Genomic DNA, 57,671 nt, shown 5'->3' with positions numbered 1-57,671 from the left:
ATCTTTCTATCTGCACCAACACACATAACATAGTCTGCTATCTTAGCCGCAAGTTCTATTTCGTGTAAAGATACAATAACAGCGACATTATCCTTAACAGCCATCTCCTGTAGTATATCCAGAAGCTCAATTTTATGTCTTATGTCAAGAAATGAAGTCGGCTCATCAAGCACTATGACCTCAGGCTTCTGGCATATTGCCCTTGCAAGCATAATTCTCTGGCGCTGTCCATCACTAATCTGTGAAAAATCATTATCTGCTATATCAATTGCTGATACCTTCTTTAATGACTCATTTACTATCTGTTCATCTTCTTTGGTAAGTCTTCCAAAATAATTAGTGTACGGATATCTTCCCATTGCGACAACATCACGGCACGTCATCATCTCGGTCTTAATCTTTTCTGTAAGCACAACAGACATAGTCTTAGCGTATTCTTTACTTGTGTAATCGCTTATTTTCCTGCCTTTTATATATATATTGCCACCTATAGGACTCATTTCCTTTATAAGATTCTTTATTATTGTAGATTTTCCTGCACCATTAGGTCCGATTAATACAAGAATTTCACCTTTATTAACCTTAAGTGCTATATCTGACAGAAGTACTTTTCCGTGATAACCTACACTTAAATCCTCTGTCTGTACATATATCTGTTCCATATATTTCTCAACTTTCCATTTCCTTACAACAATTATCTCTTCTGCTTTACCATAAGCCATATAACAACCGGTGCACCAAATACTGCTGTGACTGTTCCTATCGCAAGCTCTGATGGTGAGAATATTGTTCTTGCAATAAGGTCACAGAACATACAAAACACCGAACCGCATAAGAATATTGCAGGAATTGTAACAATCGGCTTTGTTGTCTTAAGTGATAATCTTGTAATATGTGGAACTGCAATTCCAACGAACGATATAGGACCCGCCAGTGCTGTAACACAAGCTGAAAGGAGGCTCGAAAGCAGTACAATACATACCCTGAAGAACTTTATATTAATTCCCATACTCTGCGCATATCCCTCACCTAAAAGATAAGCGCTGATTGGCTTAGAAAAAAGAAATGTAATAACTGCTGTTGGAAATACAACTACAGCCGCAAGCTTTACTGTTGGCCACGAACTTCCTGAAAAGCTTCCCATAGCCCAGTGTGTGAGATTGGCAATGTCTGAATCATTCGCAAATGTAATACAAAGGTCTGTTATTGCAGAACATATATAGCTAATCATAATTCCCACAACCAGGAGCATAGACATGCTCTTAACTTTATTAGCAAATATAAGTACATAAAGCATTGCAAGCAGTGAACCGACAAATGCCGCCGCAACCTGTGCCCAGAGCGGCATACCTGATACATACTTTAAAAGAAATATCATTGTGATTGCAACAAACATTTTCGCACCAGATGAAATCCCAAGCACGAATGGTCCTGCTATTGGATTTCTGAAAAATGTCTGTAACAGAAATCCTGACAATGACAAAGCACCGCCCAAAATAGCCGCCATACATAATCGTGGAAGTCGTATTTTCCAGATAATATTGTATTCAGGTGTTCCCATATCACCCTTTAAGAATATAATTCTGAAAATTCTCGCAGGAGATATATGGATATTACCTGTATTAATATTTAATATAACCGCCACAACAAGTAATACTGCAAGCAGTATATATACAAGCTGGTAGCGGAGTATCTGTTTTATCTGCATATTTTCTCCATTCTGATAATTACTGCAATTTGCGTTATTATTGTAATTTTTAATATTATTGCATTTCTAATATTATTGTAATTCTAATATCATTGCATTTTTAATATTATTGCAAAATGACTGCCCCATTAAGTATAATACCATATGCTCTGCACGGTTTTCAGTGCATTGTGGCTACGAAGTAGTCATATTATATCATATGCCCTGCGTTGATTTTCCACGCATCCGAAGTTTCGAAGAAACTTCTAAGTGACTACGAAGTAGTCATATTATAACTTAATGTGACAGTCACTTTTACAAACAGATTTTATGAGGTGAATGTCCCTCACTTATCATTTTATTGTAACTTCTTTAAATATGTAAGCTCTGTTGTATTGGAATCAGCATTTAACATAAGGTTGATATCGTTAATCATACTTCCGATTGTATCTGCAATCTGGAAGAAATCTGGTGTTGTACACCATACATTTCCATCCTTAACAGCCTTTAAATCAGAAAGAACACTGTTATAACCTGTGAAATCACTAAGTGTTGATGGCTTACCGCCAAGATTCCATACATAGATTACATAATCTGCATCTTTGGCTTTCTCATAAAAGCTTTCGATACCCATCTCCTGTGTTCCTGTCTTATCTGTATTAAGGTCAGAGAACACATAATTACCACCTGCTATATTTACCATCTGTGCAAGATAATCTCCTGCATTTCTTACATAAAGCTTGCCCTTAGATGTAATGTAGAATACTGCAACTGACTTACCTGTATTTTCAGCCTTTGAAAGGGTATCTACATATGCTGCCTGTGCATTATACATCTGTGTTGCAGACTCTTCTTTATCACAAAGTGCCGCATAAAGCTTAGCCCATTCTACTCTTCCTAATGGATGATCTTCATATGTAGACTGGTCCAATATATAGTTAATTCCTAATTCCTTTAACTTCTCTGCTACATCTGGAACACTTGTAAGCATTGTTGAGAATATTGCAAGTGTTGGTGCACCTGCTATTATTGTTTCATAATCAGGTGCTTTGTAATCGCCAACATAAGTAAGCTTTCCATCATCAAATGCCTGCTTAACTGCATCTATATACCACGATTTCTTTTCGTAAGTAACCTGGCTTATGCTGTCAAGACAATCACTTGCGCTCATAAGTGATGTTACTGGTGTAGATGATACAAGCATATTAGTTACAGGTGCATTTAATACTACAGTGTCAGAATCAATTCCTGATGGTGTAGACATTCCCTCTGGAACAAGTAAAAGCTTTGACTGCTTAGATACAATTGCTGTATCTTCATCTCTGTTAGTTATTGTAATAAGCTTATAACCGCCCTTGTAATAATCTACAGAGAAAAGCTTTGCATACTGTAATTCCATTGAATGGTCATACACAAGCTCTCCATCATAGTTACCATTAGCTGACTGGTTCTGTGTTCCACATCCACTCATTGCAAGTGTAGACACAAGCATTACGATTGTGAGCAGAAGTGACAGAAATCTTTTTTTCTTCATTTTCGTTCTCCTTTTCTTTTCTTATGAAGTGCTTTGATGATTACGTTATTATCAGCAGAAAAGGAACAGACACATATGTGTCTTAACAATCCGGAATAAAACTTCCTAATTGCCTAAGAAAGAATCCTGCTTCGCAGGATTCTCCGCCTGCGGCGGGACGCTTTAGCGGCATCTACATTACCGCCGCAGTACGAACCTGCCCGGAGGGCTTTTTATGCAATAGGAAATTCCAGAGGATTTCCTATTGCATAAAAAACAATAGTCTGTTGTTCTCGCAACGACTATTATAACTCTGCCTGTAAGCCGGTCTTCTGACTCACAGATCATAAGCAATATCCGCCTTCCCAGAACAGCTTATATAAAGCTTATTCCAGTGGCATATATGGATATCGCCTCCCTGTATACAGCAGCGGAACTGTTCAGGATTCACACCTGATTCCCTGAAATACTTATCGTACTTCGCTTACAGTGATTATTTCGTTATCATCTGGATTTATATCCAGCGTTCATTATTTCATATTATTACTAGAAATGCAATTATTAATTTCAATTGTTTTTCTTTTTTCTTTTTACTATAACGGTTGTGAGATATACATCAGCATTTTCAAGTTCTTCAAGGCTGTGATATATCTTTTCACTATCCATTCCACAGTTAGATACTGCATTTATCTCATACATTTCTCCTGCTTCCTGTCGTGCGCGCAGTGCCTTAACTAACTGCTTAAGACCTCTTCCTGACTTCATATATATAAGTGTTCCGTTATATGAAAATGTATTCTCTATATTATCTGATGATGGAATAATATGTATCTCTTCGCCCTTCTCGCCTAAAGATATGCCAAGCCTTGCCGCAACAGCACAAAATGACGGAACTCCGCTTACTATCTCAGCCCTCCATCCATTAGCCCTCGCACGCTTATGCATATACATATATGTAGAATATATGCTTGGGTCTCCGATTGTAATCATTCCAATCTTCTTACCCTGATAAAGATATTCTTCAATTGCTTCATATATCTTATTATGTGAAATTTCAAGCTTTCCTTCATCCTTAATCATAGGAAACGGCATACACAAAACTGGCTTCGTGGAAATTTCACTACAAGCCTGCTCTGCTATGCGGTACGCATAACATTCTTCCTTGGATACTGCTGGAATAACTATTAAATCGCACGACTTAATCACTTCCAGTTCCTGTAATGTCATCTGCTTAGGATTGCCTGTACCCACTCCAATGCCATATAATATTCCACTCTTTTTATCAGGCAAATTATCTGTATCTGATACATTTTCTAATGCTTTCACTGCCTTTTGCAAATGTGATAAATACACCTGACGTACTGCTGGATATTCACCTATACCCTTTATAACACATTGTGGTGTGTATCCATTAGCTTTTAATATAGTGGCAAAGGACTCGTCATCTCCTGCCATATCATTATTAGCGTGGTCGCCTGCAACTAACATAAGCGGTGCAAGAAGAACACCCGTGTTGACAATTCCTTCTTCTCTCATATTGCTAATTACATCTTCAATTGTTCTCTTTCCCTCAACTGTTGCGATATATACAGGCTTTCCTGCGTATTCCCTTAACGCCTGTTCCATTACCCTGTAACTGCTGTCAGCCATATGCTCTGTTCCGTGTCCCATAAATATCAATACTGAATTACCAGTAAGCTCTTTTAACGACTCCCACAAAACCTTGGCAACATCTGTATAATCATCAGCATTTGCCAAAAGTGCATCAGCTACAACTACCTTATTAAATAAATGCCTGCACTCCTCTACTGCATTTTTCATCTGGTTATTCTCAATTCCGTCTATTACGTGTGTTGGAAATACAACAACCTGTGTTACGTCCTGCTCTTTTAAGCTTATAAGTGCCTCAAGCGGACTTTTCGCATTAATATGTTCCTTCTCCTGCATATGCTTTCTTACAATTGTGCTTGATACTGCCTCTTCTACAATTGTATCCGGATAAAGCATACTTACCTGTTGCTTAATAGCTGTAATATTCTTAGTTCTTGTATCTGTATAAGTTGTTCCAAAACTTACAATTAAAATAGCTTTCTTCATCGTATTTCTTATCCTTTATCTCATCTTCTTTGATAAAAATTGTATTATATGATCATAATTCTCAGGAATATGCGGAAATGTACAATTGGTACAATCCTTGATACGCTTTCCACTTGCTCTTGTTATATAATTCGGCGTTCCCAGACAATCAGTATAACAATTCATAGGACAATAACAAAAAAGGCAGTTAAAATCCTGCCCTTCTTCTATCTTATGGCAAGGGTAATACTTACACTGGTCATTCTTAAAATACCTGTAACTGTTCTCCATTACATCTGTCTCCTTATGTATTATGCTTAATACTATACTCTGCCACGCTATTTTAATGCAATACCATAATAATATTTTATTGCTGGTTACTCAAACTGTGCATTTCTCATATTTTAATAATACCAGTTCTGATATACCAGCAAAACATTCTAGAAATGGGATAAAACAGCCACTACTTCTGTTAAGTCAGATGCAAAATATATATCTTTCTGACGTTCATTAGTTGACAATCCCATTGCAACCATATGAGACAGAAATTCTTTAATACTATCATAATATCCATTAAGATTGTAGAATATGCACGGTGCTGAAAGCTGGTTAAGAGATAACTTTGACATAACTTCAGTTATCTCTTCAAGCGTACCTGTTCCACCCGGAAATGCTATAAAAGCATCACCAAGTTCTATCATCTTTGTCTTTCTCTCTGTCATATCTTTAGTTACAATCAGTTCTGTTATCTCGTCATACTGAACTTCTGCCTCTACAAAGAACTGTGGCTCAACGCCGGTTACTCTGCCACCTTCCATAAGCACACTCTCTGCAAGTTCGCCCATAAGTCCTGTCTTAGAACCACCATATATTAAAGTGTGTCCATTTGCTCCTATCCATTTTCCAAGTTCCCTTACAGCTATTGAAAATGTATCATCTATGCCTTTGTTAGCTCCTAAATACACTGTTATGTTCACTTTGTTATCCACCTATTCTTTATTAATTCAGGTTATTTGTTTGGCACTGATATGTAATTATCTTCATTAATATCGCTTCATTTTTTCAGAGAGTGCTTCAGCTTCTATTTTATCTTTCTCCAGCCCTTTTTCTAGCATCATACTTTTATCTCCATTCTGTAAAAATCACGCTTTTATAAAATGATACTTAATAAATTACTTAACGCAAATCTCTATATTCTGCTTTTTACAACAATTATTTTTTTTATTATATCAAGATACATTTATCTTGTCACGGCTTTTTGTAACAAATGGCACAAAATAATAAATAATTCCCAATACAGCTATACAAAGACAAAATGGATGCCACCTGTGCAATACAGGATAGCATCCATGCGTTCAGCCTAATTCATAAATATTATTCTGGTTTCATTTCATACATAAATTAATTCTACTTTCAGTTTTATTTGTTTTATGAACCTGTTCTATACTATCTGATCATAATAGGCAAAAGCATTTCTCATAAATTTCCTATATTTTCTCGTTTTTAATGTTAGATTCCACCAAAACATTCCCTAATTTTCTTGGAAATATCAGAATCAATAAAACCTTTCTGTGCCATGTCATCGAGCATCTCACACGTTTTTTCGTGCGATAAACCTTTCTTATATGGTCTGTCCTCGGTTAATGCCTGATAAATATCAATACATGCCATAATACGTTCCGGCTCATTTAATTCAGCTGCGGTTTTTCCAAAAGGATACCCTTTTCCATTTAATTTTTCATGATGGAAAGCTGCCCAGTCTCGTATTTCTTCAAAATCATTAACCTCTGATAATATAAGGTATGTATAGCCAGCATGATTCTTCATTTCTGAAAATTCATCATCTGTCAGTTTATCCGGTTTTTCTAAAATTTCATTGTCTACTGCCATTTTCCCAATATCATGCAGTGCACCAGCCAGATACATTTTTTGCACATTAATAGAATCAAATCCTATATATTGAGCAAAAAGAGCTGCTTTCTCAGCCACTCCTATAGAATGTCTGCTTGTAAAAGAAGATTTATAATCTACAATCTTTGCAAAAAAATCTGCGACATTTTTACACGTTTTCCAATCGAAAACCTGTTTTTGTCTTGGGATAATCTCCCATAGCTTCATTTCAAAAGAATTATCGCTTAAACACGTAAAAGATTCGAAATGTGTGAATGCATGAAAAAAGGCATTCACACATTCTGAATCGAATAATCCATCCTTATTTTTCAAAAGAAACTGACATATAAAATTCCAACTGTTATTTCCAGATCCTGTGTTATTTCCTATAATATCAATGGTATCTGCAAGATGAATAATCCTTGCAAACAACGGAATTTCATTCCACTTTTTTTGAAAAGGACCTGTTCCATCGGCATGTTCATGATGATACAAAATCACATTTGACACATCTGTTTTAAATGGAATTTTAGTAATATTTTTTTCTCCATAAATACAATGAAGATTTGTTTTTTTCTCGGATAAATCTTTTTTACAATTAATGACGGAATCCTTTTTCAGTTCTTCCGAAATATATTGTGTCAAAGCATTATCATGCAGTAAAGCACACATGGCTAAATCTTGTAACTCATCACCTTGAATTTTCCAATATTCTGCCATACGTATACTTATATAAGCCACTCTTTTTCCATGTTTGTTTTTGATATTTACAAACTCTGCTTCTATACAGTCCAAAGCATAAGAACAGGCTCCTGCAAGTCCGATGATATCTATACTTAATTCTTCTTTCATTGGTATAATCCTATCTTAATACATTTATGCTTCTTTAGCGGTCAATATAAACAGTCCATAACTCAACTTATACATTGCTTTCCTATCCATACTGTTCCTCCTTTACCTTCTCCCTGCATTTCGGGCAAATACCTTTAAATGAAATATCATAATCCACAAATTCAATTCCATGAGTGTTATGAATTCTTTCCAGCAAATCCGGTATTTGATCCATATCCACATCAAAAATTTCACCGCACTTTATACATCTTACATGGTAATGATTTTTCAATGTAAAATCAAATCGGTTTGGTCCATCCGGAACTTCAACCTTTCTTAATGCACCTTCCTCTACCAATATATCAAGATTTCTATATACAGTTCCTTTTCCAATTGTTGGATATTCTTCTTTTATAAATTCATACACTTCATTTGCCGTAACGTGTCTTTTCATCTCATACACAGCGTTTCGTACTAAATCTTTTTGAATAGTATTTCTCCTACTTGTCATCTGTCCTCCTTGTTAGGATTGATTCTTAATAAGGATTATATACCACTATTATCCTGTTGTCAATAAAATAGGAATGATTCTCATTATTATAAAAGTTGCCAAACTGAGCATCTTTTACCTGAATAACTATTTTATTTTGTGTTCAAATACATATTCTGAATCTGAAGATAAATCAGACCTAAACGAATATCCGAGTCTGTCAAATTTCTGAATCTCCACTGGATTTTCAATATTATTTTCCGCTATGAATCTGACCATTTCACCACGAGCCATCTTGGCATAGGTACCTTTTGTCACCAATTTATCTCCGGATAACTCACAAAATACAATCGTAATATATCTGTCCTGTGGTGTCAGATACTTTTCTATACATTTTGAGTATTCTTTTGATGCAAGATTAATGATAATCCTACTGTCATCGATTACTGAGCGGTATAACAAGTCTCTCCAGTACTCATACAGATTTTTTGCATCTCCAATTCCAACCTTTGCCTGCATTTCAAGACGATAAGGAGTCACACCATCCATTGGTTTTAAAATGCCATAAAACGCAGACAGGATTCTTAAATGATTTTGCAAATACTCAAACTGCTGGATTTCAAACACAGATGGTGCCATATATTGAAATGCAATCCCTTCATATGCTAAAACAGCCGGAGTAAGCCTGTTATAAAGATCCATATTTTCCAATCTGTTAAAGTTCTGCTCTGCAATCTTGTCATTACATTTCCAGATAGCTTTCAATTCTTCTTTTGATTTGCTTTTCATCCAGTTTAATACTTCTGCTGTCTTATCAATATAGACAGGCAGTTCAACCGGTGCTAAGTTATCGGTATCTACAATCATCTTTTTTGCAGGTGATAAAATAATCTTCATTATGCCAATTCCTTAAGCATATTTTCAGGATCATCTGCCGCCTTGACTTTATCATTTGCCTTTATAATGATTCCCTGCTCATCAATAAGATATGTAGTTCTTACTACACCCATAGATACTTTTCCATAATTTTTCTTTTCTTTCCAGACATCATATGCTTCAATAACTTTGTGCTCCGGATCTGCTAATAACGTAAATGCCAGTCCATATTTTTCTTCAAATCTCTTGTGAGACGCTACAGAGTCCTTGCTTACTCCGAGAATAACAGCTCCCTTCTCAGTAAACTGTGGATAACGCTCAGAAAAGCCACATGCCTGCCTCGTACATCCTGGTGTATTATCCTTTGGATAAAAATATAAGATCACTTTTTTTCCTGCATAATCGCTTAATTTATGCATTTCTCCATTCTGATCCGGCAATTCAAAGTCCGGTGCTTTTTTTCCTACTTCTAACATATTATTCCTCCACTTCTTTCAATTCCATCTGTTTTCTTGTCCTCTTATTGCCAGAAATCATTTTATGACCAGAATAGACTGCCATAACCAAGCATATCAGAGAGCCAAACGCAAAGTATTTGTGTGCTGCTTTTAACCCTTTATATCCTGTATAAAAAGTTCCAACCATTGTAACTATTGCTCCAATTGACCAATATTTATGTGCTTTCATAATACACCTCCATATTTTATTATCAACATCATAATACAACAATTTATTATTTTCAACACCAGCATTTTTCATAGTTTTCTTTTATTTAACAAATCACATAATCTGTTTTTTCAGCGTACATAAAAACTCCCTTTTGTCATTTTATTTGTTGTATAACTTAACAGCTACAGTATCCCTGTAGTCGCAATACACTAAAAAAGAGGCTTAACGCCTCTTAAATATAAAATATTCACTTAATTATAACCGCCAGCCTTGGTAATACATTTCTCACAGCAAACTTAATATTATGACAACTCAAATGCCCCTGTATACAAGCTGTAATATGTTCCCTTTCCGGCAATAAGTTCATCGTGTGAGCCTCGCTCAATTATATTGCCGTGGTCAAGTACCATTATGGCATCTGAATTGCGGACAGTTGAAAGTCTGTGTGCTATTACAAATACTGTTCTGCCCTTCATTAAGTTATCCATACCTCTCTGGACAAGTGCTTCTGTTCTTGTATCAATTGAAGATGTCGCCTCATCAAGTATCATTACTGGTGGGTTGGCAACTGCTGCCCTTGCAATTGATATAAGCTGTCTTTGTCCCTGTGAAAGACTTGCACCGTTCTGTGTAAGTACTGTCTGATAGCCGTCTGGAAGTCTTGTTATAAAGTCATCTGCATTGGCAAGCTTAGCGGCTTTAATACATTCCTCATCGGTCGCCAAAAGGTTACCATATCTTATATTATCCATAATAGTTCCTGTGAACAGGTTAACGTCCTGTAATACAATGCCAAGTGAATGCCTTAAATCGTCTTTCTTAATTCTATCAATGCTTATTCCGTCATAGAATATATTTCCTGAATTAATATCATAAAATCTGTTAATCAGGTTAGTTATAGTCGTCTTTCCTGCACCTGTTGCACCAACAAATGCTATCTTCTGTCCTGATTTAGCCCATAGATTAATATTATTAAGTATAATCTTATTCTCATTATATCCAAATATTACATCATCAAATACGACCTTTCCCCTAAGAAGTATATAACCTGTTGTATTATCAGCTTTCCTACACTTCCAGGCCCATCTGCCGTCTTTGTCAGTTGTTTCTGTAACTTCACCTGCTATAAATACCATTCTGGCATCTTTATTGTCGGCTTCTTTGTTATTAAGTTCTTTATCATCACACTTTACGCGTACTAAAGTAACATCGCCTTCATCTTCTTCCGGCTTTTCATCAATAAGTCCGAATATTCTTTCTGCTCCTGCCAACGCCATAGCTATCATACTAATCTGCTGTGCTATCTGCGATACTGGCATACAGAATGTCTTAGAAAGGTTAAGAAATGCTACTATCATTCCGACAGTAATCCCACCAATTCCTCTTAATGCAAGAAATCCTCCGATAAGAGCAATGAGAACATACTGTAAGTTACCTAACTGTGAGATTGCCGGCATAAGTATGTTACCGTATTTATTGGCATTAGTTGCATCACTGCAAAGCATTTCGTTATTCTTATCAAAATCGTACTTTGCCTCATCCTCGTGACAGAATACTTTAATAACCTTCTGTCCATTAATCATCTCTTCTATGAAACCTGTAACCTTACCTATTGTTATCTGCTGTCTTATAAAATACCTTGCACTTGCCCCACCTATCTTTTTGGATACAATCTGCATAATACAGGTTACTGCTAATACAAGTATTGTAAGCGGTATACTGTTGACAATCATAGACACAATAACAACTACTATTGTCACAACTGCTGAGATGAACTGTGGAAGAGCCTGCGATATGAACTGTCTTAATGTATCAGTATCATTAGTATAATGACTCATTACATCACCATGTGTATGAGTATCGAAATATCTTATTGGAAGTGTCTGCATATGTGTAAACATATCATCACGGATTGCTTTTAAAGTTCCCTGTGATATTTTAATCATCATTTTGTTGTATGCAAATGTTGATAATACACCAACAAGATACAGACATCCAAGCATAATTATTGTCTTTAATAATGGTGCAAATGATGGATTAACTTCTGATAACATAGGTGTTATATAGTTATCTATAAGTATCTGTAAGAATAATGAACTTACTACTACTGTACAGGAACTAATAAGTATACATACAACAACCATAAAAAATGTCAGTTTATGTCTGCCTACAATATATGACATAAGTCTTTTTAATGTCTTTCCATCTATTGATGGCTTCCCTGATTTATTACCAGTCATACTGATATCAGCCTTTTTCTCATTACCTGCCATTACTGCTCATCTCCTTTCGTCTGTGATTCATATATTTCTTTATATATAGCATTTTCTTTTAATAACTGCTCGTGTGTTCCACAGCCATCAATCTTTCCGCCCTCCATTACAATAATGCAGTCTGCATCCTGAACTGATGATATTCTCTGTGCTATTATTATCTTAGTTGTATCTGGTATTTCATCTTTAAATGCTTTTCTTATTAAAGCATCTGTCTTAGTATCAACGGCACTTGTAGAATCGTCAAGAATAAGGATTTTAGGCTTTTTAAGAAGTGCTCTTGCTATACATAATCTCTGCTTCTGTCCGCCTGATACGTTAGTACCACCCTGTTCGATATATGTATTATATTTCTTAGGGAATGTCTGGACAAATGGATCTGCCTGTGCAAGTTCACAGGCGTGTATTATCTCTTCATCTGTTGCCTCTTTATTACCCCAACGTAAATTTTCTTTAATAGTTCCGGAGAATAATACATTTTTCTGAAGCACCATTGCAACTTCATTTCTTAATGTATAGATATCTATATCCCTTACATCAACACCGCCAATCTTAACGCTTCCCTCTGTTACATCGTAAAGTCTTGGTATAAGCTGCACTAATGAGCTCTTACCGCTTCCTGTTCCACCTATAATTCCTAGTGTTGAACCGCTTGGAATATTGAGGTTAATATTTTTAAGACATTCTTTTTCTTTATCATCTATATAACTAAAGCTTACATTATCAAACTGGATTGAGCCGTCATTTACCTTATCCTCTGGATTGTCACAGTTGTGAAGTGTACTTTCCTCGTCAAGAATTTCAACAATACGCTCAGCCGAAGCTCTCGCCATATTAATCATAACCATAACCATTGATAACATCATAAGGCAGTTAAGAATTGACATAGCATAAGCTATAAGACTTGTAAGCTCACCAGTTGTAAGTGCTGTAGCTCCTGATGTAATTATCATTCTTGCACCGAACCAGCATAAGAAAAGCATACACGAATATATGCAGAACTGCATAAGCGGCATATTGTATGCAACAATACCTTCAGCCTTTAAGAACATTTTATATATCGCTTCTGATACCTTAGTGAACTTCTTTTCTTCAAAATCTTCACGGACAAAGGACTTAACTACTCTCATACCTGTAAGATTTTCTTCTACTACTTCATTAAGATTATCGTATATCTTAAATACTCTCTCGAAATATATATGCGATCTGCTTACTATTATATAAAGTCCAATACCAAGCACTGGAATTGCAATAAGAAATATTAATGAAAGCTTAGTACTTGTCATAAATGCCGCAATAAGTGCGAATATAAGCATAAATGGTGCTCTTACCGCAATTCTGATAATCATCATATAAGCATTCTGCACATTAGTTACATCTGTTGTAAGACGTGTCACAATACTTGATGATGAGAACTTGTCAATATTTGCAAATGAATACTCCTGAATTTTGTAATACATATCCTTTCTTAAATTCTTTGCAAAGCCTGCCGAAGCTGTGGCACATAGACCTCCTGAAAGGATACCAAATACAAGACCTGCCATTACGCAGAGTATAAGCAAAGTCCCATATTTAACAAGTGCACTTTCATTACCTGAACTTATTCCTGAATCAATCATCTTTGCCATCATAAATGGGATAAGTATTTCAAATATTACCTCAAATACGATACACACTGGTGTCATAATTGATACCATTTTATATTCCCTTATTGAACGGGAAAGCTTTTTAATAATGTCCATATCATTCCTCTTTTCTGTACACAATTGCTACTATACATATGTTACTGGCTGAATATCTTCCCCAATTAACATTGCTATTCTTAATTATTATCATCTGGTGTACACAGACAAATTAATCCTATCAGCGTGAACGATTTTAACACTATTATTAAAAAAATGGAATTTGTAAAAATACAACACCATTAGATTTTTTCTAATGCACTCTTGAAATATTAATATATTATGAACTATAATCAATTATGCAGATTATTTAATATAATTAAGGAGATTTTTATGACTACACAGCAGTTAGAATGTTTTATAAGAGTTGCCGACAAGCTTAATTTTACAAAAGCTGCACAGGAAATGTTTCTTACAACCCCAACTGTCACACACCATATTAAAAGCCTTGAGGAAGAACTGGGTGCGGCACTTTTTATAAGAACACCGAAAATGGTACAGCTTACCGATGCCGGTGCTGAATTCTATGGAGATGCAAAGGATATCCTTAATAAAATTAATCTTTCAAGCAAGAAGATTGCCAATGTGGTATCCCAGTCATTGTCCTATATAAGAATTGGCTGTACAAGCAATGCAGAATTAAAGGCACTTAAACCAGCATTAAAAGAACTAAGAAAATGTATGCCCGATATATATCCTATGCTGTTTCTGCGTGACTACTCACGCCTTAAGACTATGTTTGAAAGCGGACATATAGATATAATGCTCGTTACTAAAGATATGATTGAAAATACCGATTGCACTTTCAAGCCTATAAAGAATATGAAAAGCTATGCCTTGATATCTGACGACTATAATAAGACTACTGAGGATAATAAAGACTTACATTCAATGTCAGCTATTTCCTTTGATGACTTAAAAGGACACTGCCTTTTACTGCTTAACCAGCGTTTAATTCCTTTCACACAGGAAAATCTTTTACAGGAAAAGCTCGTGCTTCATTCACAGGATAATTATCACTTTATATGTGAGAACAGCCAGACAAGTGAGCTTCTTGCACAATGTGGCTATGGCATTGCAATACTGCCTGAATTCTGCATTGATACCCCGCTTGATAACTGCCGCATCCTGCCCATTACAGACCAGCGTGAAATACAATACGGAATAGCCTATAACAAGACCCGCTCTACCAAAGACACCAAGAAAATCTGCAACATATTAATAAGTAATCTCAAACCGCAATAAAAAGAATTTACTATTACACAAAATATAATACCGCATATATTCTACAACTTTTATGTCCCATAACCGGATACGCATTAATCTGTAGAATATATGCGGTATTTATTAATTATATTCTTTAATATTATTATACACTATGCTTATGCAAAACTAAATATTGCTGTAAATACTCCTGCTGAAGCAATACCCATTATTATACCTGCAAGCAATACTCCTCCAAGAACAGCAATTACACTCTTCTTAAAGCCCATATCAAGGAAGCTTGCTGCAAGTGTTCCTGTCCACGCACCTGTACCAGGTATTGGAATACCAACGAATAATAAAAGTGCTATAAAAAGACCATTCCCAGCCTTCTGCTTTAACTTTTCTCCACCTTTGTGACCCTTTTCAATACAAAATGTAAAGAACTTTCCGATATATTTCTTGTCTGCACCCCATTCAAGAACACGTCTTGCAAAAAGATATATAACCGGAACCGGAAGCATATTACCTATTACACATATTATATATGACTGTAATAATGGAAGCTGCATTCCCTGTGATATAGGAATTGCTCCTCTAAGTTCAACAATAGGTACCATTGATACAAGAAAACATATAAGATATTTTTTTAACATTTTTCACCTCATCTAATTAATTAAACATATATACTGCATCTTTATAATCGTATTCTAACCGCATATATTATATGATGATAACACACTTATATATGTATATGCAATACTATATAACATCAAATAATGATAACTGGTTGCTCTCTGCCATTCCATCAAGAAGTCCAAGCTCGCCAAGCTTCTCTATAACCGTCTGTCCAATCCTGGCTCTCTGGCGCAGGTCGTCCTTTGATAAGAACTCACCATCCCTTGCGGCTATCTCTATTGATTCTCCAGCAGACTCACCAACCTTGGATATTACCTTAAATGATGGCATAATCTTTCCATCTATTATCTGAAATGACCTTGCCTTTGCCTTGTATATGTCAATAGGTACGAACTCAAAGCCTCTTGCATACATTTCCTGAACAATACGCATATCCTTAAGCTCATCATCTTCAACATTGGATATCGTGCCGTCTGCTTTCTTAGCTTTGTAGTCATTAATATAATACTCTAATCGTTCCCTTCCCATTGCCATTTTTTCATAATCAAAGGCATTGGCTCTTATACTGTAATATGCACAGTAGTAAGCCAGCGGATAAAACACCTTGCAGTAAGCTACTCGCCATGCCATCATAACGTAAGCTGCGGCATGTGCCTTTGGGAACATATACTGGATTTTATTACAAGACCATATATACCAGTCTGGAACACCGTGTTCCCTCATAATCTGCTCCCATTCAGGTGTAAGTCCCTTACCTTTTCTTACCTTCTCCATTATTGTAAATGCAAGCTCACTTTCAAGTCCTTTCTGGATAAGGTATATCATAATGTCATCTCGTGTACATATCGCCGTAGATATGGTTGCCTTGCCCTCTTTAAGAAGTGTCTGTGCGTTACCAAGCCATACATCAGTTCCGTGTGAAAGCCCTGCAATTCTTACAAGGTCAGAAAAATACTGTGGCTTAGTATCAATAAGCATCTGCATAGCAAAATCTGTACCAAACTCTGGTATTCCAAGTGCACCAAGCTTACAACCGCCAATATCCTCAGGCGTAATTCCAAGTGCCGAAGTATCCTTGAATAAAGACATTACTTCTCTTGAATCCAGTGGTATTTCCAAAGGGTCAATACCTGTTAAATCCTGCAGCATTCTAATCATAGTAGGGTCAAGATGCCCAAGAATATCAAGCTTTAACAAGTTATGGTCAATACTATGGTAATCGAAATGCGTTGTTACAATTCCACTCTTTACATCGTTGGCAGGGTGCTGTACCGGTGTAAATGAATGTATCTCATCACCAATAGGAAGAACTACAATTCCTCCCGGATGCTGTCCTGTTGTTCTTCTTATATCTATACAGCCCTCAGCAATACGTTCTATTTCACAGCGGCGTTTAACCCTGCCTCTCTCCTCTAGATATTTAAGAACATATCCATACGCTGTCTTTTCTGCGACAGTACCGATTGTACCAGCCTTGAATGTCTGTCCCTTTCCAAATATAACCTCTGTATAAGCATGTGCCTTACTCTGGTATTCATTAGAAAAGTTAAGATCGATATCAGGCTCTTTGTTACCCTTAAATCCTAAGAATGTTTCAAATGGTATATCAAAACCTAATTTATTTAACTTATGACCACAATTAGGACACACCTTATCTGGCATATCACAGCCTGCACCACCAGCGAACTTCTTAACTTCCTCTGAATCAAAGTCAACATAAAAGCACTCTGGACAAAGATAATGCGGACTAAGCGGATTAACCTCTGTAATACCAGCCATAGTTGCCGCTAAAGATGAACCAACAGAACCTCTTGAACCTACAAGGTATCCATCATCATTTGACTTCCATACAAGCTTCTGTGCAATAATATACATAACGGAGTAACCATTAGATATAATTGAATTAAGCTCACGCTCAAGTCTTTCTGTAACAATCTGTGGAAGTTCTGGTCCATATATTTCGTGTGCCCTGTTATGGCATATATTCCTTAACATCTGATCTGAATTCTCAATTACAGGAGGACGTTTATCAGGACGTACCGGACTAATCTTCTCACACATATCCATTATCTTATTCGTGTTAGTTACAACTATCTCATATGCCTTATCATTTCCAAGATAATCGAACTCAGAAAGCATTTCCTCTGTAGTATGCAGATACAGTGGTGGCTGGTTATCCGCATCGTCAAAGCCTTTTCCTGCCATAATTATTCTACGGTATATTTCATCTTCTGGATTAAGAAAATGCACATCACACGTTGCAACTACAGGCTTGTCGAACTTTTCACCTAAAGATATGACTCTTCTGTTAAGATCTCTTAAGTCCTCCTCGTCTTTAACGTAATAATCTTCCTTCTCAATCATAAAATGGTTATTACCGATTGGCTGCACCTCAAGATAATCATAGAAATTAACTATTCTTGCAATCTCCGCATCTGAACGTCCATTTACCATAGCACGGAACAGCTCTCCTGCCTCACACGCACTTCCTATTATAAGACCTTCCCTGTACTTATTGACAAGGCTCTTTGGTATCTTTGGAAATCTGTTAAAATACTGCAGATGTGAAGCCGACACAAGCCTGTACAGATTAATTCTTCCCATCTCATTAGAGGCAAGTATTATACAGTGGTACTGGTGAAGCTTCTTAATTGACTCATCATCAAGCGTTCCTTCTTCATTAAGCTTATCAAGTGTATATATATCCCTCTCATAAAGCATCTGCACAAGCTTTAAGAATATATGTGCTGTTGCCTCTGCATCATCAACCGCCCTGTGGTGGTTATCAAGCACAACATTAAGATGCTTGGTTAATGTATCAAGCTTATAATTATGTAATGCCGGTATAAGGAACTGTGACAAAAGCACTGTATCTATATAAGTAGGTGCAAATTCTATCCCCATTTTCTCAGCATTATTAATTATAAAACTCATATCAAATTCCGCATTGTGGGCTACCATAACACAACCCTTACAGAATTCTATAAAATCAGGCAGTATCTGCTCGATAGTTCCTGAATTCATAACCATCTGGTCATTAATACCTGTTAAATTCTCAATTCTAAAAGATATAGGTATCTGTGGATTAACAAATGTTGAAAATCTGTCTACAATCTCATTATTCTTAATCTTTACCGCACCTATCTCTATTACCCTGTCTACCAAAGCCGAAAATCCCGTTGTTTCCAGATCAAATACAACGAATTCCCCTTTAAAGTCCTGTCCAGCCGGATTAATTACTATCTTCCTGGTATCATCGACAAGATATGCCTCAACACCATATATAACCTTAAAATCTAACTTCTCACCCTTTTTATTATACTTAAACTCCAGATCCTGCATAGTGTGATAAGCTTCCGTGAATGCCTGCACAACTCCGTGGTCAGTAATCGCAATTGCCTTGTGTCCCCAGCTTATCGCCTGCTTTATTATATCCTTGGCATAAGATACACCATCCATATCACTCATCTTGGTATGGCAGTGAAGCTCTACCCTCTTATGAAGTGATAAGTCATTTCTTACTGACCTGTTATCACTTCCCTTTCGTATTCCTGACACATTGGCTATAGTAATCTCCTGATCATACTTATCCATTGAAGCTATGCCTTTTATCTTAAGAAAATTACCCTTTTTAATGAATTCATAAAGATCTGGAAGCTGTTCATTTCTTGCAAACATTTTCACTACAATGCTGTCTGTAAAATCTGTAACAACGATAGATAATATAGTTCTTTCGTTTCTTATCTCTCTTGTTTCTATGCTTCTTATCATACCATTTATGACAACTTCACCTATTGGCGATTCTATCTGTTCTATGGCAGTAACTTCATCGTCAAAGTCCCTTCCATATAATATATCTGTATTAGCTGGCTTTCTATAACGTGTAAGATCTTTTCCAGAAGCTCCTCTTTCATTAAAAAATGCAGCGGCTTTAGCTTTCTGTTCGGCATACTTTTTGTTCTTCTCTGCCCCATTATCGCTCTTGGCTTCTTCGCCTGCTGCCATAAAGTTATCTTCAATCTGCTTAATTCTAAGATTAAGCTTATGTTCATTTTCTTTCTCATAACGCTTCTCAAGCTTGGCAACATACTTATATTCAACATCTATTTCAAAGCCAAAACGGTTAAGAAATATAAGCTGAAAATATTCCTTAAGGTCATCTGCATAGGTTCTTGCAAGAAATCCGTCCTCTAATGTAAGCACAAGCAGGTCATCCTTTTCAAACTCCCACGTTGAATTCTTTAAAAGATTATACTCAAGTGTCCAGTATTTCTCCAATTCAAATAATATGCTGTCATAATACACATCCATTATTGTCTGTGGCGTATACTGCTTTGACAGATTATATCTGTCTATAATTCTTACATCCATATTCTGTATACGGAATATCTGCTTTTTAAGGGCATCTTCTACCCTGTATATTATCTTCTTGCTTATAACCCTGTCATTCTTTATGTATACTCTCGCCAATGAGTTCGTTGATGTCTTGGATACTCTCGTAACCTCAACATTTTCCATATACATACCAATATCCTCTGGCAGTTTTAATGTCTTAAATACTTCAAAAAATCTACGCATCTTTAACCAACACCTTCTGCCAAAGGATAATAATAATCAGTCTTTCCAATTATCTAATTCGTCCTTCAGCACTGCTAACAGTTTATCTTCTTCAAACTTCTTAATTATTTCGCCATGCTTTATAAGAACACCACAGCCGTCACCACCTGCTATTCCTATATCAGCCTCCTTAGCTTCTCCAGGGCCATTTACAACACAGCCCATAACAGCTATCTTAATATCAAGGTCATAGTTTCTAACAAGCTCCTCAACCTTTGAGGCAAGACCGATAAGGTCAATCTTAGTTCTTCCACAGGTAGGACAAGATACAACCTCAATACCACCTTTTCTTAAACCAAGTGTCCTAAGAATAAGCTTAGCTGCCTCTATCTCCTTTACAGGGTCATCTGTAAGTGAAACTCTTATTGTATCACCTATGCCCTGTCCTAATATAAGCCCAAGACCTATTGATGACTTAATGCTTCCGCTGAATAACGTACCCGACTCGGTAATTCCAACGTGAAGCGGATAATTAGTCTTCCTTGCTATAAGTTCGTGTGCCTTAACACACATCATTACATCTGACGATTTAATGCTTATAACAAGATTATCATAACCAAGATCTTCTATAATCTTTACTTTATCAAGTGCACTCTCAACAAGTCCTTCGGCTGTAACACCGCCATATTTCTCTATAAGGTCTTTCTCAAGTGAACCACTGTTGACCCCTACTCTTATAGGGATATTCTTAGCCCTGGCAGCATCTACAACAGCCTTAATCTTATCTGTTCCACCGATATTGCCTGGATTAATTCTTATCTTGTCAGCACCATTATTAATTGCCTCTATTGCCATTCTGTAATCAAAATGTATATCTGCAACCAATGGAATATGAATATGCTTCTTAATCTCCTTGATTGCTTTAGCGGCATTAATATCTGGAACTGTACATCTTATAATATCACAGCCTGCTTTCTCTAAAGCCAGTATCTGGCTGACAGTTGCCTCAACATCATCAGTTCTTGTGTTAGTCATAGACTGAATCATTATAGGATTGCCGCCACCGATTAACTTATTGCCTATTTTTACAACCTTTGTATTATCTCTATACATATTAAGCCTCATTTCTTAATTAAAAAAGTCCTCTTATATCTTTAAACATAACATATATCATAAGAACAAATAAGAATATCATACCAACAAAATGCACCATACCCTCGTGTTCTTTCTTGACTGGCTTGCCTCTTAATACTTCAAGTATAAGAAATACAAGTCTTCCGCCATCAAGTGCCGGTATTGGAAGAAGGTTCATAACGCCAAGGTTGGCACTTATAAGTCCTGCAAGATTTAAAAGATTAAGGATTACATAAAATGTTCCATCTGCCTTGCTTTCTTCTACAATATTACTCATAGCACTTACTGTTCCGACAGGTCCAGAAAGGTCATTAATCCCCACCTGTCCTGTAAACATCATTCCAAGGCTCTTAACTACAGTATTAACACTATATCCAACTTCCTTAAATGCATAGCCGATTACTGATATAGGCGAAACCTTCTGTCTTGCCCCATAGCTTGCAAAGCCTGTATAGTAATATTCATTCTCTACAGAATCCGGTGTCACATTTAACTGCATTGTATTACCATCTCTGTTTATTGTAATATCAACACTCTCGCCATTACACTGTCCTACAAGCTCAATAATCTTGGTACTTCCGTCAACTGCAACGCCATTAACCGCTGTTATTATATCACCCTTCTTAATCCCAGCCTTCTGTGCTGGTGTTCCGTCAGATACGCCTGCTATTGTCCCATTCTGCTCTAAAGTAACACCCATCTGGTACTTCTGCTGTTTAACATATTCCGGAGTAAGAGTTGTTGTATATTTCTGTCCATCTCTTTCATATGTTATATTCATAGTATCATCAGCGTGGTACACCCTATAGAAAGAATAATCCCTGTAAAATGTTATCTTCTGGTTATTAACCTTTATAATCTTGTCACCTTCCTGAAGCCCTGCACTTACCGCTGGTGAATTATCATATACAACATCAACCATACAAGGGTCATAGCCTATACTTCCAATAATTACAACCGAGCAGACAAATGCCAGTATAAAGTTAAATATTGGTCCAGCTGCTATAACTGCAATCCTTGCCCACACTGATTTATTAGCAAATGATTTGGACATATCATAGCCAGCTTCCAGTGCTTCCTGCTTTTTCTTCTCAGACATATAGCTTCCAGCCGATGTATTATCAGATGAATACCTTGAAGCATTTCCAAAGCCATTATCTTCTGCTGTTTTACCATTGCAAAAGTCATTATCCAACTCGCTTCCAGATTTGCCAGTATTATTGCCTTCTGTTGCATCTTCCTGCTCATCATCATCTGCCTCTAAGAAATCCTCACCAAGCATTATACAGGCTCCACCAAAAGGAAGCAGCTTAAGACTATATTCTGTTTCACCTTTCTTAAAATGTATAAGCTTAGGTCCAAATCCAAGTGAGAATTCCACAACTGTAATTCCATTTGCCTTAGCTACAATAAAATGTCCAAACTCGTGTATAATTATGATTATGCTTAATACAAGTATCGCTAATATTATATTTATAACCACTCTGCTCCTCCATTCTTCAAACGGTTTTCTATCATTTCATAGACTGTCTGTTCTGTTTCTAATATTTCGTCTACAGACGGATTATCAATATAACGTACTTCATTCATTGCATACTCTATAATATCAGGTATATCAAGATACTTTATCTTTCTGTCAAGGAACTTTGCAACTGCAAGCTCATTTGCCGCATTAAATGCTGTTGGAATGTTACCGCCCTTATCAGAAGCTGTATAAGCAAGCTTAAGTCCTTTAAATGTATCCATATCAGGCTTTTCAAATGTAATATTGCCAAGTTCAAAGAAATCCACTCTCTTAGTATTAAGCTCTCTTCTATGAGGATAATAGAGGGCATACTGTATAGGAAGGCGCATATCAGGACTTCCAAGCTGTGCCATTATTCCTCCGTCAATGAATTCAACCATAGAATGTATTATGCTCTGTGGCTGTACAACCACAGTGACCTTAGATGATGGAACATTGAATAACCACTGTGCTTCCATTACCTCAAGGCCTTTATTAACCATAGTTGATGAGTCTATTGTTATCTTTCTTCCCATAGCCCAGTTAGGGTGGTTAAGTGCATCCTCAACTGTCACATTTACAAGGTCAGCTCTTTTCTTTCCTCTGAATGGACCGCCTGATGCTGTAAGAAGTATTCTTTCAACCTCCTTAGGATATTCGCCGTTAAGTGACTGAAATATCGCTGAATGTTCGCTGTCTACAGGATATATATTAACATTATTGTCCTTAGCAAGCTTCATTATAATATGTCCTGCTGTTACAAGTGTCTCCTTATTGGCAAGTGCAATATCCTTATGTGCTTCAATTGCTTTAATCGTTGGAACAATGCCCATCATTCCAACAACGGCCGTAAGAACAATATCAGCTTCTTTATGTGTTGCCGCTTCTATAAGTCCCTCATCACCATACACTATCTTTACATCAATATCTGAAAGCAGAAGCTTTAACTCGCCCGCAAGCTTTTCAGTTCCAATACATACCAAAGATGGTCTGAATTCCCTTACCTGTTCTGCTAATTCTTTTACTCTTGTTCCTGCTGCAAGTGCAACAACCTTTATATCTTTATTTCTTCTAATAACATCTAAAGTCTGAGTTCCTATTGAACCAGTCGAACCTAGAACTGATATTCCTCTCATTATCTACACCCTTTCCTAATCTATACTATAGTAACTTTAAAGTCCTATACTGTTAAGCAGTATTATCGCCCAGTATACAACCGGTGCTGTGAATATTACGCTGTCAAATCTATCCATAATTCCACCATGTCCCGGAATTAATGTACCATAATCTTTAACATTATAATTTCTCTTAATTGCAGATGCCGCCAAGTCACCAACTATTGACAATAACGCCCCTGCAAGGCTTGCTACTGCAAATGCCACAGACGAATTATCAATAACACCTGCCATTTTAGAACTTACTAAAGCTCCGTATACCGCACCGAGTATTGTTGCACCAATCACTCCGCCTATTGCACCTTCAACCGACTTCTTAGGTGATAACACAGGTGCCATTTTGTGCTTTCCTATGCACACTCCTGTGAAATAAGCAAATGTATCATTTCCCCACGAAGCAATAAATATAAGCCACACAATAAATATTCCATTATCTGACATTCTTGTTTCATATATATAAGCTATCATCACGGTTACATATATGATTCCAAAGAATGCCCACATAACATTTTCCGCCTTATACTTTGGAAACGTGAATACATACACGCTCATCATAACAAGAAATGTTAATACAAGAATTAGCGTAGTATATCTATGCTCTGCTATGTTAAGGCTTATAAAATATGCTATTGTTGCCGCATATGCACATATTCCCAATGGTGTCTTTTGAAGATTGGTGACCCTTAACAATTCAAAATTACCTATAAGTGCTACCATAAGACATACCGCATATAACAGCCAGCCACCAAAATACAATGATGGAACGGCAATTGCCACAAGGCATATTCCGCTTATTATCCTCTTTAACAAATTCTATTCCTCCTTAACTCCGCCATATCTTCTGTCTCTTTTATTATATTTCTCACAAGCCTTAATAAGTTCTTCCCTATTAAAATCCGGCCAGAATACATCTGTAAAGTAGAATTCTGTATATGCAAGCTGCCATGGAAGATAATTAGAAAGTCTTTGCTCGCCACTAGTTCTTATCAAAAGATCCGGGTCAGGAATATCCTTTGTGTCAAGATTAGCATTTATCATAGCCTCATCTATAGCCTCTGGTGCAATCTTTCCCTCTTTAACATCCTGTGCAATCTTCTGGACGGCTCTTACAATCTCATCTCTGCCACCATAATTGATTGCTATTGTGAAATTGAGTCCTGTATTATTCTTAGTCTTTTCTTCAAGATTATTAATACTCTCAACTATATCATCACTTAATTCTTCCCTGCGTCCTATAACACGGCACCTTACATTGTTCTTCATAGACTTCTTGACACAATCTTTAAGATACTTTCTTAAAATGCTCATAAGAGTGCCTACTTCTTCTTCTGAACGCTTCCAGTTCTCTGTTGAAAAAGCATATACTGTAAAATATTGTATGCCAAGGTCATCTGCAACATACAACATATCTTCTACAACTTTACTTCCCTGCATATGTCCATATGTTCTTGGCATATGCTTCTTTTTAGCCCAGCGTCCATTACCATCAAGTATGACAGCAACATGAGCAGGTATCTTAAGCCCTAATTCCTCATTATATTTATCCATACATTACCCCACAGTCAATATTTTATAGTTTCATATATCGGTATCCTTATAACTTCATATTTAGATACATTTATCATTTCATATATTATTATATTTTTATATGCCAGATAGCATCATTATATTAATGTATATATAATATTATCCATATAACTTATTAGGAGGCTGTTGCTATAAACCAACAGCCTCCCCATATATTATTCATTATACTGTAAGTATCTCAGAAGTCTTTTCTTCTATTGCCTTATCTATTAAAGCTATATATTTATCTGTAAGCTTCTGAACATCATCTTCAAGATTCTTAGCTTCATCATCTGAAAGCTCTCCTGCCTTGTTCTCTTTCTTAACAGTATCATTAGCATCTCTTCTTACATTTCTTATGGCAACCTTAGCATTGTCACCCTTCTTCTTTACGTCCTTAGCAAGTTCTTTACGTCTTTCCTCTGTAAGTTCAGGGAATATAAGTCTTATTACCTTACCATCATTATTAGGTGTAAGTCCAAGGTCTGATACAAGAATAGCCTTTTCAATATCTTTAATAAGGCTTGCTTCCCAAGGCTGAATCTGAATCATTCTTGCTTCTGGAACAGAGATATTAGCCACCTGCTGAAGTGAAGTAGGTGTTCCATAATAATCAACCTTAATTTTATCTAATATATGTGGGTTAGCTCTTCCTGCTCTTATTGTTGTGTAGTCCTCTTTTAATGAGTCTACTGATTTCTTCATTTTATCTTCGTATTCTTTAATGTCACTCATTATATTTCTCTCTTTCTTAATATCTTTTATTATATAACTGAATATTACAATAAATCGGCAAATTAATCAACAGTTACAATTGTTCCATTAAATTTACCTGAAAGTGCATTAACAATGCTGTCTTTCTCATTAAGTCCAAATACCATAAGCGGCATCTTATTCTCCATACACATAACAGAAGCCGTCATATCAATTACGCCAAGATGCTTATCAACAACATCTGTAATGGATATTTTATCATACTTCTTAGCTTTTGGATTGATCTTAGGGTCGCTGTCATATACGCCATCAATTGCCTTAGCTAAAAGTATAGCATCTGCATCTAATTCAATGGCTCTAAGCACTATACCTGTATCTGTTGAGAAATATGGATGTCCTGTTCCACCTGCAAAGAATACAACCATCCCCTTTTCAAAATACTTATTAGCTCTATCCTTAGAGAAAAGCTTTGTCATACTTCCACACTCAAATGGTGTAAGTATATTAGTCTTAAGTCCCTGTGATCTGAATATTTCTGATACATATATGCAGTTCATAATGGTTGCAAGCATACCAATCTGGTCAGCCTTTGTTCTGTCGATATTATCATTAGAACGTCCTCTCCAGTAGTTACCACCACCAATTACAACACCTACATTAATGCCTTTGTCTATAATCTGCTTTACCTGTCCTGCTATATCCATAATTAATTCATCATCATAGCCTGACTTCTTATCACCTGATAAAGCTTCTCCACTTAACTTAAGAATTACTCTTTTAATGTCGTTCATATTATTTCTCCATTCTTTATATATATTGTATTTTATCAGAGTACTAACTATTATCTTTACCGATTATTAACTGTTATTTCTTTATTATCTATAATATCTGTTAATTCGCTGGCCTGCTGCCGGCTGTACTGTTATCAGCTGACATATTATCTGCTGCTTTGCCATCGACCGCTCTGTCGTTAGCTGACTTACTATCTGCTTCTTTGCCATCGACTGCTCTGTCGTTAACTGACTTGCTATCTGCTGACTTGCTGTCTAACCCTGCTGTCTCTTTATTGACACTACTCTTAATCTCGTCTTTGTTATGCTTTCCAACTGCCTTTATATCAAATATTGAAGATGTATCAACATCGGCATAGCACTGCGAACATCTTCCATCTATTGTAGCTCCATTATTAATCTGAACTGACTTAGACTTAATATCACCAACTATTACAGCGGATGAGTCTATGACAACCGGGCCATTAATGTCCACATTACCTTTAACAGCACCAGCTATAACGGCAGATGTTGCTGTTATATTACCTATAACAACTGTACCCTGCCCTATCTTAGCTGAACCCTTAGACTGTATATCTCCTGAAATCTTTGCATTATTAGCAAACACTTCATTAGCCATAATCGCTCCTTCTATTGTACCGCTTACTGTAAGCTTTCCACAGCAGGCAACATTACCTTCAACAGTTCCAAATACATCTATAGAACCTACTGAGTCCAAATCACCGCTGACAACAAGACCTGCTGTTATAACCGCTGTCTCCTCTGCCATCTGCTCTAACTCCGATCTTGGTTCATCTTGTGCAACACTGTCACTGAACGTCTCTATAGCTTCGCTCTCATTATTAAGCTCTGCCTCAAGCTTATCTGTAATAGACTCTCTGCTCTCTGAGCCTGTAAGCTCACTTTTCATTCCAGCTGCTAACTTAGCCAGATCATTATCTTCTAATGTATTGACCATCATATCTTCTTTAACTTCTTTTCCAAGTCTGCTGAATACATCTTTAGAATTATCATCAGATTTACTGCCAAATAAGCCCATCTTAATCCTCCATTAGTCTGATATATATAAAATATTGTCCATTATAACCAGCACTGATTATAACCATAATTCAAGCCTGTCTTATAATGCAAACCAGCCAAAAAAATGTATTGCATTATAACAATCATTATCCGATTAATTATAACACAATACATTATATTCTTCAATATTAATTAATCTCTAAGTGTGAACTGTGAAATTAATTCATTCATAGCTTCTGCCTGTGCAGAAAGCTCTTCACTTGTAGCAGAACACTCTTCTGATGCTGCTGAGTTAGACTGTACAACTTCTGAAATCTGGTCGATTCCCTTTTCAGCCTCTCTCATAGCTGCAATCTGAACATTAGAGTTCTCGCTAAGCTGCTTAGATACATCAGCAATATCATTGATTCCCTGAACAACTGAATCCATTGATTCAGCAACCTTCATAGCTACTGTATTACCTTCTTCTATTTCATTTAAAGCGCCTTCAATAAGAGTTCTTGTATCAACGGCTGACTGGGCACTCTGGTCAGCAAGCATTCTAATCTGCTCAGCAACAACTGCAAAGCCCTTACCAGCCTCACCTGCTCTTGCTGCCTCAATAGCTGCATTAAGAGAAAGAAGATTAGTCTGGCTTGCAATACTTTCAATATCAGAAATGATATTCTCAATCTTCTTAGATGTATCACTAATACGCTGCATAGCTTCCATAAGTGAGTGCATCTCTACCTTGCTGGCATCAGCATTCTTCGCATGGTCTACAGCCTTGTCACTTGTCTTTTGTAAATTATCTGCTGTATCTGCAATCTGCTCAGTAAGAGTTGCTATTGTAGCTTGAATCTCTTCAACAGCTCCAGCCTGTTCTGTAGCGCCTTCTGCTAATTCCTGTGCAGACTGTGCAAGGTTCTCTGAACCTACTGTTACCTGCTGTGATGATTCATCAACACTCTTAAGTGTAGCATCCATCTTTCTATTCATATTACGAATTGCATCTTTAAGATTAACAAATTTACCAACATATTTATCTTCGATATCTGTCTTAATCTTAAAGTTACCGGCTGCCATCTCATCCATAAGTCTGCTTAAGTCGCTGATGATAAGATTAAGGTCAGCAGCCATCTCCTTAGCTACATTATTCATATAAGCTATCTCATCATCAATCTCACTTTCTGGGAATTCGCTGTCAAGATCACCTGCTGCGAACTTCTTAAGTCTTTCAGCCAATGCTTCTACTGGCTTCTCAATATTATCAGCAATTCTTCTTCCAAGGTGTGTTGACATATATACACTAAATGCAATAATTGCAACAACTAAAACAATTAATATATACATAAGAACATTCAATGTATTCTGTACTTCATCACCCTTAGTAACATTGATATCCATTATATTCTTTAATGCAGCATATACATTATCGTACATAGGTGAAAGCTCTTCAATCTCTTTCTTCTGAGCTGCACCAGAAGCTCCATTATCTGTTGTAGCACCCTGCTTTAAAATGCTGTCAGCCTTGGTCCAGTAACCATTAAGTGCTGATTCAACCTGTGCATAAGCATCTTTACCGGCCTTAGTTACTATTGTCTTCTCAACATCTGCCATATAACCTTCAAATGCTGACTTCTTAGTCTCATAATTCTTCTGTTCATCAGCAATCTCATTCATATCTGTATAACCAATTACAGCTCTTAACGAACTTCTTGCCTCAGAGAATGTTACCATAGCCTTACCAATATCTCCCTGGGCAAATCCATAATTAGTAAGTGCATTATGATACTGGCTGCTTATTACAAATAATGAAATACCACATATAACAAGACCAATACTGCATACAAGAGAAATCATAGCAAAGCTCTTGTTCAACCTTTTTCTAATCGAATCTTTTACATTCATATTTTTCTCCTTTTTATGTAACTTTTTGTTTCATACAAGGCGTGCATAAAATACACATAATATTATACCCCACATATATTAATTGTCATATGCTGTTATATTATATTCTAAATATATAACACACTAATATATACTTCGCAGCATTACATATTTACTTTTTAATATGACATAATATGACTACTTCGTAGTCACTTAGAAGTTTCTTCGAGACTTCGGATGCGTGGAAAAGCAACGCAGTGCATATGATATAATAAATCCAATTTTCCAACAATTATTATCCAAAATTAACACGTCTCATATATAACTTAGATTTATTATATCAATCACTCTTTTATATTTCAATAGAAATTATTAATTTTTATTAAATACTATTCATTAAAAAAACCATATCCTGTATTAACAAGATATGGTTTAGTAAGTATAATTATTAATTACTGAAGCTGAGCTGCAACTTCCGCTGCGAAATCTTCATTCTTCTTCTCAAGACCTTCACCAACTTCAAAACGAACAAAGTTCTTAATAGTAAATGGTGAACCAGCTACCTTGCCTACTTCTGCAATATACTTAGATACTGACTGCTTTCCATCCTCAGCCTTAACATATACCTGATCCATAAGGCAGATTTCCTTAAGCTGCTTAGACACACGGCCTTCTACTAATCCATTAAAAATCTTATCAGCAGCAATATTAGCTCTGTCAGCTAATGCAAGCTCAGCTAACTGAGAAGCAGCTTCCTTTGAAAGGAAGTTGAATAAATACTGCATATTGCTCTTATGTTCTTCATATGTTGCAATATCTTCATCGCTCCATACTTTATCATTAATAGCCTTATCAATTAACTTATTTAAGATTGGCTTTGGAAGAGTAGCTGGGTCATTTAACGCACTCTCTTCGATGATTTCTCTTAACTTAGTAAGTTCTTCCGCTGACATATCATTTCTACTGATATACTGTGGGTTCATAGCTGCTATCTGCATAGCAATGTTAGTAAGTGCTTCTTTAACTGCATCTCCTGTAGCACCTTCTGCTGCAACAAGAACGCCAATTCTTCCACCACCGTGAACATATGAAGCAACACAGTCACCTGTAAGCTTTTCAAATCTTCTTAAAGAAAGCTTTTCACCGATTACGATAGTCTTTTCTTCAAGCTCAGACTTCATATCAAGAATTGCACATACATCTTCGCCATCTCCAGCCTTATCAACTGAAGCCTTAAGAGCCTTATCAGCTACGTTCTGAACAAACTCCTGGAATACAGCGTTCTTTGCAACGAAGTCTGTCTCTGAGTTAACTTCTACTACTACTGCTGTGTTGCCTTCTGATGCAACTCTTGTGATACCTTCTGCTGCGATTCTGCCGGCTTTCTTTTCTACCTTAGCTGCTCCGCTCTTTCTAAGAACATCAACAGCTGCTTCCATATCTCCATCTGTCTCTGTAAGAGCCTTCTTACATTCCATCATACCTGCACCAGTAGACTCTCTAAGTTCTTTAACCATTGCTGCTGTAATTGCTGCCATTTTACTTTCCTCCAAATTATAATATTTTAAAATAATCTTAAAAAATGCTTCAACCTGAAACTACAGGCTGAAGCATACATAAACTTAAGTCAAACCTTAAATATTAAGCTTCCTCAGCTACTTCTTCTGCATCAGCGGCTACAGCTTCTTCACCCTGATTAGCTTCGATAACAGCGTCAGCCATCTTTGAAACGATTAAGTTAACAGCTCTGATAGCGTCATCGTTACCAGGAATAACATAATCTAATTCATCTGGATCACAGTTAGTATCAGCGATACCGATTAATGTGATACCAAGTGCGTGTGCTTCCTGAACGCAGATTCTTTCCTTCTTAGGATCTACGATAAAGATAGCATCTGGAATTCTCTTCATTTCCTTGATACCACCAAGGTTCTTCTGAAGCTTTTCTAATTCCTTCTTTAAGTTAATAACTTCCTTCTTAGGAAGAACATCAAATGTTCCATCTTCCTGCATTGTTTCGATTTCTTTAAGTCTTGCAATTCTTGACTGGATTGTCTTGAAGTTAGTGAGCATACCACCTAACCATCTTTCGTTAACGAAATACATACCACATCTTGTAGCTTCATTAGCGATTGCATCCTGTGCCTGCTTCTTTGTACCTACGAAAAGGATTGTACCACCATCAGCAACGATATCAGAAACTGCCTTATAAGCTTCATCAACCTTTCCTACTGACTTCTGTAAATCGATGATATGGATACCATTTCTTTCTGTGTAGATGTACTCAGCCATCTTAGGATTCCATCTTCTTGTCTGATGTCCGAAATGAACACCTGCTTCAAGTAACTGCTTCATTGAAATTACGCTCATTTTAATACCTCCATTGGTTAAATTATCTTTTGCAGGCTTCCCGGATTATGCAACACATCCCGTATAGCCACCGTCTGCGTACAACGGCACCCGCTATGCCATCCACCTGCATGCTTTTTCACACGAAATGTATTATATCAATACCATTAAATAATTGCAAGCATTTTTTATACAAAAACAAACAGCAAAGATAAATACAGGCTGACCAAATAATCTTAGTCAGCCTGTGTGTTAGTATTATTATCTACATCGCTTCTTGTTATTATTCTTGCGATATTCTCATATGAATCACCCTTAATCAATTCAAAGTTGCCCTGCTGGACTATTCTTGAATATCCATAAGTTGCCATATACTGTGTAAAAGCATCTGCATCTTCTATAACACCCTTATTCTTAAGTATCTTTGATATATCAGCCGCAACCTTTATATTCTTAGGATTGATATTAACTATAACCTTATCTTCCTCCGATACATACCTTGTTGTATCTGTAGTAGAACTATCCGTCGCTTTTACTACCGAATTCTTTGCTGTATCAGCTGATGTTGTATCTTCGTTACCCTTATTCTCTGAATGTTCTGTGCTTTCAGCCTGTATTGTTTCATTATCTTTATCCGATTGTGTTGTATAGGCTATAACAGAACCAGTCGTCTCCTGTGGGACATTTGAACCATTAACATTATTAACCGCTGTAACTTTGTCAGCAATAAGCATAATAAGAACTGCGATAATAATTCCGCTTCCAAGACCGCTTAAATAATATCTTAACTTCATTGTATAATGCACCTGTTCCTTAATTCTAACATAATTTCACCTGATAACAATCAGTATTAATCACTTTATACACTAACCTCATTAACCAGTAATTACTTTTATTCGCCTGCTGCATTAACATATAACTTGATAACAAGACGAACCTCTCCAACTCCAAACTTTAAACGTTTAGCTATATCAATATCGTTATAGCCATTATTATATAAGGTCATAATCTTCTGATTCTTATCTAACTTATCATCAAGTGGAAATTCATCAACACTTATTCTCTGTGGTGCTTTCTGTGTTTCATCAAGCTTTATAAGTCTTTCCCTTACTGTTCCCATTCCTCTTGCCTGTGTGTTAGTTGCATTGACACTCTTAACTGTAGTCTTAATCTCTTTATCCTTCTCGTTAAGCATATCATACATAAACATTACTTCATTATGATTACGATTGATTTCTTTTAGAACATTGTCTGCATACTCATTCATTTCAAGAATCTTAGTATTGGATATTTTATCAAGACTTGCCTCAGTCTTTTCTTCTATATCCTGCATTTTCTTCTCAATTATGTCATCTATAGCCTTTGATACCTGTGACACTTGCTTTGCCGAATCATAATCTGATACATATGAAGCAGTATCAGCCTGTTCTTTATTATCAGTTATTCCAAGTATAATGCTTATTATAACGCATATTATACCTATAACTATTAAAACTATCGCTACAGTTCCCATTATCTCTCCATTAATCATACTTTGACGTCAAAGTCTATATCTTCCAAGTCTTTAATAAACACTTTACCGTCTTCTGATGTCTTATTTTTCCTTTCTTTATGTCCAGACTGATACTCGTTATCACTTTTATCCTTAGCATCAAACTTTTTCTGTCTGTTATTAGGGTCTTCTTTATGATTCACCTGTTCAGCTCTTGTGTGGATATCTTTCTGTAACTGAACCGCCGTCGTCTGCTGTTCTACCATAGGTCTGACATCTTCATTATGTCTGACTTGTGATACCGTATTCTGCTGTTGAATCATACCAAATTCCATCGGTCTTACTATCATATCAACACCTCTTTATCACAATTAACCACTTAATAATTAAAGTGGCAGACTCTTTATTTCAGCTCCTTCTTTTCTGAACTGGCAATAATCATATTTTTCTTTCAGGAACATACATATATCACCAAACATAAGCTTAGTACCAACATAAGCCCTGTTGCTTACCTTTATACAAGCATTCTTTTCTTCACCTATGCAGGATCTTATGTCTTCGTATTCTTTCTTTTCTTTAGCCAGCTGCTGATCCATAACCAAAAGGTTACGCATAGTCTTTGAGAGCATCTCCTGCTTCTCAGGACTAAGTGTTCCTTCTGCATCCTGTTTCTTTCTAAGTGCTGTCATAAGCTGTGCAAGCTGGATTTTCTCATCCCCCATCTTACTCAGGCCCTTCTTAAGCTCATCCATCCGCTTCTTCATTGTAGGGTCAACACCAACTCCTACAACTGTAGCTGTACCCATTTCATTACCTATGGTCTTTGCCTGTATCATAACTGTTGATTTAACATCGCCACCTATTATAAGACCATTCTTTCCATTGGCATTGATAACACCTTTAGCTACTACCTTGCTATGAAGAATAGAGTCTGCTTCAATATTACCGCCTGCCTCAACAAGCTGTACGCTTTCTATGAACTTGGATACAATTTTACCGCCTGCCTTTATAACAGCCTTGTTCATTCCCTGAACTCCTCTGTTTAAAGTGATATCTCCACCAGCTATTACTGTTGCACCTTCAACCACACCTGTAACTACTACATTGCCCGATGCCTTAACAGTAAAGCCTGCAAGTACATTTCCTTTAATACTGACATCACCATTGTAATCTATATCACCAGTTGAGTTATCTACATCAACAAGCTCAAGCACATTAGATACAAACACTTTATCAGACTCAAGTACTACGTGTCCGCTTACCAGTGTAATTAATTCTTTGCCATCTTCCGATATTACAAGATTACGCCCAAATCTGAACACAACGTGCTTTACCTTATCTGGATTAACACTTCTGTTAAGTACATCTGTTCCAGCTTCACCAACATACTCTGGATGAAGAACTGCAACTGTATCTCCCTTGGTTACATGATTAACATTCTCTAATGTATGGAAATCTACTGTGCCATCCTCGTTCATCTTTGGTCTTGGCTTTAATTCTGTATTGAACTTATATTCAACATAACCTTCCCTGCCGCTTACCGGCTCAGTTCCTTTAGCCACTGTATAGGCTTTGCCGTAATGCCTGTCTTTTAAAAACGAGTCTATAACTTCTTCATCCACACCATAAGTAACACCGATATGCTGTAAATCCCTTATAATCTCATCTTTATCTAACATTCCACCATTCTCAAAAGGAGGATAGAAACAAGCTTCCACCCTCATACAATCACTGCTTATTCTGTAATCAGCAAATTCACTACATTCCAGCTGACTTTCTTCTGACACCTTAACAGTTGTCTCTGCCGCCGAACCTGCCTTAACAGCTTCCATAAGCTTTACACTATCACAGCTTATATTCTTATTATCAACATAAAACATTACATCATCAATGCTGGCTGCTCCATAACCAGACTTAGGTGGATATACTGTAATATATAATCCATCTTCCTTTGATGAAAATTGAAAATACCCTGACATACATTCTTTAATCATATATGACTCACTTTCTGCTTTTTGCCACTATATTTCTGCACTACAGCTTTTGTCTACGCTGGAAACATATAATCACCCATTATTTTCTTCATTTTACTGAGAGCCTTGGTATGAAGCTGCGATACCCTTGATTCTGAAACATCAAGCGTCATACTTATCTCTTTAAGAGTCATATCCTCATAATAGTATAACACAATAACACTTCTCTCCTTCTCTGTAAGAAGGTCTATTGCCTGTACAAGCTTCTTCTTAAGTTCTTCTTTCTCCACTACATCTTCTGGTTCTTCAAAATGTGAGTTACCCACGCTCTCCATCTTGACTTCACTTCCAGCTTCTGTATATTCATCCAATGATATAAGATTAGAAGACTTCATCTGACCTTGCCAATCGCTTAATTCATCCATTGAAATCCCTAATTCCAACGCAAGTTCATCATCTGTTGCTACTTTGCCGCTATCTGCCTCAATTTTAGCCATAGCAGCATCTATTTTCTTCTGTTTCTGCCTTAAGGACCTTGGAATCCAATCCATTTTACGAATCTGATCGAGAATCGCACCTCTTATCCTTAAACTGGCATATGTCTCAAACTTGACATTCTTACCACTATCGAACTTGTCTATCGCATCAATCAGACCAAATACACCATATCCTACAAGGTCGTCATATTCAACATTATAGCCAAGATACATATTCATTCTTCCTGCAACAAGCTTAACCAGCTGTGCATATTCAACTATGAGCTGTTCACGGATTTCGCTGTCGTGACTTGCAATATACTTTTCCCATAGCCTGTTTCTTCCCGCTTCATCCATACAAAGAATGCCCCCGTACTTAATAATAATGTATATTATCTGTTAGCTCTCTGATTACCATTCATAGCGTCAGATTCATCATTTTTGCCTTCCGTGGCCTCTTTTTCTTCGGCCTCAAGCCTCTCTTTTTCCTTCTCTAGTCTTTCAGCTTCTTCCTGTTCTTCTGCTTTGGTAATCTTTCTGTCTACTATAAAACATATAATTCTGCTCACAGCATAAAAACACACCATTACCCCTATAAGAATCCACAGGAATGAAACAAGACTATACCTGTTGATTATCATAACAACAGCAGTAATAAATCCAGCAAGCAATGTTACTATAGCAGAAACATTTCTAAATCTTTTCATAAGCTTATATAACCTTTCTTGGCTTACCAACTGATTTTATTACATATTCTCCCGTCTCTGAATAAAATTCAACTGTACGTCCATAATTCAATCCGCAATCTTCTGATAATAAACGTATATTTAATTCAGATAACTTCATCTTAACAGCCGCCACATTACGTTCACCCACTCTTAATGTGTCGTTGTTAGTATTCATCGCAAACATCTGAGCACCTCCAGCTATCTTGGCAACAAGCCTTACTTTGCTTGCTCCTAACTTTAGCATCTGGGCTACAAGCTCATCTATTCCACTGTCTGCATATTTTGCTTTATTAGAATTATTTCTAAACTGTGTACTGTCTGGCAGCATACAGTGCAGAAGTCCACTAATCTTAGTAACTGGATCATATATAGCAACTCCTACACAAGAGCCAAGTCCCAGAGTTGTTAAAACATCTGGTGACTTACCTACTTTTAAATCTGCCATACCCACTTTTATCATCTCATCTAAATTCATAATGTTACTCTCATCCCAAGAATATTATCAGCTAATAACTCCTAATGAACGAAGAATCTTATCGTATGATTCAAGCTCTGGAATAAGAAGAAAATATCCTTTAACAAAATCTAATTCGCCAAACTGTGTCTGAATTAATAATAACTTATCACCATACTTACCAAATTCTGATGCCGGAACACTTAAAAGTGCTCCAATCATATCTATAGTCATCTGCGGAACAGTCGCTATAATATTAAGCTTTGTAAGTGATGATATAGCAGTAAGATATGAACCTGATGCTATATTACCAATTTCATTCAATGCCGACATTTCCATATCAGTAAAATCTGCACTCTCATCAACAACATCATCATTCTGTAACATAAGGCTGTTAACAAGGTGATGTGCCGACTTAGTATCAAATATGAATAACATCATACCATCGATATCGCCCTCTAATCCCAAAAGAATTCCAACAACAGTCTGATCTTCACTTCCTATAATTGTTGATATATCCTTGAACTGTATTAAAGCAACATTAGGTACAGACATATCCATCTTTACGTTAAGCATTGTAGACAATGCTGTTGTAGCATTGCCTGCACCTATGTTACCGATTTCCTTTAATACATCTAACTGCATATCATTGAGCTGTTCTAAATCTACGTCTGACATATTAAACCTCAATTCCTAACATTTATATTTTATTTATTCTCTACAATAAGGCTGACTATGTCTAACAATGAAATAAGCTCTCCGCCATGCTTTCCGATTGCACTTATATAATTATTAGTAACTTCATCACCTGCTGAACGGTTAACACTTTCTGTGTCATCACTATTAAGTGTAACAACTTCTCTAACCTCGTCAACAATAATACCAATTGTAGCACCTTCAACCTTGACAATTATATATCTTGTCTTATCTGTGTATACATCATCCTCTAAGCCAAGCTTTAATCTTACACTCATTACCGGGATAATCTCACCTCTTAAATTGATTACTCCCTTATAATAATGCTGAGTCTTAGGTACTCTTGTAATATCCTGCTTTCTTACAATGTTATCAATATATTTGATATTGATACCATACTGCTCATTACCAATCTTAACTACTATATACTGTACAGTTGTTGAAACTTCTTCTTTCTTTTCTTCTATTGCATTAACATTCTCCATAACTAATGCCACCTCCTATACTAATGTGTTCGCATCGATAATTAAAGCTACTGAACCATCACCAAGAATAGTTGCTCCACTTATCATTCTATTAATATTAATATACTTGCCAAGTGACTTAATTACGATTTCCATCTGACCAATAAGACTATCAACAACAAGACCTGCGAGCTTGTCACCCTTTCTTACAATTACAACTGTAATTGTATCTGACTCTTCCTGTTCACCCGGAACATCAAGAATATCTCTTAATCTTATAAGAGGTATTACGCTTCCTCTTAAGTTGATTACCTCTTTAGCATGTATATACTTGATATCAGTTACTGGAACATCTTCAATTGTTTCAATAGCACCAAGTGATATAGCATATTTCTCATCTCCAAGCTTAACCATAAGAGCTTGAATAATAGCAAGTGTAAGTGGAAGTCTGATACTGAATGTACTTCCTTCGCCATACTTTGTCTTAACTTCTACATCTCCACCAAGTGCTTCAATCTTAGACTTAACAACATCAAGACCAACACCTCGACCTGATACATCTGTAATCTTCTCTGATGTTGAAAAGCTTGGTCTGAATAAGAGGTCAATTGCTTCTTTCTCTGTCATAGCATCAGCCTGTTCCTGAGTAACTGTACCCTTCTCGACAGCCTTTGCCTTAACTCTCTCTATATCTATACCATTACCATCATCAGATACTTCGATAACAACATTATTACCTTCCTGGAATGCATTAAGGTAAATAGAACCAACTTCCGGCTTACCTCTTTCTGCTCTTACCTCAGCACTTTCAAGTCCATGGTCAGCAGAATTTCTTAAAAGGTGCATAATAGGATCACCAATTTCATCAAGGACAGTTCTATCAAGCTCTGTCTCTTCACCAGTGATATAAAGCTCCATTTTCTTATTGAGCTTCTTATTAAGATCTCTGATCATACGAGGGAACTTACTGATTACACCTTCAATAGGCATCATTCGTACCTTCATAACTGATTCGTGAAGGTTAGTTGTTACTCTTTCAAGGTATTCAATCTGTTCTGTAAACTTCTGATTATTAGTTGTTGCTGCTTCGTCTGAAGAAATACTTGCTGATACAAGACCATTCTTAGCAATAATAAGCTCGCTGACAAGGTTCATAAGGACATCAAGCTTATCTATATCAACTCGTACTGTATGACTTACAGCCTTGTTATTAGCTGTTGCCGCCTTCTTAGCTGGCGATGCAGCCGCTGTCTTCTTAGCTTCTTCCTTCTTGGCTGGCTCTGTAACAGCTGGCTGTTTCTTAACTTCTTCCTTCTTCTCTTCTTCTGCTGGTGCATCATTAACTTCTTGAAATGGAACTGTTATTGCCTTTCCTTCTGCTGTCTTAATCTCTGATACACTCTTAATAATAGATATTACTTCATCAAGGCTTTCGTGAGATACAACAACTATTGTGAAATCTTTCTCAAACTTCTCATCTTCTATATCCTGTGTTGATGGCTCTGATTTGATAACATCGCAATGTCCTTCAAGATTCTTAAATACAAGAAATGCCCTTGCTGCCTTAAGTATACAATTCTCATCAACTGTTACTACTATCTCATATACTCCAAGACCCTTCTTTAATGCTTCATTAACTGCATTCATCTCAAAGTCTGCAAAAACAAGCTCAGATGTTGTTCCCTGTGCTGCTTCTTCTGCTGGCTGGCTGGCTGAAGCTTCTTTCTTCTCCTCTACTTCATTACCGCCAATGAATGAATTAAGTGCTTTTATTATAGGTTCATTATCATCGGTTCCTTCATCCTGTGTATTCTGGATATTGGAAACATAACTCTCAAGTGCATCAAGGCACTTGAACAATACATCACACATATCTGATGTAACTTTAATATTACCATTACGTACTTCTGAGAATACATTTTCCATATCGTGTGTAAGATTCTGCATTCTCTTATATCCCATAGTACCAGCCATACCCTTTAAAGAATGTGCTGCTCTGAATATTTCATTAATAGTATCACTATTCTCTGGTTCTTTCTCAAGAATTAATAACTGATCACTAAGAGACTGTAAATGTTCATTTGATTCATCAATAAAAATCTCTAAATACTGGCTAACATCCATTTTAAGACACCCCCACGTTTTTTGTAATTGCTTCAGCTACACGGTTTAATGGAACTACTTCATTGACCAGTCCCGTGCCAGCTATTGCCTTTGGCATTCCATATACTACACTGGTCTCTTCATCCTGAGCTATAACATATATGTTCTTATGATTCTTGTTAAGAGCCTTAATACCATTGGTACCATCTGCTCCCATACCCGTAAGGACTACACATGTAATCTCATCATAATTACTTGATGTAAGTGATTCATACATCACATTAGCACACGGTCTTAAGCCTTCTATTGGTGGTTCTGTGCTTAACTTTATAACTGAGTCAGTTCCTTTCTTCTCAATTCGTATGTGCTTACCACCTGGTGCTATATATACCCAGCCTTTCTTTATTACATCACCATCTGCGGCTTCCTTAACATTAATATCACTCATCTCGTTAAGTCTTGCTGCAAGTGACGCTGTAAAACCTGCCGGCATATGCTGAACAAGAACTACCCCTGCATCAAGCTTTGCCGGAAGCATAGGTATAACCTGCTGCAATGATTTAGGGCCTCCTGTTGAACAAGCAAGTGCGACAATCTTCTTCTTTCCAGTCTTAACACTTGTAAACATACTTCCATCAACCTTCTTGGCTGGTGTATGTACAACTGTTCTTACTGGTGCTGGAGTAATACCTGTACTTCTTGTTCTTTCTGTACGGGCTGTGACCGATGTTAAAGTTCTGCCGCTCTTTAAGTCTTTCTTTACCGGAGCTATTGTCTTTGACATTGATGTACGTCTTATAGATGCCTTGGAATTAGTTGCAACATTGAGCATCTCGAATATTCTATTCTTGAATTCAACGCTCTTAGTTTCAAGATAATTCTCAGGCTTAGTGACAAAATCAAATGCTCCATATTCAAGAGCCTGAATAGTCTCTTTAGCACCTTCCCTGGCAACAGTACTTACTACAATTACAGTCTGTTCAATATGATCCTTCTGTAATCTTTGCAGGAGTTCCAATCCATTTAGCTTTGGCATATTGATATCAAGAATGACTGCACTGTATTCGTAAGGATTAGAAACAATCATATCTAATCCCTCAAGTCCATCCTTGGCAATAGCCGCAACTTCGTATTCATTGCTTTCGTTGATTATATCAGATATTACCCTTCTCATAAGTGCAGAGTCATCTATAACCAATATTTTTTTAGCCATTACTACTCAACTCCTTTTTTAAGATATTTCTTTGCTGTCCAAATATATATTTAATAATCTCCTCTCTGTCGAGTCTGTCAATATCGACAAATTGAAGTCTATTAGCAAATAATGTTCCATCATTATCATTAGCTCTTGATTCTACAACCTTGCCAATAATGCTTTTATGTGATATTGAACCATCAATATCTAAGTCAAAATCTAACATCATATAATCATCCTTCTGATATTTCTTCTTTGACTGAAGTCTTATTCCACCACCGCTTATATCAACAATCTTGCAGTTATCTATATCTTCCTGTTCTTTGCATGCAGTCTTTTCTTCTGACTTTGTATTTGTGACAGCTTCTTCATCTGCTTTTACATTGAGCGTTATAACCTTTTTCACACTCACCGGAAGAACACAACTGAGTCTGAAATATTCTCTTCTCTGGAACTTAAGAAGTTCTGAATCTAGCTGTATCGTAACTGTATGGATATTGTTATCCCTGCCTCTGTCAATTGCAGTGCAGTCAGCTCTGAATATCTTAGTTCCTACATAGAAATATGCATCAAATCTTTTCCCTGCCTCAAGTGGCACAATACGTCCTTCATATATTGGCATAGCACACACAATGCTGTCATCATTAAAATCTAATATCTGGCTTGCATATACTATTCTTTCTTCGTTATTTCTTAGTGACTTCTTTGACACTAATTCCATTCTGCTTCCTATTACAAGTGGTTTGAACATTACTGACACCTCCATACACATAGATTATCACTTTACAAGGTAATTACATCTTGCGTGAAAATACATTTTTAAAATAACTTCTAATTCCCTTTTTATGCATTGGAGCATCCCCTTCATTTCCTAACAATTCCTCAGCTATATACCTAAAATGCCTGGCTGCAAAAGAATTAGGGTATACTATTGTAACAGGCTTCTGCTTCATAACTGCCTTCCTTACAGTTGAATCCTGCGGAACACTTCCAAGATATTCCATATTAATCCCTAGGAACTGTGTTACAACTGCATTAAGCTTGTCATAAAGATTCTTTCCTTCACTCTCTGAATCAACTCTGTTAGCTACCATTCTTATTGTACACTCTTCGCTCTTGTAATTCTCATTCATACTGAGTGCTTTAAGAAGTGCATATGAATCGGTTACAGATGTCGGTTCAGGTGTAGTAACTATGATTGTCTCAGGACTTGATAACAGGAATTCCATAACACTAGGTGATATTCCAGCTCCTGTATCTATTATTATTATATCTGCCAGTGCCTCAAGGTCTGACAGCTTATTAACCAGTCTTTTAATCTGTTCCTGGTCAAGATTAACAAGATTAGCTATCCCAGAACCTCCAGAAATAAATCCAACTCCCTCTGGTCCTTCTGTTATAATATCTTTAATCTCCTTGCCCTTAAACATAAGGTCGCTTAAGTTATATTCTGGTATAACACCGAACATAACTTCAACATTAGCCAGACCAAAATCTGCATCAAGTATTATTACTTTCTTGCCCATTCTTGTAAATTCAAGTGCAAGATTGACCGAAAGATTAGACTTGCCAACACCTCCCTTTCCGCTTGTTACAGCGATAACTCTGGCATTGGTAATGCTGTTCTGATTTTGTTGTCTAATTATATTACGCAGATTTTCTGCCTGATCCATCATCATTCGCCGCCTCCTAAAAGCTGTTTGGCAATCCACTGCTCATTGATTACTTCAATGTCATTAGGAACATTCTGTCCTGATGTCGTATAAGCAAGTGGTCTGTCTGTCAACATTCTCAGATTAAGGATGTTGCCAAGTGAACAAGTTTCATCTAATTTAGTAAAAATAATTGACCAGTCTACATCATCATATTTGTCCGCTATACTCTTAAGATCTTTATATTTAGTTGTTACACTTAATGTAAGATAGCTTTCAAAATCAAACTCATCTTTTCTTTGGACAACCTGCTCTATAAATGACTTTAATTCATCCATCTGGTCGTCTGCTTTATGCGAACGTCCTGCTGTATCAATAAGTATTAAGTCATAATCCTTATAATCTGTAAGGCTCTTATCCATATCCTCAACAGAATACACAACACTTACAGGGCAATCTATAATAGAAGCATATGTATTAAGCTGCTCTACAGCCGCTATTCTATATGTATCTGCTGTAATAAATGCAACTTTTGCCTCATGCTCTAACTTAAAGCTTGAAGCTATCTTGGCAATTGTAGTAGTCTTTCCTACTCCTGTAGGTCCTATGAAGAATACGACCTTCGCCTTATCTGATAATGTAATAGTCCTAGGCTTTCCAAGCTTTAATATAATCTTCTGGTATACAGCAGAAAGAATACTGTCTATGTTAGACTCTTTCTTTAATGAGTTCTCAATCTCACCAATAATTTCATCTGCATATCTGCTGTCAACTTCATTATCAATAAGCTTCTTATAGATTAACTGTAATGATTTGTAGTTAGCATTTTCTCTCTGCTTAACCTGCTGTCTTTCAGTATTATCAGATGATGCAGACTTAATATCTGTATCATCATTATACAAGCTTCTTACGCTGCCTGCCACCCCTGAATAAGGATTAGACACTGTTCCCTGCACATCAGCCGGCTTATTAAAACTCTGGTTCTGTAAAAGATCGTGCAGCGAGTCAAGCTTCTGCTCTATCGCAGAAGCCGTCGAAGATGACGACAGATTAACTGAATCATCAGCCACAAGATTAATCGATGGAAGGCTTCCTGTTGAAACCATACTTCTGTTAATCATCTGTTCTTTATTCATTGTATTATCAAATGATGGTCTTGACTTGTTAATTCCATCAACAAAATCTTTTTCCTCAAGAGCTGCCGTAACTTCTACAGCATCTTTCTTAAAAAGCTTTGCAAAGCCTCTCTGCTTAATTGTCTTAACATTAAGCACAACTGCTGTGCTTCCTAATTCTTCCTGAGCTTTTATTATTGCCTCTCTTTCTGTAGGCGCTTGAAATTTCTTAACTATCATTATGCTGTCACCATCCCAACTGACTGTAATTCAACATTTGATTCCACTTCATTATATGAAATCACAATTATATCTTTATAGTAATCAGATGCTAACTTCTTAAAATACAATCTGACTATAGGCGAAGTTATAACAATCGGATTCTTTCCCATATCTTCAAGCTTCTTTAATTCTTCACCTAAAGAATCCATAATAGCTTTAGTACGGGCAGGGTCAAGTGACAGATAAGCTCCCTGTTCTGTATTCTTAACAGCCGCCATAATCTCCTGTTCAACCTTAGGGTCAAGAGTAATAACATTAGTAACCTCGTTAGGTGGAAAATACTTGCCAGAAATGGCACGCTTAAGGCTCTGTCTTACATATTCAGTTAATATATCTGTATCTCTTGTGACTGCCGCGTGATCAGCAAGTGTTTCAAATATAGTTACAAGATCCCTGATTGATATGCCTTCTGATAAAAGGTTCTGTAACACTTTCTGTATCTCACCAATACCGATAAGCTTAGGTACAAGCTCATCAATAAGTGCCTGGTTATTATCTTTAATATTGTTAATAAGATTCTGAACATCCTGTCTTGTAAGAAGTTCTGCAATATGCTGTCTTATTACTTCAGTAAGATGTGTAGCCATTATTGATGGTGGGTCAACAACAGTATATCCCATAGATTCTGCTCTTTCTCTCTGGCTTTCAGTAATCCATATAGCTGGAAGATGGAAAGATGGTTCAAATGTTGGAATACCTGTTATCTCTTCTTCTACATAACCTGGGTTCATCGCCATATAATGGTCAAAAAGTATCTCGCCCTCACTTACCTGTATGCCTTTAATCTTAATTACATACTGGTTAGGATTAAGCTGTATATTATCTCTTAATCTGATAATTGGTACTACCGCACCAAGTTCAAGAGCTATCTGTCGTCTGATCATTACAACTCGGTCAAGAAGATCACCCCCCTGATTAACATCGGCTAAAGGTATAATACCATAACCAAACTCTAATTCGATTGGGTCTACATTAAGCAAAGAAACAACATTTTCCGGCTTTCTGATTTCCTGAGCCTCATTTTCTTCTGCCTCTGCCATCTCCTCGATAGTTGCCTCGCCTGTCTTATCCTTTAACTTTCTTCCATAGATAATAAGTGCTACACCAAGTGGCACAAATATGTAAAATGGAAGTGGTGTTCCTACACCTAATAATATAAGTGCTGCACCTACCATAATAAGGACCCTGTCCATTGAGAACAACTGTCCAACCATCTCGTCGCCAAGTTCACCCTCGCTTGATGCCTTAGTAACTAATATACCTGTTGACAAAGATATAAGAAGTGAAGGTATCTGTGAACAAAGACCATCACCAATTGTAAGGATTGAATATGTAGAAAGTGCATCATTAATGGACATTCCATTATAGAGCATCCCCATTGCAATACCACCAACAAGGTTGATTGCTGTGATAATAAGACCTGCTGTTGCATCTCCCTTAACGTACTTGGTAGCACCATCCATAGAACCAAAGAAGCTGTTCTCCTGCTGTAACTTCTTTCTTCTTTCTGCTGCTTCCTTATCAGTAATAGCACCTGTATTAAGATCTGAATCGATAGCCATCTGCTTACCAGCCATAGCATCAAGAGTAAATCTTGCTGTTACTTCTGATACTCTCTCAGAACCTTTATTGATAACTATAAACTGTACAATAATCAATACTATGAATATGATGGTACCAATTACAAGATTACCACCACCTACGAATTGTCCAAACACAGAAACCACGTGACCTGCATAACCATCTCTTAATATCATCTTAGTTGATGATACGTTAAGAGAAATTCTAAAAATTGTTGTAAATAAGAGCATTGTTGGGAATGATGCCATATCCAATACTTCTTTAGCAAACAATGAGTTAAATAATATAACTAAAGCCACCATTATATTAAATGCAAGCAAAATATCAAGTAACCATGAAGGAATTGAAATAATAAAGAATAATACTGCTGAAAGAATATATATTCCAATGAATAAGTCATTTCTCTTTAGCTTCACTTTATTTCTCCTTCCCATATCTTTTCATATCTTAATATCACAATATTGTAATATTAATAATAACACATATTTATATTATAATCTATTATTTGTTTTCATAACTGCGGCAAGAATTTCTGCAACTGCCTGATATAATTCTGGTGGTATCTCCATACCAACATCTATATTATGATATAGAATTCTCGCTAGTGGTTTATTCTCCACAATAGCAATATTATATTCCTTAGCTTTATCCTTTATCTGAAATGCAAGATAATCAGCACCCTTGGCAATTACTACTGGTGCCCTGCCCTCATTAGGTTCGTATTTAAGGGCGACTGCAAAATGTGTTGGGTTAGTAATAACTACATCCGCCTCTGGAAGCTGCTGCATCATTCTTCTTCTTGATACTTCCTGCATACGCTTTCTGATCTGTCCCTTAACCTGAGGATCACCCTCGGAATTCTTATATTCATCTTTAACTTCCTGCTTAGTCATCATATTATCATTCTTAAACTTGTGTCTCTGATACACAAGGTCAGCAAATCCGACTATCAGAAATATCGCACTTATCTTAATGCCAAGACCTATAATTATATCTCCTACTGTTGAAAGTGCTGTATTAAGACTAATATCATAGAATGTAAGAAGAACATTCATTTTATCTTTTATCGTTGAATATACAACAGCAATTATAATTGTAATCATCACTATTGATTTTAGCAGCTCTAATAACTGTCTTACAGAGAACATTCTCTTAAAGCCACTCAACGGACTAATCTTGCTTAATTTGGGCTGCATAGGCTTTGCTGTTATCATCCACTTCTGCTGTAACACATTACCAAGTATCGCTATTATCACAGCTACAAGAAGTATTGGAATTGCAAGCGTAATAACCTCTGTTGCAAGCTGTCTTAATGTTGCTACTGCCCAGCCGGTGGATAAGCCATCACCGCTGTCATTGCCTATTACTACAATTGCCCCATATATATTCTTAAATACATCTATAAATCCAGTGCCAAGTCTTCCAACATAAATCTTTAGGATAATAAACAATGACATCAAAGAAATGGCTGTTATTATCTCTTTACTTTTAGCTACCTGTCCTTCTTTTCTTACATCATTAAGCTTCTTACTTGTAGCCGGCTCTGTCTTTTCCCCTCCGGGACCATCTTTAGCAAAAAACTGAAGGTTCAGCCTTAATATAAGTTCATTCTCCATATCAGCTCATACCCCTTACCAATGCTGTAAATATGCTTTGAATTTCTTCCAGTATGAAATTAGAAACAGCTGGAAGCATACCTATTGTAAAAAGAATTACAAATATTCCAACAAATATCTTAAGCTGCATACCAACAACGAACATATTCATCTGTGGTGCTATCCTTGCAAGTATGGCAAGAATACAGTTAAGAAGAAGTGTTGTGGCAAACACCGGCAGTGCTATTCTGAAACCTATAACAAAATAATCTGTCATAAACTGTATAACAGTCGAATATATCGCACCGCTGAATTTGACTCCACCTATAGGTATAACATTATATGTCTCAACGATAGCTTCTATAAGAAATCTGTGCATACCTGATATTATAAGCAAAAGCATTAACATATAGTAATAGAAGTTGCCCATAATACCCACCTGCATTCTTGTTGTAGGATCATATAACTGTGCCATAGATATACCTATATCCATATCAATTATCTTACCTGAGAACTGTATAATCTGAACACAAAAAAAACTCGCCGCACCAAGTATTACTCCTACTATTACTTCTTGCAGTGCAATTATACAATAATCAATCATATTATCATATTCTACCGACATATCTGGATGAATAGCATAAACAATCACACTAAGTGCAATTGCAAAACCAACTTTAAACTTTCGTGGAACATTGGCAGTATTAAAAAAAGGTGCGGCATAAACAAATGAAGCTAATCGAATTAATATTAAAACAAATAGCTCAAATTGTCCAAGCGCAACCTCATAATTAATCATTATATCTTAATCCTTTAATTAAATATACTGTGAGAAATTCCACAAATTCCCCATAAATCCTGTAATCTGATTTAACATCCATGCCCCCAAAAGCATTAATGTTAAAAGAATTGCAATAAGCTTCGGCACAAATGTCAAAGTCTGCTCCTGAATAGATGTAAGTGTCTGAAAAAGACTTATAACCAAACCAACAATCATTGAAACAAGAAGTACAGGAACAGCTGTTTTTACTATAATCCATACTGTCTGCCTTGCAATATTAATAACTGTACCAGTATCCATATATCAGTCCCACCTTTATTATTTGAATGTCATCATTAAATTACCAATAATCAAGTTCCATCCATCTGCCATAACAAACAGAAGTATCTTAAACGGTGTAGATATTGTTGTTGGTGGGAGCATCATCATACCCATTGACATAAGCGTTGAAGATACTACCATATCAATAACAATAAATGGAAGATATATAAGGAAACCAATAATAAATGCAATTCTCAATTCACTTATTATAAATGATGGAATTAAAACCCTTAATGTTATATCATCTTCTGATTTAACTGAACCTTCTTCATATCCTGCAATTTTAAGGAATGTATCCAGATCCTTGGTAGAAGTCTGCTTTAACATAAATGTTCTAAGCGGCTTAATACCTTCATCAAATGCCTCCTCTGCCGTCATCTCATTATTAGATAGCGGCGTTATGGCATTATCATATATCTCTGTAAATGTTGGTGCCATAACAAACACCGTCAAAAACAATGATAATCCTATAATTATCTGATTAGGTGGAACGGTCTGTGTACCTATAGCTGCTCTTGTAAAATGCAACACAATAACAATTCTGGTAAATGAAGTAAGCATAATAAGTATTGATGGTGCTAACGATATTACTGTCAATACAATCAACATCTGTAAAACGCTTGCCATATCACTGCCATCACCTGCCGATATGCCTATGCTTATAAGATTGTCATCACCTTCCGCAGCAAGAACCTTAGCTGTAACGCCACACATCACACCAAATACTGCACTGACTGCTGCAAATCCTCTTATGCATGACTTTTTATGCTTTCTCAACCAATGTAACATACAATAAACCCGCCTAACCTTCTGGCTTGTCCTTTTTAAATTTCTCCAAAACAGCCTTAAAACTCTCCTTATTAATTGTACCTGTATCACTAGAAGAATTATATATAAGCTCATCTTCATTCAATTCACAAAGAAAACTCACATTATCTTTAGTAACAGCTATTGCAAAACACTTCCCGCCAACCTTAATAACCTGAATATACTTTGTATTAGATATACGCATAGTCTCTAATATCTGTATATTACTTCCGGAAAGCTTATTCTTCTGGTAATTACCAACAAAACGGGTTGCAAAATATGTAGCTGCCAATACAAATATAAATACAATAAGAAGAGTAAAAAGCTGTGCAAATGCTTCAAGCCTGCTGCTCATAAGTGCAACTGTCATTATCCAACAACTTTCTGAACAGCCTCTAATACTCTATCTGCCTGGAATGGCTTTACGATAAAATCCTTAGCTCCTGACTGAATTGATTCAATTACCATTGCCTGCTGACCCATAGCTGAACACATAATTACAGCTGCGTTAGGATCTGTTTCTTTAATCTTCTTAAGTGCTTCAATTCCGTCCATCTCAGGCATTGTAATATCCATAAGTACGAGGTCTGGCTTTAATTCTGCATATTTCTCAACAGCCTTAGCACCATTCTCAGCCTCTCCTGCGATATTGTAACCATTCTTTGTGAGTATATCCTTAATCATCATTCTCATAAATGCTGCATCATCACAAATTAAAATATTCTTAGCCATATGAATCTCCTATCTTAACTAAAATATAAATTATTCACTAAATAAAAATCCGTAAGTATTATACATCATCAAGTCCAATTTTGATATATCTTTTTATTAAAAAACAATAAATTATTACTTGATAATTTCTGTAATTCTTACACCGAAGTTCTCTTCGATTACAACAACTTCACCTTTGGCAACATATTTGCCATTAACTAATACATCAACTGCTTCTCCTGCAATCTTGTTAAGTTCAACGATTGTTCCCGGTGCGAAATCAAGAATGTCTTTAATTGACTTTGATACTCTTCCAAGTTCAACTGTTACTTCAAGAGGCACATCCATAATCAAATCGATGTTCTCCTGCTGAACAAGTGGATTAACATCAGCCTGAAATGGCTGAAATGATGCCGGTGAAACATTAACATCCTTCACAGGTGCCTGCTGCATTGGCATTCCGTATCCATAAGGCATACCTTGCATTGGCATTCCATATCCGTAAGGCATACCCTGCATTGGCATTCCCTGCTGCATCATACCCTGCTGCATCATACCCTGCTGTGACATATCTGGCATTGGCTGCTGTGGTGCTGTAGCTGCCTGTGGTGCTGTAGCTGCCTGTGGCTGCGGTGCTGCCGTCTGTTCAGCTGGTGTTGGTTCTGTGCTTGCTGAACTGTTATCTGACTGTGCTTCCTGATCAATTGAGAACATTGTTAAAAGTTCCTTAGCAAAATCAATAGGATATAACTGCATAATCTCACTATCAATTAAATCCCCTATCTGCATCTTAAATGCAACAATTACAAAATTGTCATTTAAAAACTGTGGAAGTGTTTCATCCATCTCATTATATGTTTCAACAATATTAGCAATTGGAGGACTTATATCTATCTTCCTGTTAAACATTGATGAAAGAGAGGTAGCTGCTGAACCCATCATCTGGTTCATAGCCTCACCTATTGCACTAAGATGCAGATCTGTAAGTTCTTCTCCATCATCTACATTTCCTGTGCCTCCCATCATAAGGTCAGTAATTATCTTAACATCTCTCTCCTTAAGAATAAGTACATTATTGCCATCTATACCTTCCTTATATCTAATCTGAAGCATTACACAAGGTCTGTCATACTTTCTAGAAAGCTTATCCCAATCTGCTACCTCAACCCTAGGAGTCGTTATATTAACCTTCTGGTTAAGCAGTGAACTAAGTGTTGTCGCTGCTGTACCCATACTTATATTAGATATCTCGCCAACTGCATCTTTCTCAGTATCAGAAAGGGCCTCTGGTTTATCGGTGTTCGGAGTATTATCACTTGCAGACTCATTACTTTCCTGTGGTGTCTCCGATGTTTCATTGTCAGCACTATCATCAGCAGACATTCCATTCAATAATGCATTGATTTCATCCTGTGATAACATACCATCCATCTTTTACTCACTCTCCTCTCTAATTACGTCCGTTATTCTAACTGCGTATTTATCTTCAAAGTAACCAGGTAATGCTTTAAACTTCTTGATGTTGCCAACATAAACATCGAGTTCCTGATCAACTTTTTTATCAATTTTAATAATGTCCCCCACCTGAAGGTTAATGAAATCAGATACATTAATCTTGGATTCACCAAGCAATGTCTTAACAGGTACTTTAGTCCTGCTGATTGTCGATTCAATAACATCTCCATAAAGCTTAGGATCTTTTTCCTGCATATTAGCAAACCAGAACTTCGTATTAAGCTTGTCCATAACTGGCTCTAATAATGTAAATGGAAGACATACATTAACAAGACCTTCAACATCACCTATCTTGAGATTAATAGTTATAATTGCTATTGTTTCAGTTGGTGATATTATCTGTGCAAACTGAGAATTTGTCTCTATTCTTTCCAATCGCGGAGTTACTTTAATAACATTTTCCCAAGGCTCTCTTAAAAGATTAACGCATATTGAGAATATTCTTTCTATTATCGAAAGCTCAATCTCCGAGAATTCTCTTTCTTTATCAAGAGCTGCTCCTGCTCCACCTAACAATCTGTCTACAAATGCAAATCCCAGATTAGAAGCAATCTCCATAACCATATTACCTGATAGCGGAGCCATACTTACTACTCCAAGCAGAACTGGATTTGACAAGGCATTTGAGAATTCTGAATAGATTACTACTTCCGAATTGACTACGTCAACACTGACTGCTTTTCTTAAATAGGCTGGAAGATTGGTTGCCAGAAGTCTTCCAAAATGCTCGAATATAATCTCCAATGTTCTTAAATGTTCCTTTGAGAACTTAGATGGTCTTGCAAAGTCATAGTTCTTCACCTGTTTCTCTTCGCCATTCTTCATCTCATCAACATCAAGTTCACCACTGCTTAACGCCTTTAGAAGATCATCTATCTCGCTTTGCGATAAGACCTCTCCCATGTCTTCCTCACCTCCTTGTATTCATAATTAATCTTTAACATTAAACACATTCCCCTATATTACTGGACTACTACTGATACAATAACAGATGTTATACACTCAGTCTGGAATGTATCTTGAAGTGTTGCTAAAAGATTAGATTCCACTGTTGTCTTGCTTGCTGCTATTGTACTATATGTATATTTCATAGCCTCTGTCTGGACTGCGTTTACAATTACTTTCATACCATTGTTAATAGTTGTGCTCTTAGATGCATAATCCTTAGCCTTAGTGTTAAGTCCAAGAGTTACATTAACAATTGCATAATGTGTCTTACCACCATCTGTGTAAGATATCATAATATCATTAGAACCATTATTGCTTACATCTACATAAGCTACATCTTCTATGCTTGTGCCAGCTGATGTTGACTTACTGCTGTTATCAACACCTGCAACATCCAGGTCAATAATCTCCGAAACCTTAGTCACAAGCTTATTAGTCTTGTTGTTAGTTGATACAAGTGAAAATGTAAGTATAACAGTAAGCACAAGATTCACAAGAACTAGTGCAAGTGTTATAACATTTAACATACTTTTCTTCATAAACTTTCCTCCTGATATGTATCTAATATATGCTGATTATGTCTATAGCAAAATACTTTAATGAAAATCTACTGTATATCACTGTTAAGATTATTATATATCTTTATCTCAACCCTACGGTTCTGGGCACGTCCCTCTGCCGTTGTATTATCAGCTATCGGAACATTCTCTCCACGACCTGAAGATGTCATAGTCTTGGCATCAAAGCCTTTATTATTAACAAGATAATTATATACGCTATGTGCTCTATGCACAGAAAGCATCATATTATCTGGGAACTTGGCAGTATTAATCGGATTACTATCTGTATGTCCCTCTATTGTTATATAATTGTCATTATACTGGTATATTGCTCCAGCCACTGAATCTAACAGACTCACCGCTTCAGGTGTCAGATCAGCTTCACCTGAATTAAACAATATACCACCATTCATATTAAGCATTACATATTTATTAGTAGCTGTTATCTCAACCTGATTATCAACATTAGCAGCTTTAAGAGCCGATTCTATTTCATCTGCCATACTTTCAGACTCTTTAAGTCCTTCTTTATCCATCTGTTCCTTAGCTGTCTTTACCTCTTCGGTAAATTCACCGTCTGTATTAAGACCCATATTATTATAATATGAACTAAGATCATTAAGCTGTGTTGCTCCACTTCCCACAAGAATACCCTCATCAGATAATGCTGAACCTCCTGATGGAAATATACTAAAGCTCGCTGACAGGGAAGCCGCAACCTTTTCAAACTTTTCTGCATCTACTGATGACATCGAAAACAGTAAAACGAAGAAACATAATAACAAATTCATCAAATCACTGAAAGTCGACATCCACGCTGGAGATCCGGCTGGCTGGTCCTGAGGTTTCCTCTTAGCCATTAAGCTTCACCTCCTCCTTCTTCGGTAGACAATGCATTTCTTGATGCTGGTGCAAGGAATGACTTAAGCTTTTCTTCAATTACTCGTGGGTTCTCACCTGCCTGAATAGAAAGCAGACCCTCAATAACTATTTCTTTGAGCTGATATTCTATAGAATTCTGCTCTTTTAATTTATTAGCAATTGGTGTACAGAACCAGTTAGCTATCAACGAACCATAAAGTGTTGTAAGAAGGGCTGTTGCCATCGATGGTCCAATTGCTGATGAATCCTGCAAATCCTTTAACATATTAACAAGACCTATAAGAGTACCAATCATACCCCAGGCAGGACCAAGTGCTGCCCATGTCTCAAAGAACCCAGCCACACTTCTGTGTCGTTCATCCATATTCATAAGTTCTGTTTCAAGTATTCCTCTTACAAGCTCTGGTTCTGTACCATCAACAATAAGCAGAATACCTTTCTTCATAAATTCATCATCAAGATTCTGTGCCACCTCTTCAAGTGCAAGAAGACCTTCCTTTCTTGCTACATTTGACAATTCTATAATCTTGGCTATTGTTGAACCATTGTCATACTTCGGATCTTTAAACGCAAGACCCACACCTTTAAAATTATTAAGGAAATCTTTAAGAGTATTCGACGCAATAAGACCTGCTAAAGAACCTCCAAGTGTAATAATAATTGAAGGAACATCGACGAAATTCTGCAAAGCTGATACACCATTGCCCCACAGAATACCGAATACAACCATTACCGCACCTAAGACAATACCTATAATTGAAGCTAAATCCATCAAAGACACCATCCATTCTTTCATATTGGGGCACACTTATATTATATATATACAACACCCCCATAATTAAACTATATATATTAAAACACCAATGACAAATTATTGCAATATAATACTGACATTTTTCTACATATTTTCTTAATTAATCTGACAAATAATAACGAAATATTTCTTTATATCTTTTGTCTGCATAACTTATAGAATAAAATTCTGAAACATTCTATCCTTTCAATAAAATAATGGAACGCGGCAGAATACTCTTCTGTAGCGTTCCATAAATATGAATCGCTTTGTTATGATAACCTTAATTATCTCTTAAGATTAATAAGCTCCTCAAGCAAAGTATCTGATACTGTAATAATCCTTGAGTTAGCCTGATAGCCTCTCTGAGTTGTTATCATTGTAGTGAATTCCTGTGCAAGATCCACATTAGACATCTCTAATACTCCCGACTGGATCTTACCCTTTGTAGCTGATATATCTTTTCCTATTCCATCGAACTCACCTGAGTTAAGTGTTGCAGCGTATAAGTTCTCTCCAACCTTCTCAAGACCACCAGGGTTATTGAATTCTGTTACAGCTATCTGTCCAATAGTCTTAACATCACCATTGCTATAGCTTGCATTAATTCTACCCATTGTATCAATACCGTAAGATGTCATTGTACCAACAGCCTTACCACCACCAATATAATTGCCAGTTGTTGCATCCTTGATACCATATGTCTGTTTGATTGATGACTTATCTGCTATCATCTTAATTCCTGACATATCAACAGTTAATATATGAGTTCCTTCAGCACCAATATTATCAAGCTGTGGATCATTAGCTGTTGGACTCTCAACTGTAAATTCAATATTAGCATTAGCTTCATTAGAAAGACCTGTAACTGAATTAAACACAAGTGTGTTACTTGTTGTAAGTGTAAGGTCTGTCTTTTCGCCATCCTTTGTTATTGAAGATGCTGTTATTGAGTATGTAACATCATTACCTGTCTGTCCTTCCTTATGAAGAACTACTGTTGCCTGATATAAACTACCAAGGCTGTCATAGAAGTTAAGCGTTGTTGTTACATCATCAGACTCTGTTGAATTAATATTACCAGCAAGTGTAAGTCCTGTTGTTCTTTCTGGTAATGTATATTTAACAGCATCACTTTCAAGATAAAGAGGTGATACCTTATCCTTTAATATCTCACCAGTCTCGCTGTCAACCTGCCATCCAAGTACGCTTGCACCAGACTGTGTAACCAATGCACCTGACTCATCCTTTGTAAAGTTACCAGCTCTTGTAAAATATGTATTACCACCGCTGCTTACAATAAAGAATGCGTTACAGCCTGTAATAGCGAGATCAGTTGCATTATCTGTTCTCTCTGTTGCACCTTCTGTTGTCATTGCTGTTGATATAGAACCCACTGAAGAGCCAAGACCAATCTGCATAGCATTAGTACCACCTTTACCTGTATCGGCATTAGGTCCTGTAGCTGTCTGTGTTGTCTGGTAAAACACTTCACTAAATGTCATCGACTGTGATTTGTAAGCTACTGTATTAACATTTGCAATGTTATTACCTATAACATCCATTCTTGTCTGATGTGATTTTAAGCCTGACACACCAGAGAACAATGCTCTCATCATAATATTATTCCTCCATACTGCGTAACCGCGTTATTTAATATTCTTATTAAACATTGAGGCGTATCATCTCATCTGTCAGTCAGAGATGAATAACATCCTTACCGGTCCTGTTACATAACTACTGCGCCATCAATATTGGTATAAATGTTGTCATCACTTGAATTCTGGTCAATAGCTGTTATTACTGTCTTCTTATCAGTATTGACTATGAACGCAAGATTATCAACAAGAACCAAAGACTCTTTGATTCCTTTGCTATATGCCTTCTTCGTTCCCTCTTCAAGCCTTATCATCTGTTCGTCAGTTAGTCTTATATCTCTCTGTTCAAGTCTTGCATCTGCATGTTTAGTGAATTTAAGCCCATATGCTACACCTGAAGTTCTGTCTGCGACAAGCTCATCAATTGACTGCTGACGACTT

At 36.5% G+C, this 57,671-nt stretch carries 55 protein-coding genes and 1 riboswitch (2 of these 56 cut by a window edge); of the genes, 1 reads left to right on the top strand and 54 read right to left on the bottom strand.

What is annotated here, in order from left to right:
- From WMO14_RS00745 to WMO14_RS00685, 13 genes are all read right to left on the bottom strand, one after another.
- Positions 1 to 722, bottom strand: partial view of an ABC transporter ATP-binding protein gene (locus WMO14_RS00745; protein WP_022502063.1) — the 5' portion only. 472 nt of this gene lie to the left of the window's left edge; the window shows 722 of its 1,194 coding nt (coding positions 1-722); it begins with the start codon at positions 720 to 722; its stop codon lies off the left edge, out of view.
- Positions 695 to 1,708: a FecCD family ABC transporter permease gene (locus WMO14_RS00740; RefSeq protein ID WP_022502064.1), complete on the bottom strand. Its 1,014-nt coding sequence runs from the start codon at positions 1,706 to 1,708 to the stop codon at positions 695 to 697. The genes WMO14_RS00745 and WMO14_RS00740 overlap by 28 nt, the downstream gene beginning before the upstream one ends.
- 337 nt (positions 1,709 to 2,045) lie before the next feature.
- Positions 2,046 to 3,221 carry an ABC transporter substrate-binding protein gene (locus tag WMO14_RS00735; RefSeq protein ID WP_242854107.1) on the bottom strand — a complete coding sequence of 392 codons (1,176 nt, stop codon included), beginning with the start codon at positions 3,219 to 3,221 and terminating at the stop codon, positions 2,046 to 2,048.
- Positions 3,222 to 3,505: 284 nt separating this feature from the next.
- Positions 3,506 to 3,703: riboswitch (cobalamin riboswitch) on the bottom strand.
- A gap of 64 nt (positions 3,704 to 3,767) precedes the next feature.
- Positions 3,768 to 5,297: a precorrin-2 C(20)-methyltransferase gene (gene cobI, locus WMO14_RS00730; RefSeq protein ID WP_349153104.1), complete on the bottom strand. Its 1,530-nt coding sequence runs from the start codon at positions 5,295 to 5,297 to the stop codon at positions 3,768 to 3,770.
- 15 nt (positions 5,298 to 5,312) lie between these two features.
- The gene (locus tag WMO14_RS00725; RefSeq protein WP_055174446.1) at positions 5,313 to 5,567 is read right to left on the bottom strand and encodes a cysteine-rich small domain-containing protein; all 255 of its coding nucleotides are present in this window, start codon (positions 5,565 to 5,567) and stop codon (positions 5,313 to 5,315) included.
- Between the two features lie 149 nt (positions 5,568 to 5,716).
- On the bottom strand, positions 5,717 to 6,253 hold the full coding sequence (locus WMO14_RS00720; protein WP_022502068.1) for an LOG family protein: 537 nt from the start codon (positions 6,251 to 6,253) through the stop codon (positions 5,717 to 5,719).
- Between the two features lie 532 nt (positions 6,254 to 6,785).
- On the bottom strand, positions 6,786 to 8,018 hold the full coding sequence (locus WMO14_RS00715) for an HD-GYP domain-containing protein (protein WP_349153103.1): 1,233 nt from the start codon (positions 8,016 to 8,018) through the stop codon (positions 6,786 to 6,788).
- 82 nt (positions 8,019 to 8,100) lie between these two features.
- A complete protein-coding gene (locus tag WMO14_RS00710; RefSeq protein ID WP_055174441.1) occupies positions 8,101 to 8,508 on the bottom strand; it encodes a Fur family transcriptional regulator in 408 nt (135 codons plus the stop codon).
- Positions 8,509 to 8,634: 126 nt separating this feature from the next.
- Positions 8,635 to 9,384 carry a peroxide stress protein YaaA gene (gene yaaA, locus WMO14_RS00705; protein ID WP_349153102.1) on the bottom strand — a complete coding sequence of 250 codons (750 nt, stop codon included), beginning with the start codon at positions 9,382 to 9,384 and terminating at the stop codon, positions 8,635 to 8,637.
- The gene (bcp, locus tag WMO14_RS00700; RefSeq protein WP_349153101.1) at positions 9,384 to 9,839 is read right to left on the bottom strand and encodes a thioredoxin-dependent thiol peroxidase; all 456 of its coding nucleotides are present in this window, start codon (positions 9,837 to 9,839) and stop codon (positions 9,384 to 9,386) included. The genes yaaA and bcp overlap by 1 nt, the downstream gene beginning before the upstream one ends.
- 1 nt (position 9,840) lies before the next feature.
- Positions 9,841 to 10,050 (bottom strand): DUF6219 family protein, encoded by a 210-nt coding sequence (locus WMO14_RS00695; protein ID WP_349153206.1) that lies wholly within the window; start codon positions 10,048 to 10,050, stop codon positions 9,841 to 9,843.
- 284 nt (positions 10,051 to 10,334) lie between these two features.
- Positions 10,335 to 12,272 carry an ABC transporter ATP-binding protein gene (locus WMO14_RS00690; RefSeq protein ID WP_349153205.1) on the bottom strand — a complete coding sequence of 646 codons (1,938 nt, stop codon included), beginning with the start codon at positions 12,270 to 12,272 and terminating at the stop codon, positions 10,335 to 10,337.
- A 32-nt stretch (positions 12,273 to 12,304) separates the two neighbouring features.
- Positions 12,305 to 14,041, bottom strand: coding sequence for an ABC transporter ATP-binding protein (locus WMO14_RS00685; protein ID WP_439655286.1), 1,737 nt, complete (start codon positions 14,039 to 14,041; stop codon positions 12,305 to 12,307).
- 279 nt (positions 14,042 to 14,320) lie between these two features.
- On the opposite strand from WMO14_RS00685, the gene WMO14_RS00680 reads away from it, so the two are divergent.
- The gene (locus WMO14_RS00680) at positions 14,321 to 15,232 is read left to right on the top strand and encodes a LysR family transcriptional regulator (protein ID WP_349153099.1); all 912 of its coding nucleotides are present in this window, start codon (positions 14,321 to 14,323) and stop codon (positions 15,230 to 15,232) included.
- A 137-nt stretch (positions 15,233 to 15,369) separates the two neighbouring features.
- Here the strand turns inward: WMO14_RS00680 and WMO14_RS00675 are convergent, their stop codons facing one another.
- The 41 genes from WMO14_RS00675 to WMO14_RS00475 all read right to left on the bottom strand — a co-directional run.
- Positions 15,370 to 15,846: a COG2426 family protein gene (locus WMO14_RS00675; protein ID WP_055174436.1), complete on the bottom strand. Its 477-nt coding sequence runs from the start codon at positions 15,844 to 15,846 to the stop codon at positions 15,370 to 15,372.
- 106 nt (positions 15,847 to 15,952) lie between these two features.
- Positions 15,953 to 20,407 (bottom strand): PolC-type DNA polymerase III, encoded by a 4,455-nt coding sequence (locus tag WMO14_RS00670; RefSeq protein ID WP_349153098.1) that lies wholly within the window; start codon positions 20,405 to 20,407, stop codon positions 15,953 to 15,955.
- Between the two features lie 36 nt (positions 20,408 to 20,443).
- On the bottom strand, positions 20,444 to 21,499 hold the full coding sequence (gene ispG, locus WMO14_RS00665; RefSeq protein ID WP_022502666.1) for a flavodoxin-dependent (E)-4-hydroxy-3-methylbut-2-enyl-diphosphate synthase: 1,056 nt from the start codon (positions 21,497 to 21,499) through the stop codon (positions 20,444 to 20,446).
- 19 nt (positions 21,500 to 21,518) lie between these two features.
- Positions 21,519 to 23,003 (bottom strand): RIP metalloprotease RseP, encoded by a 1,485-nt coding sequence (gene rseP / locus WMO14_RS00660; RefSeq protein WP_439655284.1) that lies wholly within the window; start codon positions 23,001 to 23,003, stop codon positions 21,519 to 21,521.
- On the bottom strand, positions 22,994 to 24,160 hold the full coding sequence (locus tag WMO14_RS00655) for a 1-deoxy-D-xylulose-5-phosphate reductoisomerase (protein ID WP_055174431.1): 1,167 nt from the start codon (positions 24,158 to 24,160) through the stop codon (positions 22,994 to 22,996). The genes rseP and WMO14_RS00655 overlap by 10 nt, the downstream gene beginning before the upstream one ends.
- A 36-nt stretch (positions 24,161 to 24,196) precedes the next feature.
- Complete coding sequence (locus tag WMO14_RS00650; protein ID WP_055174429.1) at positions 24,197 to 25,009, bottom strand: phosphatidate cytidylyltransferase; 813 nt, start codon at positions 25,007 to 25,009, stop codon at positions 24,197 to 24,199.
- 3 nt (positions 25,010 to 25,012) lie between these two features.
- Positions 25,013 to 25,747 (bottom strand): undecaprenyl pyrophosphate synthase, encoded by a 735-nt coding sequence (gene uppS / locus WMO14_RS00645; RefSeq protein WP_022502670.1) that lies wholly within the window; start codon positions 25,745 to 25,747, stop codon positions 25,013 to 25,015.
- 201 nt (positions 25,748 to 25,948) lie between these two features.
- Positions 25,949 to 26,500 (bottom strand): ribosome recycling factor, encoded by a 552-nt coding sequence (gene frr, locus WMO14_RS00640; protein WP_022502671.1) that lies wholly within the window; start codon positions 26,498 to 26,500, stop codon positions 25,949 to 25,951.
- 62 nt (positions 26,501 to 26,562) lie between these two features.
- Positions 26,563 to 27,270 (bottom strand): UMP kinase, encoded by a 708-nt coding sequence (gene pyrH, locus WMO14_RS00635; RefSeq protein WP_022502672.1) that lies wholly within the window; start codon positions 27,268 to 27,270, stop codon positions 26,563 to 26,565.
- A 100-nt stretch (positions 27,271 to 27,370) separates the two neighbouring features.
- Entirely contained in the window at positions 27,371 to 28,309 is a 939-nt protein-coding gene (locus WMO14_RS00630; RefSeq protein ID WP_022502673.1) for a polymer-forming cytoskeletal protein, read from the bottom strand.
- 173 nt (positions 28,310 to 28,482) lie between these two features.
- Positions 28,483 to 30,180: a methyl-accepting chemotaxis protein gene (locus WMO14_RS00625; protein ID WP_349153097.1), complete on the bottom strand. Its 1,698-nt coding sequence runs from the start codon at positions 30,178 to 30,180 to the stop codon at positions 28,483 to 28,485.
- A 431-nt stretch (positions 30,181 to 30,611) separates the two neighbouring features.
- Positions 30,612 to 31,697 carry a translation elongation factor Ts gene (tsf, locus tag WMO14_RS00620; RefSeq protein ID WP_349153096.1) on the bottom strand — a complete coding sequence of 362 codons (1,086 nt, stop codon included), beginning with the start codon at positions 31,695 to 31,697 and terminating at the stop codon, positions 30,612 to 30,614.
- A 103-nt stretch (positions 31,698 to 31,800) separates the two neighbouring features.
- On the bottom strand, positions 31,801 to 32,529 hold the full coding sequence (rpsB, locus tag WMO14_RS00615; RefSeq protein ID WP_055174425.1) for a 30S ribosomal protein S2: 729 nt from the start codon (positions 32,527 to 32,529) through the stop codon (positions 31,801 to 31,803).
- A gap of 215 nt (positions 32,530 to 32,744) precedes the next feature.
- Positions 32,745 to 33,302 carry a hypothetical protein gene (locus WMO14_RS00610; protein ID WP_349153095.1) on the bottom strand — a complete coding sequence of 186 codons (558 nt, stop codon included), beginning with the start codon at positions 33,300 to 33,302 and terminating at the stop codon, positions 32,745 to 32,747.
- Between the two features lie 98 nt (positions 33,303 to 33,400).
- A complete protein-coding gene (locus WMO14_RS00605; RefSeq protein ID WP_055174421.1) occupies positions 33,401 to 34,021 on the bottom strand; it encodes a DUF6115 domain-containing protein in 621 nt (206 codons plus the stop codon).
- Between the two features lie 14 nt (positions 34,022 to 34,035).
- Positions 34,036 to 34,350 carry a hypothetical protein gene (locus tag WMO14_RS00600; RefSeq protein ID WP_349153094.1) on the bottom strand — a complete coding sequence of 105 codons (315 nt, stop codon included), beginning with the start codon at positions 34,348 to 34,350 and terminating at the stop codon, positions 34,036 to 34,038.
- 36 nt (positions 34,351 to 34,386) lie between these two features.
- Entirely contained in the window at positions 34,387 to 35,994 is a 1,608-nt protein-coding gene (locus WMO14_RS00595) for a flagellar assembly protein A (RefSeq protein WP_022502680.1), read from the bottom strand.
- Between the two features lie 53 nt (positions 35,995 to 36,047).
- On the bottom strand, positions 36,048 to 36,806 hold the full coding sequence (locus WMO14_RS00590; protein ID WP_022502681.1) for a FliA/WhiG family RNA polymerase sigma factor: 759 nt from the start codon (positions 36,804 to 36,806) through the stop codon (positions 36,048 to 36,050).
- 35 nt (positions 36,807 to 36,841) lie between these two features.
- On the bottom strand, positions 36,842 to 37,156 hold the full coding sequence (locus WMO14_RS00585; protein WP_022502682.1) for a hypothetical protein: 315 nt from the start codon (positions 37,154 to 37,156) through the stop codon (positions 36,842 to 36,844).
- A gap of 4 nt (positions 37,157 to 37,160) precedes the next feature.
- Positions 37,161 to 37,652 (bottom strand): chemotaxis protein CheD, encoded by a 492-nt coding sequence (locus WMO14_RS00580; RefSeq protein WP_022502683.1) that lies wholly within the window; start codon positions 37,650 to 37,652, stop codon positions 37,161 to 37,163.
- A gap of 27 nt (positions 37,653 to 37,679) precedes the next feature.
- Positions 37,680 to 38,309 (bottom strand): chemotaxis protein CheC, encoded by a 630-nt coding sequence (locus tag WMO14_RS00575; RefSeq protein WP_022502684.1) that lies wholly within the window; start codon positions 38,307 to 38,309, stop codon positions 37,680 to 37,682.
- A gap of 29 nt (positions 38,310 to 38,338) precedes the next feature.
- Positions 38,339 to 38,812, bottom strand: coding sequence for a chemotaxis protein CheW (locus WMO14_RS00570; protein WP_022502685.1), 474 nt, complete (start codon positions 38,810 to 38,812; stop codon positions 38,339 to 38,341).
- Between the two features lie 15 nt (positions 38,813 to 38,827).
- Positions 38,828 to 40,915: a chemotaxis protein CheA gene (locus WMO14_RS00565; protein WP_055174414.1), complete on the bottom strand. Its 2,088-nt coding sequence runs from the start codon at positions 40,913 to 40,915 to the stop codon at positions 38,828 to 38,830.
- Between the two features lies 1 nt (position 40,916).
- A complete protein-coding gene (gene cheB / locus WMO14_RS00560) occupies positions 40,917 to 42,107 on the bottom strand; it encodes a chemotaxis-specific protein-glutamate methyltransferase CheB (RefSeq protein WP_349153093.1) in 1,191 nt (396 codons plus the stop codon).
- Positions 42,100 to 42,840, bottom strand: coding sequence for a flagellar brake protein (locus tag WMO14_RS00555; RefSeq protein WP_022502688.1), 741 nt, complete (start codon positions 42,838 to 42,840; stop codon positions 42,100 to 42,102). The genes cheB and WMO14_RS00555 overlap by 8 nt, the downstream gene beginning before the upstream one ends.
- A gap of 43 nt (positions 42,841 to 42,883) precedes the next feature.
- Positions 42,884 to 43,762, bottom strand: coding sequence for a MinD/ParA family protein (locus WMO14_RS00550; RefSeq protein ID WP_055175030.1), 879 nt, complete (start codon positions 43,760 to 43,762; stop codon positions 42,884 to 42,886).
- Between the two features lie 2 nt (positions 43,763 to 43,764).
- Positions 43,765 to 45,096 carry a flagellar biosynthesis GTPase FlhF gene (gene flhF / locus WMO14_RS00545; RefSeq protein WP_349153092.1) on the bottom strand — a complete coding sequence of 444 codons (1,332 nt, stop codon included), beginning with the start codon at positions 45,094 to 45,096 and terminating at the stop codon, positions 43,765 to 43,767.
- Complete coding sequence (gene flhA / locus WMO14_RS00540) at positions 45,096 to 47,153, bottom strand: flagellar biosynthesis protein FlhA (RefSeq protein WP_055174410.1); 2,058 nt, start codon at positions 47,151 to 47,153, stop codon at positions 45,096 to 45,098. Before flhA ends, flhF begins: the two co-directional genes overlap by 1 nt.
- Positions 47,154 to 47,210: 57 nt before the next feature.
- Positions 47,211 to 48,335 (bottom strand): flagellar biosynthesis protein FlhB, encoded by a 1,125-nt coding sequence (gene flhB / locus WMO14_RS00535; protein ID WP_055174408.1) that lies wholly within the window; start codon positions 48,333 to 48,335, stop codon positions 47,211 to 47,213.
- A 1-nt stretch (position 48,336) separates the two neighbouring features.
- Positions 48,337 to 49,113 carry a flagellar biosynthetic protein FliR gene (gene fliR / locus WMO14_RS00530; protein ID WP_055174406.1) on the bottom strand — a complete coding sequence of 259 codons (777 nt, stop codon included), beginning with the start codon at positions 49,111 to 49,113 and terminating at the stop codon, positions 48,337 to 48,339.
- A gap of 18 nt (positions 49,114 to 49,131) precedes the next feature.
- A complete protein-coding gene (fliQ, locus tag WMO14_RS00525; protein ID WP_022502694.1) occupies positions 49,132 to 49,395 on the bottom strand; it encodes a flagellar biosynthesis protein FliQ in 264 nt (87 codons plus the stop codon).
- A gap of 18 nt (positions 49,396 to 49,413) precedes the next feature.
- A complete protein-coding gene (gene fliP / locus WMO14_RS00520) occupies positions 49,414 to 50,205 on the bottom strand; it encodes a flagellar type III secretion system pore protein FliP (RefSeq protein ID WP_022502695.1) in 792 nt (263 codons plus the stop codon).
- Positions 50,206 to 50,218: 13 nt separating this feature from the next.
- Positions 50,219 to 50,593 (bottom strand): flagellar biosynthetic protein FliO, encoded by a 375-nt coding sequence (locus tag WMO14_RS00515; protein ID WP_022502696.1) that lies wholly within the window; start codon positions 50,591 to 50,593, stop codon positions 50,219 to 50,221.
- Positions 50,593 to 50,955: a response regulator gene (locus tag WMO14_RS00510; protein WP_022502697.1), complete on the bottom strand. Its 363-nt coding sequence runs from the start codon at positions 50,953 to 50,955 to the stop codon at positions 50,593 to 50,595. Before WMO14_RS00510 ends, WMO14_RS00515 begins: the two co-directional genes overlap by 1 nt.
- Positions 50,956 to 51,069: 114 nt before the next feature.
- On the bottom strand, positions 51,070 to 52,365 hold the full coding sequence (fliY, locus tag WMO14_RS00505; RefSeq protein ID WP_349153091.1) for a flagellar motor switch phosphatase FliY: 1,296 nt from the start codon (positions 52,363 to 52,365) through the stop codon (positions 51,070 to 51,072).
- A 3-nt stretch (positions 52,366 to 52,368) separates the two neighbouring features.
- A complete protein-coding gene (gene fliM / locus WMO14_RS00500; RefSeq protein WP_022502700.1) occupies positions 52,369 to 53,352 on the bottom strand; it encodes a flagellar motor switch protein FliM in 984 nt (327 codons plus the stop codon).
- Positions 53,353 to 53,411: 59 nt separating this feature from the next.
- A complete protein-coding gene (locus WMO14_RS00495) occupies positions 53,412 to 53,936 on the bottom strand; it encodes a hypothetical protein (RefSeq protein WP_022502701.1) in 525 nt (174 codons plus the stop codon).
- A gap of 68 nt (positions 53,937 to 54,004) precedes the next feature.
- Positions 54,005 to 54,817, bottom strand: coding sequence for an OmpA/MotB family protein (locus WMO14_RS00490; RefSeq protein WP_055174402.1), 813 nt, complete (start codon positions 54,815 to 54,817; stop codon positions 54,005 to 54,007).
- Entirely contained in the window at positions 54,817 to 55,635 is an 819-nt protein-coding gene (locus WMO14_RS00485; protein ID WP_318255764.1) for a motility protein A, read from the bottom strand. The genes WMO14_RS00490 and WMO14_RS00485 overlap by 1 nt, the downstream gene beginning before the upstream one ends.
- Before the next feature lie 284 nt (positions 55,636 to 55,919).
- Positions 55,920 to 57,251, bottom strand: a complete 1,332-nt coding sequence (locus WMO14_RS00480; RefSeq protein WP_349153090.1) for a flagellar hook protein FlgE — start codon at positions 57,249 to 57,251, stop codon at positions 55,920 to 55,922.
- Between the two features lie 110 nt (positions 57,252 to 57,361).
- Positions 57,362 to 57,671, bottom strand: partial view of a TIGR02530 family flagellar biosynthesis protein gene (locus tag WMO14_RS00475; protein WP_055174398.1) — the 3' portion only. The gene runs 119 nt beyond the window's last position; only the last 310 of its 429 coding nucleotides appear in the window; its start codon lies beyond the right edge, outside the window; it ends in the stop codon at positions 57,362 to 57,364.

It is taken from the genome of Lachnospira rogosae (ex Hitch et al. 2025) (genome assembly GCF_040096455.1).
GTDB lineage: Bacteria > Bacillota > Clostridia > Lachnospirales > Lachnospiraceae > Lachnospira > Lachnospira rogosae.
Note: the sequence above shows the minus strand (reverse complement) of the source record. Positions and strands in the feature narration are given on the sequence as shown.

Bases quoted from the DNA above. Each gene is read 5' to 3' on its own strand.
- WMO14_RS00740 (WP_022502064.1), bottom strand. From the start codon at position 1,708: ATGCAGATAAAACAGATACTCCGCTACCAGCTTGTATATATACTGCTT.
- WMO14_RS00735 (WP_242854107.1), bottom strand. From the start codon at position 3,221: ATGAAGAAAAAAAGATTTCTGTCACTTCTGCTCACAATCGTAATGCTT.
- cobI (WP_349153104.1), bottom strand. From the start codon at position 5,297: ATGAAGAAAGCTATTTTAATTGTAAGTTTTGGAACAACTTATACAGAT.
- WMO14_RS00725 (WP_055174446.1), bottom strand. From the start codon at position 5,567: ATGGAGAACAGTTACAGGTATTTTAAGAATGACCAGTGTAAGTATTAC.
- WMO14_RS00715 (WP_349153103.1), bottom strand. From the start codon at position 8,018: ATGAAAGAAGAATTAAGTATAGATATCATCGGACTTGCAGGAGCCTGT.
- WMO14_RS00710 (WP_055174441.1), bottom strand. From the start codon at position 8,508: ATGACAAGTAGGAGAAATACTATTCAAAAAGATTTAGTACGAAACGCT.
- yaaA (WP_349153102.1), bottom strand. From the start codon at position 9,384: ATGAAGATTATTTTATCACCTGCAAAAAAGATGATTGTAGATACCGAT.
- bcp (WP_349153101.1), bottom strand. From the start codon at position 9,839: ATGTTAGAAGTAGGAAAAAAAGCACCGGACTTTGAATTGCCGGATCAG.
- WMO14_RS00695 (WP_349153206.1), bottom strand. From the start codon at position 10,050: ATGAAAGCACATAAATATTGGTCAATTGGAGCAATAGTTACAATGGTT.
- WMO14_RS00690 (WP_349153205.1), bottom strand. From the start codon at position 12,272: ATGACTGGTAATAAATCAGGGAAGCCATCAATAGATGGAAAGACATTA.
- WMO14_RS00680 (WP_349153099.1), top strand. From the start codon at position 14,321: ATGACTACACAGCAGTTAGAATGTTTTATAAGAGTTGCCGACAAGCTT.
- WMO14_RS00675 (WP_055174436.1), bottom strand. From the start codon at position 15,846: ATGTTAAAAAAATATCTTATATGTTTTCTTGTATCAATGGTACCTATT.
- WMO14_RS00670 (WP_349153098.1), bottom strand. From the start codon at position 20,407: ATGCGTAGATTTTTTGAAGTATTTAAGACATTAAAACTGCCAGAGGAT.
- ispG (WP_022502666.1), bottom strand. From the start codon at position 21,499: ATGTATAGAGATAATACAAAGGTTGTAAAAATAGGCAATAAGTTAATC.
- WMO14_RS00655 (WP_055174431.1), bottom strand. From the start codon at position 24,160: ATGAGAGGAATATCAGTTCTAGGTTCGACTGGTTCAATAGGAACTCAG.
- uppS (WP_022502670.1), bottom strand. From the start codon at position 25,747: ATGGATAAATATAATGAGGAATTAGGGCTTAAGATACCTGCTCATGTT.
- frr (WP_022502671.1), bottom strand. From the start codon at position 26,500: ATGAGTGACATTAAAGAATACGAAGATAAAATGAAGAAATCAGTAGAC.
- pyrH (WP_022502672.1), bottom strand. From the start codon at position 27,270: ATGAACGACATTAAAAGAGTAATTCTTAAGTTAAGTGGAGAAGCTTTA.
- WMO14_RS00630 (WP_022502673.1), bottom strand. From the start codon at position 28,309: ATGGGCTTATTTGGCAGTAAATCTGATGATAATTCTAAAGATGTATTC.
- WMO14_RS00625 (WP_349153097.1), bottom strand. From the start codon at position 30,180: ATGAATGTAAAAGATTCGATTAGAAAAAGGTTGAACAAGAGCTTTGCT.
- tsf (WP_349153096.1), bottom strand. From the start codon at position 31,697: ATGGCAGCAATTACAGCAGCAATGGTTAAAGAACTTAGAGAGTCTACT.
- rpsB (WP_055174425.1), bottom strand. From the start codon at position 32,529: ATGAGCGTAATTTCAATGAAGCAGTTACTTGAAGCAGGTGTTCATTTC.
- WMO14_RS00610 (WP_349153095.1), bottom strand. From the start codon at position 33,302: ATGAAGTTAAGATATTATTTAAGCGGTCTTGGAAGCGGAATTATTATC.
- WMO14_RS00605 (WP_055174421.1), bottom strand. From the start codon at position 34,021: ATGGGAACTGTAGCGATAGTTTTAATAGTTATAGGTATAATATGCGTT.
- WMO14_RS00600 (WP_349153094.1), bottom strand. From the start codon at position 34,350: ATGATAGTAAGACCGATGGAATTTGGTATGATTCAACAGCAGAATACG.
- WMO14_RS00595 (WP_022502680.1), bottom strand. From the start codon at position 35,994: ATGATTAAAGAATGTATGTCAGGGTATTTTCAATTTTCATCAAAGGAA.
- WMO14_RS00590 (WP_022502681.1), bottom strand. From the start codon at position 36,806: ATGGATGAAGCGGGAAGAAACAGGCTATGGGAAAAGTATATTGCAAGT.
- WMO14_RS00585 (WP_022502682.1), bottom strand. From the start codon at position 37,156: ATGAAAAGATTTAGAAATGTTTCTGCTATAGTAACATTGCTTGCTGGA.
- WMO14_RS00580 (WP_022502683.1), bottom strand. From the start codon at position 37,652: ATGAATTTAGATGAGATGATAAAAGTGGGTATGGCAGATTTAAAAGTA.
- WMO14_RS00575 (WP_022502684.1), bottom strand. From the start codon at position 38,309: ATGTCAGACGTAGATTTAGAACAGCTCAATGATATGCAGTTAGATGTA.
- WMO14_RS00570 (WP_022502685.1), bottom strand. From the start codon at position 38,812: ATGGAGAATGTTAATGCAATAGAAGAAAAGAAAGAAGAAGTTTCAACA.
- WMO14_RS00565 (WP_055174414.1), bottom strand. From the start codon at position 40,915: ATGGATGTTAGCCAGTATTTAGAGATTTTTATTGATGAATCAAATGAA.
- cheB (WP_349153093.1), bottom strand. From the start codon at position 42,107: ATGGCTAAAAAAATATTGGTTATAGATGACTCTGCACTTATGAGAAGG.
- WMO14_RS00555 (WP_022502688.1), bottom strand. From the start codon at position 42,840: ATGTTCAAACCACTTGTAATAGGAAGCAGAATGGAATTAGTGTCAAAG.
- WMO14_RS00550 (WP_055175030.1), bottom strand. From the start codon at position 43,762: ATGGATCAGGCAGAAAATCTGCGTAATATAATTAGACAACAAAATCAG.
- flhF (WP_349153092.1), bottom strand. From the start codon at position 45,096: ATGATAGTTAAGAAATTTCAAGCGCCTACAGAAAGAGAGGCAATAATA.
- flhA (WP_055174410.1), bottom strand. From the start codon at position 47,153: ATGGGAAGGAGAAATAAAGTGAAGCTAAAGAGAAATGACTTATTCATT.
- flhB (WP_055174408.1), bottom strand. From the start codon at position 48,335: ATGGAGAATGAACTTATATTAAGGCTGAACCTTCAGTTTTTTGCTAAA.
- fliR (WP_055174406.1), bottom strand. From the start codon at position 49,113: ATGATTAATTATGAGGTTGCGCTTGGACAATTTGAGCTATTTGTTTTA.
- fliQ (WP_022502694.1), bottom strand. From the start codon at position 49,395: ATGGATACTGGTACAGTTATTAATATTGCAAGGCAGACAGTATGGATT.
- fliP (WP_022502695.1), bottom strand. From the start codon at position 50,205: ATGTTACATTGGTTGAGAAAGCATAAAAAGTCATGCATAAGAGGATTT.
- WMO14_RS00515 (WP_022502696.1), bottom strand. From the start codon at position 50,593: ATGACAGTTGCACTTATGAGCAGCAGGCTTGAAGCATTTGCACAGCTT.
- WMO14_RS00510 (WP_022502697.1), bottom strand. From the start codon at position 50,955: ATGGCTAAGAATATTTTAATTTGTGATGATGCAGCATTTATGAGAATG.
- fliY (WP_349153091.1), bottom strand. From the start codon at position 52,365: ATGGATGGTATGTTATCACAGGATGAAATCAATGCATTATTGAATGGA.
- fliM (WP_022502700.1), bottom strand. From the start codon at position 53,352: ATGGGAGAGGTCTTATCGCAAAGCGAGATAGATGATCTTCTAAAGGCG.
- WMO14_RS00495 (WP_022502701.1), bottom strand. From the start codon at position 53,936: ATGAAGAAAAGTATGTTAAATGTTATAACACTTGCACTAGTTCTTGTG.
- WMO14_RS00490 (WP_055174402.1), bottom strand. From the start codon at position 54,817: ATGGCTAAGAGGAAACCTCAGGACCAGCCAGCCGGATCTCCAGCGTGG.
- WMO14_RS00485 (WP_318255764.1), bottom strand. From the start codon at position 55,635: ATGAAAGAATGGATGGTGTCTTTGATGGATTTAGCTTCAATTATAGGT.
- WMO14_RS00480 (WP_349153090.1), bottom strand. From the start codon at position 57,251: ATGATGAGAGCATTGTTCTCTGGTGTGTCAGGCTTAAAATCACATCAG.